The 52,770-nt window shown below is 60.8% G+C and carries 51 protein-coding genes; 34 read left to right on the forward strand and 17 right to left on the reverse strand.

The features are described from left to right. Nucleotides 1-31 precede the first annotated feature (31 nt). Nucleotides 32-922 carry a LysR family transcriptional regulator gene (locus HX873_RS16900; protein WP_003215222.1) on the reverse strand — a complete coding sequence of 297 codons (891 nt, stop codon included), beginning with the start codon at nt 920-922 and terminating at the stop codon, nt 32-34. 111 nt (nt 923-1,033) lie between these two features. Between HX873_RS16900 and HX873_RS16905 the strand changes: the two genes are divergently transcribed. The 7 genes from HX873_RS16905 to HX873_RS16935 all read left to right on the forward strand — a co-directional run bounded on the left by HX873_RS16905 (nt 1,034) and on the right by HX873_RS16935 (nt 9,016). Next, entirely contained in the window at nt 1,034-2,260 is a 1,227-nt protein-coding gene (locus HX873_RS16905; RefSeq protein WP_177122940.1) for an MFS transporter, read from the forward strand. Between the two features lie 46 nt (nt 2,261-2,306). Then, nucleotides 2,307-3,017 carry a FadR/GntR family transcriptional regulator gene (locus tag HX873_RS16910; protein ID WP_008436372.1) on the forward strand — a complete coding sequence of 237 codons (711 nt, stop codon included), beginning with the start codon at nt 2,307-2,309 and terminating at the stop codon, nt 3,015-3,017. A 106-nt stretch (nt 3,018-3,123) separates the two neighbouring features. Then, nucleotides 3,124-4,317 (forward strand): L-2-hydroxyglutarate oxidase, encoded by a 1,194-nt coding sequence (lhgO, locus tag HX873_RS16915; protein ID WP_177122941.1) that lies wholly within the window; start codon nt 3,124-3,126, stop codon nt 4,315-4,317. Between the two features lie 58 nt (nt 4,318-4,375). Beyond that, nucleotides 4,376-5,701 (forward strand): MFS transporter, encoded by a 1,326-nt coding sequence (locus HX873_RS16920; protein WP_008436370.1) that lies wholly within the window; start codon nt 4,376-4,378, stop codon nt 5,699-5,701. A gap of 81 nt (nt 5,702-5,782) precedes the next feature. Beyond that, complete coding sequence (locus tag HX873_RS16925) at nt 5,783-6,640, forward strand: CAP domain-containing protein (protein WP_087695065.1); 858 nt, start codon at nt 5,783-5,785, stop codon at nt 6,638-6,640. Between the two features lie 139 nt (nt 6,641-6,779). Next, nucleotides 6,780-7,199: an organic hydroperoxide resistance protein gene (locus HX873_RS16930; protein ID WP_087695064.1), complete on the forward strand. Its 420-nt coding sequence runs from the start codon at nt 6,780-6,782 to the stop codon at nt 7,197-7,199. Between the two features lie 140 nt (nt 7,200-7,339). Beyond that, entirely contained in the window at nt 7,340-9,016 is a 1,677-nt protein-coding gene (locus tag HX873_RS16935) for an ATP-binding protein (protein WP_177122942.1), read from the forward strand. A gap of 3 nt (nt 9,017-9,019) precedes the next feature. Here the strand turns inward: HX873_RS16935 and HX873_RS16940 are convergent, their stop codons facing one another. Continuing rightward, on the reverse strand, nt 9,020-10,147 hold the full coding sequence (locus HX873_RS16940; RefSeq protein ID WP_177009439.1) for a sensor domain-containing diguanylate cyclase: 1,128 nt from the start codon (nt 10,145-10,147) through the stop codon (nt 9,020-9,022). A gap of 150 nt (nt 10,148-10,297) precedes the next feature. On the opposite strand from HX873_RS16940, the gene HX873_RS16945 reads away from it, so the two are divergent. From HX873_RS16945 to HX873_RS16955, 3 genes are all read left to right on the forward strand, one after another. Continuing rightward, nucleotides 10,298-10,825: a GNAT family N-acetyltransferase gene (locus HX873_RS16945; protein ID WP_177035588.1), complete on the forward strand. Its 528-nt coding sequence runs from the start codon at nt 10,298-10,300 to the stop codon at nt 10,823-10,825. Between the two features lie 133 nt (nt 10,826-10,958). After that, the gene (locus HX873_RS16950; RefSeq protein ID WP_003215199.1) at nt 10,959-11,999 is read left to right on the forward strand and encodes an alpha/beta fold hydrolase; all 1,041 of its coding nucleotides are present in this window, start codon (nt 10,959-10,961) and stop codon (nt 11,997-11,999) included. Continuing rightward, a complete protein-coding gene (locus tag HX873_RS16955) occupies nt 11,999-12,508 on the forward strand; it encodes a cytochrome P460 family protein (protein ID WP_003215197.1) in 510 nt (169 codons plus the stop codon). The genes HX873_RS16950 and HX873_RS16955 overlap by 1 nt, the downstream gene beginning before the upstream one ends. 99 nt (nt 12,509-12,607) lie before the next feature. Here the strand turns inward: HX873_RS16955 and HX873_RS16960 are convergent, their stop codons facing one another. From HX873_RS16960 to HX873_RS16975, 4 genes are all read right to left on the reverse strand, one after another. Continuing rightward, nucleotides 12,608-13,036, reverse strand: coding sequence for a molybdopterin-binding protein (locus HX873_RS16960; RefSeq protein ID WP_134326728.1), 429 nt, complete (start codon nt 13,034-13,036; stop codon nt 12,608-12,610). Between the two features lie 164 nt (nt 13,037-13,200). Next, nucleotides 13,201-14,610 carry an OprD family outer membrane porin gene (locus HX873_RS16965; RefSeq protein WP_023658889.1) on the reverse strand — a complete coding sequence of 470 codons (1,410 nt, stop codon included), beginning with the start codon at nt 14,608-14,610 and terminating at the stop codon, nt 13,201-13,203. A gap of 204 nt (nt 14,611-14,814) precedes the next feature. Next, nucleotides 14,815-16,224: an amino acid permease gene (locus tag HX873_RS16970; RefSeq protein WP_003215190.1), complete on the reverse strand. Its 1,410-nt coding sequence runs from the start codon at nt 16,222-16,224 to the stop codon at nt 14,815-14,817. 77 nt (nt 16,225-16,301) lie between these two features. After that, nucleotides 16,302-17,336 (reverse strand): histone deacetylase family protein, encoded by a 1,035-nt coding sequence (locus tag HX873_RS16975; protein ID WP_177122943.1) that lies wholly within the window; start codon nt 17,334-17,336, stop codon nt 16,302-16,304. A 118-nt stretch (nt 17,337-17,454) separates the two neighbouring features. On the opposite strand from HX873_RS16975, the gene HX873_RS16980 reads away from it, so the two are divergent. The 6 genes from HX873_RS16980 (at nt 17,455) to HX873_RS17005 (ending at nt 23,228) form a co-directional block, all read left to right on the forward strand. Continuing rightward, nucleotides 17,455-17,955, forward strand: coding sequence for an Lrp/AsnC family transcriptional regulator (locus tag HX873_RS16980; RefSeq protein WP_008436349.1), 501 nt, complete (start codon nt 17,455-17,457; stop codon nt 17,953-17,955). A gap of 227 nt (nt 17,956-18,182) precedes the next feature. Beyond that, the gene (locus HX873_RS16985) at nt 18,183-19,037 is read left to right on the forward strand and encodes a MurR/RpiR family transcriptional regulator (RefSeq protein WP_003215184.1); all 855 of its coding nucleotides are present in this window, start codon (nt 18,183-18,185) and stop codon (nt 19,035-19,037) included. Nucleotides 19,038-19,039: 2 nt separating this feature from the next. Next, on the forward strand, nt 19,040-19,684 hold the full coding sequence (locus HX873_RS16990) for an isochorismatase family cysteine hydrolase (RefSeq protein ID WP_003215182.1): 645 nt from the start codon (nt 19,040-19,042) through the stop codon (nt 19,682-19,684). Continuing rightward, nucleotides 19,681-21,015: a glutamine synthetase family protein gene (locus tag HX873_RS16995; protein ID WP_338739499.1), complete on the forward strand. Its 1,335-nt coding sequence runs from the start codon at nt 19,681-19,683 to the stop codon at nt 21,013-21,015. The genes HX873_RS16990 and HX873_RS16995 overlap by 4 nt, the downstream gene beginning before the upstream one ends. Then, the gene (locus HX873_RS17000; protein ID WP_003215178.1) at nt 20,999-21,751 is read left to right on the forward strand and encodes an N-formylglutamate amidohydrolase; all 753 of its coding nucleotides are present in this window, start codon (nt 20,999-21,001) and stop codon (nt 21,749-21,751) included. The genes HX873_RS16995 and HX873_RS17000 overlap by 17 nt, the downstream gene beginning before the upstream one ends. A gap of 133 nt (nt 21,752-21,884) precedes the next feature. Further along, nucleotides 21,885-23,228 (forward strand): APC family permease, encoded by a 1,344-nt coding sequence (locus tag HX873_RS17005; protein ID WP_134326731.1) that lies wholly within the window; start codon nt 21,885-21,887, stop codon nt 23,226-23,228. Nucleotides 23,229-23,231: 3 nt separating this feature from the next. Here the strand turns inward: HX873_RS17005 and HX873_RS17010 are convergent, their stop codons facing one another. Beyond that, nucleotides 23,232-24,269: an alpha/beta fold hydrolase gene (locus HX873_RS17010; protein WP_087695057.1), complete on the reverse strand. Its 1,038-nt coding sequence runs from the start codon at nt 24,267-24,269 to the stop codon at nt 23,232-23,234. Between the two features lie 153 nt (nt 24,270-24,422). Here HX873_RS17010 and HX873_RS17015 point away from each other — a divergent pair, with 153 nt between their 5' ends. Then, nucleotides 24,423-26,054: a sensor domain-containing diguanylate cyclase gene (locus tag HX873_RS17015; protein ID WP_177122944.1), complete on the forward strand. Its 1,632-nt coding sequence runs from the start codon at nt 24,423-24,425 to the stop codon at nt 26,052-26,054. Nucleotide 26,055: 1 nt separating this feature from the next. Here the strand turns inward: HX873_RS17015 and HX873_RS17020 are convergent, their stop codons facing one another. Continuing rightward, nucleotides 26,056-26,961 (reverse strand): LysR family transcriptional regulator, encoded by a 906-nt coding sequence (locus HX873_RS17020; RefSeq protein WP_177068097.1) that lies wholly within the window; start codon nt 26,959-26,961, stop codon nt 26,056-26,058. 101 nt (nt 26,962-27,062) lie between these two features. On the opposite strand from HX873_RS17020, the gene HX873_RS17025 reads away from it, so the two are divergent. From HX873_RS17025 to HX873_RS17040, 4 genes are all read left to right on the forward strand, one after another. Further along, a complete protein-coding gene (locus tag HX873_RS17025; protein ID WP_177068098.1) occupies nt 27,063-27,659 on the forward strand; it encodes an NAD(P)H oxidoreductase in 597 nt (198 codons plus the stop codon). Nucleotides 27,660-27,691: 32 nt separating this feature from the next. After that, nucleotides 27,692-28,285 carry a hypothetical protein gene (locus HX873_RS17030; RefSeq protein ID WP_177070046.1) on the forward strand — a complete coding sequence of 198 codons (594 nt, stop codon included), beginning with the start codon at nt 27,692-27,694 and terminating at the stop codon, nt 28,283-28,285. Then, nucleotides 28,275-29,030 carry a hypothetical protein gene (locus HX873_RS17035; RefSeq protein ID WP_177070045.1) on the forward strand — a complete coding sequence of 252 codons (756 nt, stop codon included), beginning with the start codon at nt 28,275-28,277 and terminating at the stop codon, nt 29,028-29,030. Before HX873_RS17030 ends, HX873_RS17035 begins: the two co-directional genes overlap by 11 nt. Before the next feature lie 85 nt (nt 29,031-29,115). Next, entirely contained in the window at nt 29,116-29,736 is a 621-nt protein-coding gene (locus tag HX873_RS17040) for a LysE family translocator (RefSeq protein WP_177122945.1), read from the forward strand. 2 nt (nt 29,737-29,738) lie between these two features. Here HX873_RS17040 and HX873_RS17045 read toward each other — a convergent pair whose 3' ends face one another. After that, a complete protein-coding gene (locus HX873_RS17045; RefSeq protein ID WP_003215166.1) occupies nt 29,739-30,443 on the reverse strand; it encodes a CerR family C-terminal domain-containing protein in 705 nt (234 codons plus the stop codon). 99 nt (nt 30,444-30,542) lie between these two features. Here HX873_RS17045 and HX873_RS17050 point away from each other — a divergent pair, with 99 nt between their 5' ends. From HX873_RS17050 to HX873_RS17060, 3 genes are read left to right on the forward strand one after another with little or no spacing between them, the layout of a single operon-like run. Next, nucleotides 30,543-31,655 (forward strand): HlyD family secretion protein, encoded by a 1,113-nt coding sequence (locus HX873_RS17050; protein WP_008436342.1) that lies wholly within the window; start codon nt 30,543-30,545, stop codon nt 31,653-31,655. Further along, on the forward strand, nt 31,648-33,228 hold the full coding sequence (locus HX873_RS17055) for a DHA2 family efflux MFS transporter permease subunit (RefSeq protein ID WP_003215162.1): 1,581 nt from the start codon (nt 31,648-31,650) through the stop codon (nt 33,226-33,228). The genes HX873_RS17050 and HX873_RS17055 overlap by 8 nt, the downstream gene beginning before the upstream one ends. Next, entirely contained in the window at nt 33,225-34,646 is a 1,422-nt protein-coding gene (locus HX873_RS17060) for an efflux transporter outer membrane subunit (protein ID WP_008436338.1), read from the forward strand. Before HX873_RS17055 ends, HX873_RS17060 begins: the two co-directional genes overlap by 4 nt. 155 nt (nt 34,647-34,801) lie before the next feature. Here the strand turns inward: HX873_RS17060 and HX873_RS17065 are convergent, their stop codons facing one another. After that, entirely contained in the window at nt 34,802-36,997 is a 2,196-nt protein-coding gene (locus HX873_RS17065) for an OsmC domain/YcaO domain-containing protein (protein WP_177122946.1), read from the reverse strand. A gap of 101 nt (nt 36,998-37,098) precedes the next feature. Further along, nucleotides 37,099-37,905 (reverse strand): alpha/beta fold hydrolase, encoded by an 807-nt coding sequence (locus HX873_RS17070; RefSeq protein WP_134326736.1) that lies wholly within the window; start codon nt 37,903-37,905, stop codon nt 37,099-37,101. Nucleotides 37,906-38,090: 185 nt separating this feature from the next. Here HX873_RS17070 and HX873_RS17075 point away from each other — a divergent pair, with 185 nt between their 5' ends. Then, complete coding sequence (locus HX873_RS17075) at nt 38,091-38,726, forward strand: HAD family phosphatase (RefSeq protein WP_003215155.1); 636 nt, start codon at nt 38,091-38,093, stop codon at nt 38,724-38,726. Nucleotides 38,727-38,787: 61 nt separating this feature from the next. On the opposite strand, the gene HX873_RS17080 is transcribed toward HX873_RS17075, so the two are convergent. Further along, a complete protein-coding gene (locus tag HX873_RS17080) occupies nt 38,788-39,672 on the reverse strand; it encodes a LysR family transcriptional regulator (protein ID WP_087695047.1) in 885 nt (294 codons plus the stop codon). 112 nt (nt 39,673-39,784) lie between these two features. Between HX873_RS17080 and argC the strand changes: the two genes are divergently transcribed. Further along, complete coding sequence (gene argC, locus HX873_RS17085; protein WP_177122947.1) at nt 39,785-40,717, forward strand: N-acetyl-gamma-glutamyl-phosphate reductase; 933 nt, start codon at nt 39,785-39,787, stop codon at nt 40,715-40,717. Here argC and HX873_RS17090 read toward each other — a convergent pair. Then, complete coding sequence (locus tag HX873_RS17090; protein WP_003215148.1) at nt 40,701-41,831, reverse strand: epoxide hydrolase family protein; 1,131 nt, start codon at nt 41,829-41,831, stop codon at nt 40,701-40,703. The two genes, argC and HX873_RS17090, sit on opposite strands and share 17 nt — an antisense overlap. Before the next feature lie 122 nt (nt 41,832-41,953). Here HX873_RS17090 and HX873_RS17095 point away from each other — a divergent pair, with 122 nt between their 5' ends. Further along, the gene (locus HX873_RS17095) at nt 41,954-42,835 is read left to right on the forward strand and encodes a LysR family transcriptional regulator (RefSeq protein WP_003215146.1); all 882 of its coding nucleotides are present in this window, start codon (nt 41,954-41,956) and stop codon (nt 42,833-42,835) included. A gap of 16 nt (nt 42,836-42,851) precedes the next feature. Here HX873_RS17095 and HX873_RS17100 read toward each other — a convergent pair whose 3' ends face one another. After that, a complete protein-coding gene (locus HX873_RS17100) occupies nt 42,852-43,220 on the reverse strand; it encodes a hypothetical protein (protein WP_008436319.1) in 369 nt (122 codons plus the stop codon). A gap of 121 nt (nt 43,221-43,341) precedes the next feature. Here HX873_RS17100 and HX873_RS17105 point away from each other — a divergent pair, with 121 nt between their 5' ends. Continuing rightward, a complete protein-coding gene (locus tag HX873_RS17105; RefSeq protein WP_008436317.1) occupies nt 43,342-43,878 on the forward strand; it encodes an ATPase AAA in 537 nt (178 codons plus the stop codon). A 158-nt stretch (nt 43,879-44,036) separates the two neighbouring features. Here the strand turns inward: HX873_RS17105 and HX873_RS17110 are convergent, their stop codons facing one another. Then, nucleotides 44,037-44,600 (reverse strand): recombinase family protein, encoded by a 564-nt coding sequence (locus HX873_RS17110; RefSeq protein ID WP_102369205.1) that lies wholly within the window; start codon nt 44,598-44,600, stop codon nt 44,037-44,039. Nucleotides 44,601-44,915: 315 nt separating this feature from the next. Here HX873_RS17110 and HX873_RS17115 point away from each other — a divergent pair, with 315 nt between their 5' ends. Both HX873_RS17115 and HX873_RS17120 read left to right on the forward strand, forming a co-directional pair. Next, nucleotides 44,916-45,983 carry a fatty acid desaturase gene (locus HX873_RS17115; RefSeq protein WP_177122948.1) on the forward strand — a complete coding sequence of 356 codons (1,068 nt, stop codon included), beginning with the start codon at nt 44,916-44,918 and terminating at the stop codon, nt 45,981-45,983. A 71-nt stretch (nt 45,984-46,054) separates the two neighbouring features. Then, a complete protein-coding gene (locus HX873_RS17120; protein WP_134326743.1) occupies nt 46,055-47,200 on the forward strand; it encodes a serine hydrolase domain-containing protein in 1,146 nt (381 codons plus the stop codon). 175 nt (nt 47,201-47,375) lie between these two features. Here HX873_RS17120 and HX873_RS17125 read toward each other — a convergent pair whose 3' ends face one another. Continuing rightward, nucleotides 47,376-47,942, reverse strand: a complete 567-nt coding sequence (locus HX873_RS17125; RefSeq protein WP_177122949.1) for a hypothetical protein — start codon at nt 47,940-47,942, stop codon at nt 47,376-47,378. 240 nt (nt 47,943-48,182) lie between these two features. Between HX873_RS17125 and HX873_RS17130 the strand changes: the two genes are divergently transcribed. Both HX873_RS17130 and HX873_RS17135 read left to right on the forward strand, forming a co-directional pair. Further along, on the forward strand, nt 48,183-48,803 hold the full coding sequence (locus tag HX873_RS17130) for a LysE family translocator (RefSeq protein WP_177009454.1): 621 nt from the start codon (nt 48,183-48,185) through the stop codon (nt 48,801-48,803). 70 nt (nt 48,804-48,873) lie between these two features. Continuing rightward, nucleotides 48,874-50,037 (forward strand): GGDEF domain-containing protein, encoded by a 1,164-nt coding sequence (locus HX873_RS17135; protein ID WP_003215131.1) that lies wholly within the window; start codon nt 48,874-48,876, stop codon nt 50,035-50,037. Between the two features lie 13 nt (nt 50,038-50,050). Here HX873_RS17135 and HX873_RS17140 read toward each other — a convergent pair whose 3' ends face one another. Next, nucleotides 50,051-50,530: a VOC family protein gene (locus HX873_RS17140; RefSeq protein WP_003215129.1), complete on the reverse strand. Its 480-nt coding sequence runs from the start codon at nt 50,528-50,530 to the stop codon at nt 50,051-50,053. Between the two features lie 96 nt (nt 50,531-50,626). Between HX873_RS17140 and HX873_RS17145 the strand changes: the two genes are divergently transcribed. Both HX873_RS17145 and dapA read left to right on the forward strand, forming a co-directional pair. After that, the gene (locus HX873_RS17145; RefSeq protein ID WP_177122950.1) at nt 50,627-51,595 is read left to right on the forward strand and encodes an alpha/beta hydrolase; all 969 of its coding nucleotides are present in this window, start codon (nt 50,627-50,629) and stop codon (nt 51,593-51,595) included. Between the two features lie 292 nt (nt 51,596-51,887). Next, nucleotides 51,888-52,751: a 4-hydroxy-tetrahydrodipicolinate synthase gene (gene dapA / locus HX873_RS17150; protein ID WP_177122951.1), complete on the forward strand. Its 864-nt coding sequence runs from the start codon at nt 51,888-51,890 to the stop codon at nt 52,749-52,751. Nucleotides 52,752-52,770: the final 19 nt, after the last annotated feature.

A 52,770-nucleotide genomic window follows, 5' to 3' on the forward strand; every position in this document is an offset into this window, starting at 1 on the left:
AGCTCCCTCGCCACAGGGGGGGCTGCTCGGCTCATTGCGCACAGACCTCCCGCAGGCAACCGCGCAGCCAGCGATGGGCCAGGTCGGCGTCCAGGCGCGGGTGCCAGAGCATCGATACGGTGAAGTCCGGGAACACGAACGGCAGCGCAAAGCGGTAGAGGTCGCTGTGCAGGTTGGCGGTATGCCGCTCCGGCACGCTGGCGATCAGGTCGGTGCTGCGGGCCAGGGCCAGGGCGGTCGAGAAGCCGGCGACGATGGTCACCACGTCCCGGGTCAGCCCGAGCGCTTCAAGGGCTTGATGGATCTGGCCCTGATCACGGCCGCGCCGGGACACGTAGATGTGCTGGCCTTCGGCGAAGCGCTGCGGCGTGACTTCGCCCTGGCTGAGCGGATGGCCCTTGCGCACCACGCCGATAAACCGGTCGCGGAACAGCGCCTGGGTCAGCACCTCGGGGCTGGCGCTGCTGTCGACCACGCCAGTTTCCAGGTCGACACTGCCATCGCGCAGCGGCGTGCTGCCTTTGTCCGGCTTGTGCACGAAGCGCAACCGCACGCCAGGCGCTTCCCGGGCGATCCGCGTCAACAGCGCCGGGCCGAAGTTTTCAACAAATCCGTCGCTGGTGCGCAAGGTGAAGGTGCGTACCAGTTGGCTCACATCCAGCGTCGCAGCGGGTCGCAACACCGCTTCGGCGTCCTGCACCAACTGACTGACCTGTTCGCGCAACGCCAGAGCGCGCGGCGTGGGTACCAGGCCGCGGCCGGCACGGACCAACAACGGATCGCCGGTGGTTTCCCGCAGTCGCGCCAGCGCCCGGCTCATCGCCGACGGGCTCAGGCGCAAGCGTTGAGCGGCACGGGCGACGCTGCCTTCGGCGAGCAACACATCGAGGGTGACCAGCAGATTGAAATCAGGTGTCGACACGGCAAACCTCATAGGGCGTTTGGCGCACGTATAAAGTGCAAATGCTGCGCCTTCCGCCATGTTAGGTGACGGCGTAGATTTCTGACAGCGGTCAAACCCTGGAGCCTCTTGATGAAATCACCTGCACCCCGTGGCGCTCTCGTCGCCCTGTCACTGTCCATGTTGCTGGCGTCCTTGGGCACCAGCATCGCCAACGTCGGCCTGCCGAGCCTGGTGCAGGCGTTTGATGCATCGTTCCAGGCGGCGCAGTGGGTGGTGCTTGCGTACTTGCTGGCCATTACCGCGGTGATCGTCAGCGTCGGGCGACTCGGCGACCTGATGGGCCGCAGCCGCCTGCTCTTGGCCGGGTTGTTGCTTTTCACCGTTGCCTCGGCCCTGTGCGGCATGGCTCCGTCCCTCGGGCTGTTGATTGCGGCCCGCGCCCTGCAAGGCCTGGGCGCGGCGGTCATGATGGCGATGACCATGGCGCTGGTGGGCGGCACCGTGACCAAGGAACGCACCGGCCGCGCCATGGGGTTGCTGGGCACGATGTCGGCCATGGGTACCGCGCTGGGGCCAAGCCTTGGCGGGGTGTTGATCGCGGGGTTTGGCTGGCGCGCGCTGTTTTTCATCACCGTGCCGCTGGGTTTGCTGACATTTGCCCTCGCCCGGCGTTATCTGCGCGTCGACCGCCATGGGCAACAGCCCGCGCAATCCGGGTTCAGTTTCTTGTCGACTTTACGGGATTCAACGCTAAGCGCTGGCCTGGCCATGAGCGCGCTGGTATCGGCGGTGATGATGGCGACCTTGGTGGTCGGGCCCTTCTACCTGACCCACGGTGCAGGCCTCGACCCCGCCTGGATGGGCCTGACAATGGCAGTCGGGCCCTGCGTTTCGGCATTCACGGGCATCCCTGCGGGACGTTTGACCGACCGTTTCGGCAGCGGCCCGATGACCATCGCCGGGCTGCTAGCGATGCTGGCGGGCTGCCTGCTGCTCTCGCTGGCGCCGCTGAACCTTGGGGTTGCCGGGTATATCGCCCCGCTGATCATCCTCACCCTCGGCTACGCCCAGTTTCAAGCCGCCAACAACACCGCCGTGATGAGCGACGTACTGGCAGACCGCCGTGGCGTGATCGCCGGCTTGCTTAATCTGTCGCGCAATCTGGGCCTGATCGCCGGGGCTTCGGCCTTGGGCGCAGTGTTTTCGCAGGTTTCAGGTGACCTCGCCACAGCCACTCCCGGCGACGTGGGAAGTGGGATGCAAGCCACGTTCGGCGTGGCATTGGCACTGATTGGTGTGGGCCTTTTCCTGGCCCTACGCACCCGGTTCCGCGTAACACCTGTCTTGACAAGGTAAAATCGTAACGACTATTGTCTGACAACCTGATTACCAAGGTTTTCCCATGCTTGAGCTCCAGCGCCCTGATTCGCTCGTTATGCGCGTTGTCAGCGCCATTCGTGCAGAAATCGATTCCGGCCAACTGGCGCCCGAAGCGCGCCTGCCCACCGAACAGCAACTGGCTGAACAACTCAATGTCAGCCGTTCGGTGGTGCGCGAAGCGATTGCCCAGCTCAAGGCCGACGGCGTACTGACCGCACGGCGTGGCCTGGGCTCATTTATCTCGCAAACCCCGGCCGGCACCGTGTTCCGCTTCCCGGAAAAAAACGGTCGCCGCCCGGACCTGGCGCAAATGTTCGAAGTACGCCTGTGGATCGAAACCCAGGCCGCCTCGATTGCCGCCCAACGCCGCGACGCCGCCGACCTGCAGCGCATGAAGACCGCCCTGCAGGAAATGCACGACAAACGCGCCGACTTCGACGCCGCCGCCCTGGCCGATGTGGAATTCCATCGCGCCATCGCCGAGGCCAGCAAGAACGACTATTTCGTGGCCTTCCATGACTTCCTCAGAAGCCAACTGGCCAGCGCCCGCAAGACCGCCTGGGAAAACTCCGCCACCCGCTTTGTCAGCGGCTCGGCCGATGCCACCCAGGAACACACCGCGCTCTACCAGGCCATCGTCGACGGTGATGCCCAAGGCGCCGCCGCCTGTGCCGAGGCTCACTTGCGCGCCGCAGCAAGGCGCCTGCATCTGGAACTGCCCGCTATCAATTGACCGATCCGAACCCGTTTAAAGCGTGCCGATGGCGCGCTGTTTTTTTAACAAAACCATTAGTCTGACAACCTGATAAGCAGACTGAAATGCGTAGGTACTTAAAATAATGATTTATGACTTTTGCATCATCGGCGGCGGCATCGTCGGTTTGGCCACCGCGATGGAGTTGCTCAAGCGCCAGCCCAACGCCTCGCTGGTGATCCTGGAAAAGGAAAGCCTGTTGGCCAAACACCAGACCGGCCATAACAGCGGCGTGATCCATGCCGGCATCTACTACGCGCCGGGCAGCCTCAAGGCCGACTTGTGCAAACGCGGCGCCGAAGCCACGAAGCAGTTCTGCACCGAGCACGGGATCAAGTTCGAGGTGTGCGGCAAGTTGCTGGTGGCTTCGACTGATCTGGAAGTACAACGGATGGAAGCGCTGTACGCCCGCTCGCAGCTCAACGGCATGAAAGTCGAACGCCTGGACGCCGACCAGTTGCGCCAGCGCGAACCGAACATCGTCGGGCTGGGCGGGCTGTTTCTCGACGCCACCGGCATTGTCGATTACCGCGAAGTCTGCGAAACCATGGCCCGGGTGATTCGTCGCGCCGGCGGGGAAATCTGCCTGGAACGCGCCGTCACTGCGATCGTCGAGGACACCGACAAAGTCACCGTCAGCACCCGGGGCGAAAGCTGGCAGGCCAGGCATCTGGTGGTGTGTGCAGGTTTGCAATCGGACCGCCTGGCCGTGATGGCCGGCGTCAAGATCGACCACCAGATCATCCCGTTCCGTGGCGAATACTTCCGCTTGCCGGAATCGAAGAACACCATCGTCAACCACCTGATCTACCCGATTCCCGACCCGGAGCTGCCCTTCCTCGGCGTGCACCTGACCCGCATGATCGACGGCAGCGTCACCGTTGGCCCGAATGCCGTACTCGGCCTGGGTCGCGAGAACTACCGCAAATTCTCGGTGAACTGGCGCGACGTGGCGCAGTACGCGAGCTTCCCGGGCTTCTGGAAAACCATCTGGCAGAACCTCGGTTCGGGCAGCGTCGAGATGAAGAACTCGCTGTTCAAGTCCGGCTACCTGGAGCAGTGCCGCAAGTACTGCCCATCGCTCAACATCGAAGACCTGCTGCCTTATGAAGCCGGCATCCGCGCCCAGGCCGTGATGCGCGACGGCACCCTGGTGCACGACTTCCTGTTCGCCCAGACCCCGCGAATGCTCCACGTGTGCAATGCGCCCTCACCCGCTGCCACCTCCGCGATTCCCATCGGCGCAATGATCGCCGACCGCATGTTCAAGCCCCACTGACGCACCGCACCACGCCTCACTTTGACAATAAATATAATGACTCATAAGGAAGTACAGAATGACGGCTACAGCCCGCACCCCGGACGTTGAAACCCCCGAGCAAACCAGGAAACGCCTGCGCAAAGTCGCGGCCGCGACGATCTTCGGTTCGATGCTGGAGTGGTATGACTTTTACCTGTACGCCACCATGGCGGCGATTGTGTTCTCGAAGATTTTCTTCGATAACAGCGACCCGAAAGCCGCTACGCTGATGGCGTTTTCCACCTTTGCCATCGGCTTCATCGCGCGCCCGTTCGGCGGCATTCTGTTTGGCTACCTGGGCGACAAGTTCGGGCGTAAACAAGTGCTGGTGCTGACCTTCTGCATGATGGGCGTGTGCACCACACTGATCGGGCTGATCCCCAGCTACGCCTCCATCGGCATCTGGGCGCCGATCGTGCTGGTGTTTATCCGCATCATCCAGGGCCTGGGGGCCGGTGCCGAATTGTCCGGCGCGGCGGTTACCTCCTACGAGCACGCCTCAGAAGGCAAGCGCGGCAGCCAGGGTGCATGGCCGGCGCTCGGGCTGAACCTGGGCTTGCTGCTGTCGTCGCTGACCGTGTACCTGCTGACCATCAACGGCAATGAATTCCTGCTGGCCGGCGGCTGGCGGATTCCGTTCATTTGCAGCATCGCGCTGGTGGGTGTGGGCCTGTGGGTGCGCAACAGCATCCCGGAAACCCCGGAATTCAAGGAACTGAGCAAGGAAACCGCAAAGGCCAAGGCGTCGCCGCTCAAGGCGCTGTTCAAGAACGACCTCAAGGGCCTGGCCGTGGTGTTCTTCGTGGCGATTGGCTACAACGCGTTGAGCTACATCTTCAAGACCTTTTCCCTGGCTTACCTCACCCAGTTCAAGGGTGTCGATGTGCACGTCACGTCGCTGTCGGTGACCATTGCCAGCCTGATCGCCATCGTCGCCGTGCCATGCTTCGGCTGGTTGTGCGACAAGTGGAGCAGCAAGACCGTGCTGATGCTCGGCGGCCTGCTGTCGCTGCTGTTTGCCTACCCGTTCCTTGCGCTGCTCAATACCGGTGAAAGCCTGATGATCTATGTCGCCATTGGCGTGGGCACCGGCATCCTCGCGCCGATGATGTTTGCGCCGCAGGGTTCGTTCCTGAGCCGCCAGTTCCCGACCCAGACCCGCTCCTCGGGCTTTGGCACCGGGCGGGAAATCGGCACCGCGATCGCAGGTGGCCTGGCGCCATTAGGGGCGTTGTCGATGGTGGCGGCGTCGGCCACTCACTCCACTGATGGCGTTGTGATAATCCTCGCGATCTCGTCCCTGCTGGTGGTGGTGTTCGCCTTGTGCGATCAGGGCCGTAAACACTCGGCATTCAAGAACTGAGGCAAAAAGTTCGGACCAACGGGTGCATGGATGCCCCTTCATCGCGCATCATGGGCACTTTCAAGCTCAAGGGAAACGTCCATGCGCGTTCTGTCATTGATGATGGGTCTTACGACGCTGGCCGCCAGTCTGGTGTTTACCGCCCAGGCGCAGGCGGGTGAAGAAAGCCTGTTGGTCGACTCGATCAATCAATACCGCAGCCAGGTCCAGCGCTGCGGCAACCAGGGTTCCCAGGAATTGCCACCGCTGGCCAGCGACACGCGGCTGGTGTTGCCGGTCAACAGTGTCGGCGACTTGCAGCAGGCGCTGGCGCGGGCGGCGTACCCGATGGTCAACGTCCAGGCCATCAGCCTGTCCGGGCCCAGGAACGCCGAAGCCGCGATGAAAGCCGTGCGCGAAAGTTTTTGCCGGGTGGTGCTCGACCCGCAGTTCATTGATATCGGCGTGAGCAACAGCGGCCAGGACTGGCGCATCGTGCTGGCCCGCCCGCTGCTGACCAGCGGCCTGGGCGAGACCCAGACCGAAGGCAAGAAGGTGCTCGACCTGATCAACACCGCCCGCCAGCAACCACGCCAATGTGGCGGCCAGGCCTTTGCCGCCACCACACCCCTGAGCTGGAACGAAGCACTCGCCAACGCCGCCGCCGGCCACGCGCGCAACATGGCCAACGGCAACTTCTTCGATCACCTGGACCACGATGGCCGCACCCCGGGTGACCGGGCTGAACTGGCAGGCTACATCGGCCAGCAGATCGGCGAGAACATCGCCGCCGGCATGGACACCCCACGCAAGGTGGTCGACGGCTGGCTGGCCAGCCCCGGGCACTGTGCCAACCTGATGAACCCGCAGTTCCGCGAAATGGGCGCCGCCTACGCCATGGACCCGAAAAGTGATGCCGGCATCTACTGGACCGGGTTGTTTGGCGTGCAGCAGCAATAACGGTTTGTATCCCAACGTATCTTCCCGGCGAGGCGACACACTGCGAGGTGCAGGCCCCCGGCGATGACACATTGCGGATACGCCGGCGCGGTTTCCTGTGCACACCGGCCCACCCCGGGCCACTTGCGAGGAAACCGTCATGTCCCAGAACAGCACCGTGCTCTACACCGGCAGAACCCACACCACCGGCGGGCGTGAAGGCGCGTCCCACAGCGATGACCTGCACCTGGACATCAAGCTGTCGCCGCCCGGCTCCAAGGCGCCCGGCACCAACCCCGAGCAACTGTTTGGTGCCGGCTGGTCCGCCTGCTTTATCGGCGCAATGGGCAAAGCCGCACAAACCCTTCACATCCGCCTGCCCGCCGACACGGCAGTGAGTGCCGAAGTGGACCTGGTGAACAGCCCGGAAGATGGCTATTACCTGCAGGCGCGCCTGCGGGTCAGCCTGCCGGGTATCGAACACTCGGCGGCGCAGGCACTGGTGGACCGTGCCCACCAGACGTGCCCGTATTCCAAGGCCACCCGCGGCAATATCGCGGTAACGATTACGGTGGCCTGAAGGGAGCTCAGCGAAGCATTATCCGGCCGAGACACTAAAGTGCCATCTAGTGGATAATCCCGCTGAACTGGCTGAGTCCCGGGATGTCTGTAGCTTGGCATCCCTACCTCAGCGAACCGTGGCAAGAAGGCGTTCACCGAATGACAAACTGGCTGCAAGGCGGCGGCGAAATGGCCGAACGGGTCCGGCATCACAACTGGGCCAATACGCCATTGGGGCCTTTGGAACACTGGCCGGACGTACTGAAGACCACCGTCGCCCTGTGCCTTGCCTCCAGTTTCCCCCAGGCGATCGTCTGGGGGCCTGCGCTGATCACGCTTTACAACGACGGGTTTATCCCGATTCTCGGCGACAAGCCTGATGCCCTCGGGCGGCCATTCAACGAGATCTGGCAGGAAGCCTGGCCCCAGATCAGTCCGATCGCGGATGCCGCCTTCGCAGGTGAAGCCACCTTTATCGAAAACTTCCCGCTGACGATCGAACGCGGCGGCGCGCCGGAGCAGGCGTACTTCACCTTCTGCTACAGCCCGATCCGCGATGTAGAGGGCAAGGTGGTCGGCATGCTCGACACCGTGACCGAAACCACCGCCACCGTGGTTTTGTCCCGGCGCCTGGCCGAGCTGAATGCAAGCCTGGAGCAGCGCGTCGACGAAAGGACCACCCTGCTGACCCAGACCGAAGCCGCCTTGCGTCAATCGCAAAAGCTTGAAGCCATCGGCCAGTTGACCGGTGGCGTGGCCCACGACTTCAACAACCTGCTGACCATCATTCGCTCATCCGTCGACTTCCTGCGGATGCCGAGCCTGTCCGAAGAGCGTCGCCAGCGCTACATGAGCGCGGTCACCGACACCGTGGACCGGGCCGGCAAATTGACCAGCCAGTTGCTCGCATTTGCCCGGCGCCAGCCGCTGAACCCGGAAGTGTTCGATGCAGGCCTGCGGGTGAAAAACATCGGCGAGATGCTCGAGACGGTGACTGGCGCGCGGATTCATGTGCACGTCGAACTGCCCGGGCAGCCGTGCTACATCCGCGCCGACTCCAGCCAGTTTGAAACCGCCCTGATCAACATCGCCCTCAACGCCCGGGACGCGATGAACGGCCAGGGTAGCCTGACCCTGCGACTGGACGCCGATCGCGCACTGCCGAGCATCCGTGGTGACGCCGGTTCACGCCAGGCGTTCATCGCCATTTCACTCACCGACACCGGCAGCGGGATTCCCGGGGAGACGTTCGAGCGCATCTTCGAACCCTTCTTCACCACCAAGGAAGTCGGCAAGGGCACCGGCCTGGGACTGTCCCAGGTGTTCGGCTTCGCCAAGCAATCGGGCGGCAACGTCGATGTGGCCAGCCAGGTTGGCCAGGGCACGGTGTTTACCCTGTACTTGCCGCAAGTGGTACCTGAAGAGAGCTTCCAACGTGAAACCCCGGACACCTGCGGGTTGATCACCGAATGCGCCCAGCGCCATATCCTGGTGGTGGAAGACAACCTGGAAGTGGGCCGCTTTGCCAATCAGATCCTCCAGGACCTCGGCTACCAGACCACCTGGGCAACCAATGCCGAACAGGCGCTGGAACTGGCCGGCGCAGACGCGTTGGGGTTCGATGCAGTGTTTTCAGATGTGGTGATGCCCGGCATCACCGGGGTGGCCCTGGCCAGGGAACTGCGACGCCGCCGGCCCGGCCTGCCGGTGGTACTGACCTCGGGCTACAGCGAGGAGCTGGCGGAAAGCGGCTATGAAGGCCTGGTGTTCCTGCCCAAGCCCTACTCGGCCGACCAGGTCTCACAGGTGCTGGCCAAGGCGCTGCTCAAGGGCTGAGGCCTATTCCGCGACGGCCACCTGGTTACGCCCGAGGGCCTTGGCGCGGTACAGCGCCTTGTCTGCGGTGTTCATCAGGCCGTGCAGGTCCTGGTCCACCGCGCGGGCCCAGGCCACGCCGAGGCTGGCGGTCAACCCCTTGACCGGCTCGCTGGTCAGCCCGGCGATGGCCTTGATCAACTGCTCGGCGATGTCCCGCCCGGTCTCCAGCGACGTATCCGGCAGCAGCACCGCAAACTCCTCGCCCCCCAGCCGCCCATACACATCGGCCTGGCGAAACGACGCGCTGATCACCCCGCCGATCTGGCGCAGCACCTGGTCCCCGGCCTGGTGCCCGTAGGTGTCATTGATGTCCTTGAAGTGGTCCATGTCCATCATCAGCGCGCACAACGGCTGCTGGTTATGCCGGCACTGTTCGTAGAGCAACTGCGCATGCTCGAAAAACGCCCGGCGGTTCATCAGGCCGGTGAGTTCGTCGGTTTGCGCGGCGCGGGCGGAGATGTTGTGGGCTCGTTCCATTTGCCGGGTCAGGCGAAAGGCTTTTTCCAGGGCATCCGACAGCTTGCGCGTGGCGCCACCGACAAACGAAGAGAACACCAGCACCGCCAGGGCCATGCCGACTTGCATCGACGACGGTTGAAACAGCAGCCACAGGGTGCACGGCAGCAGCACCAGGCCCATGGAGACCAGGGTCATGTAGCGATAGGCCGAATAACACGAGACTGCGCTGACCGACATGCCCACGGTGAACAACATCACCAGGGCCTGGGACAGGCGGTCGTCGGTGGGCATCAGGGCGAATGCGCCGATGCCCCAGACCCCGGCCGACAACATCAGCGTTACCCAGTAGCGCCGCTCCCAGCGCGCGGGGGTGCGTTCACTGTTGGGGCAGCGAAACCAGTCCATGAACATCCACACCCGCAGCAACGACGTCCCCGCCAATACCACCAGCCAGACCAGCATTACCCGGTGATCAAAACGTTCCCAGCACAGCCAGCACAGCATGGCGGCCGCCATATAACTGCCGAACACTGCAGAGAATGACTGGCGAAACAGCTGGTGCAATCGATCTGTTCGTACCTGCTCCTCGATGAAGCAATCCTGGTCCTGCCCACGCCCAAGGCCATTCATTTGGTCCGCCTGATCTTACTGCCGCGACAAAGTGCCATTGTGGCATCCTGCCAGTAGCCCTAACAACTGAATCAAGCGTGCTAGAGCGCCGAAAGCAGGATAAATATAGGTGAACACCTTCTCGCTCGCTCCAAGGATCAGAGTCCACCCATGAATACCCACCCGATAACCACCGAACGCCTGATTCTCAGGCCCGCAGCGGCCGACGATGTGGCCAGTGTATTTGCCATTTATGGCGATCCCGAGACCAACCGCTACAACCCGGCAGGCCCCTTTACCGATCTGGGCCAAGCCGAGGCCGCCCTGGCTCGCTGGCTGCTGCACTGGACAGAACATGGTTTTGGCCAATGGGCGATTGCCACACAAGAGGCGCCAGACTGCGTGATCGGCTTTGGTGGCATCACCTTGTACCCCTACAACGACGTTGAGCGGATCAACCTGGGCTACCGCTTTGCGGTCAGCGCCTGGGGCCAGGGCTTTGCAACCGAGATTGCCAGGGCGGCGTTGCAGTTTGCGTTTGTCGAGCTGGACCAGCCGCAGGTGTACGGCGTGGTGCGTCCGGCGCATACAGCATCGATCAAGGTGCTGGAGAAAATCGGCATGCAGTACATCGATGAGCTGGACGATGTACCCGGTCAGGCGCCGAGCCTGGTGTATGTGGCCCGGCGGGCCCTCTGACCTTTGTATCGCAGTGTGTCCAAACACCGCTGCGATACAAAACCTTTAACCCACGGGTTTTCTCGAAACAGACGGGATACACAACTACGTTCAACTGTGAGCCAGGCACACCACCCGCCGCCGGAGACTCACCATGCACACACAGTTGAACACCCCACCCCGCCGCCTGATGGGCGCGTCGCTGCTGGCCTTTGCTCTGTTGCAGTTCGGTGCCCTCGGCGTCGCCAGTGCACAGGACGCGCAAGCACCTGCGGCTGCCAGCGCAACTGCCCACAGCGCGCTCGGCCCGTTGAAGCATGTGAAAGCCGGCTTGCTGGATGTGGCCTACGCCGAAGTCGGCCCGGCCGATGGCCCGGTGGTGATCCTGTTGCATGGCTGGCCCTACGACATTGACAGCTACTCCGAGGTAGCGCCGCTGCTGGCTGCCCAGGGCTACCGGGTGCTGGTGCCTTACGCCCGCGGCTATGGCGATACCCATTTCCTGTCGGCAAAGACCCTGCGCAACGGCCAGCCGGCCGCCCTCGCCGTCGACCTGATCGACTTCATGGACGCGCTGAAGATCAAGCAGGCCGTGCTCGGCGGCTATGACTGGGGGGCGCGCACCGCCGACATCGTCTCGGCGTTGTGGCCTGAGCGGGTCAAGGCGCTGGTATCGGTCAGCGGCTACCTGATCGGCAACCAGGCCGCGGGCAAGAACCCATTGCCGCCCAAGGCCGAGTTGCAATGGTGGTACCAGTTCTACTTCGCCACCGATCGCGGCGCCGCCGGCTATGCGAAAAACACCCACGACTTCGCCAAGTTGATCTGGCAGATCGCCTCGCCAAAATGGGCATTCGACGACGCCACCTTCGACCGCAGCGCCAAAGGCCTGGACAACCCCGACCACGTCGCCGTATCGATCTTCAACTACCGCTGGCGCCTGGGGCTGGTGCAGGGCGAGAAAAAATACGCTGCGCTGGAGCAGAAACTCGCCACCGCCCCGTCCATCAACGTGCCCACCATCACCATGGAAGGCGACGCCAACGGCGCGCCGCACCCGGCCGCAGAGGACTATGCCAAACGCTTTACCGGCAAGTACGAATACCGCCTGATCAGCGGCGGCATCGGCCACAACCTGCCGCAGGAAGCACCGCAAGCCTTTGCCAAGGCTGTGATCGATGCGGACCACCTGTGATGAAGCGCCTGCATCTTGCTGCACTCGTCGCTGCAACAGCTGCCGTGGTGGCCACCGCTACCGGGTTCGCCTTTGGCGGCCCGGCTACCAGCGAGCCTTCGCCGATCTACGGCGTGACCATTCCCGACGGCTACCGCCAATGGGAGCTGATCGCGCCGGCACAGGAAGCCGACCCGCTGAATGAACTGCGAGTGGTGCTGGGCAATAAAGTGGCGCTCAAGGCGTACCGCGACGGCACGCTGCCCTTCCCCGACGGCACCGTGCTGGCGAAACTGGCCTGGAAGCACGTGCAATCGCCCGAGTTCAAGACCGCGTCGATTCCCGGCGCGGCGACCACCGTGCAGTTCATGGTCAAGGACTCGAAGAAATACGCAGCGACCGGAGGCTGGGGCTTTGGACGGTTCATCAATGGCAAGCCGGTGGACCAGGCGCAGCATGAGACCTGCTTTGCCTGCCATCAGGCGCTGGTGAAGAACCACGATTATGTGTTCACCCGGCTGGCGCCGTAGCGCAATAGCCCTTTTCAACAACAAACGCCGTGGCAACCGGGCATCCCGTAGCAGCTGCCTCGCTTGGGCTCGACAGCTGCTACGTTGAGTGGGGTTTTATCAGGCCGGAACGCCCAGGATGATATGGGACGCCTTGATCACCGCCGTGGCGCTCACGCCCGGCTTCAACCCCAGCTCGGCCACCGCGTCGCGGGTCACGATGGAAAACACCTTCGAACCACCCGCCAACTCGATCACCACTTCCGCATTCACCGCGCCGTCATTCACGCTCAGCACCTTGCCTTCCAGGCAGTTGCGGGCCGACAGGCGGATGTCGCTGGACTCAGTCATCAACATCACCCACGGCGCCTTGATCAGCGCGACCGCTTCCTTGCCTACGGCAATGCCCAGGTTGCGGATGCTTTCCATGGTCACCACCGCCACCAACTGCTCGCCACCGGGCAGGGTCAACACCACTTCGGCGTTGACCGCGCCGTCCTGGACCTGGCTGACCTGGCCTTTGAATACGTTGCGTGCACTGACTTTCATGGGAACGGTCCTTTTCTTGACTTGTAGGTTAGGAATTGCCGCGCATGATTAAACGTTGCGTTGTGTAAAAACAACTATAGCGCCCTGCTCTGCCTGGAACCCCACGCCAATAAAGAAGGCCGCCCAATGGGCGGCCTTCATCTGGAGCAGTTACCGACGACTGATTAAAACAGCGCGTAGGTGTAGTTGAAGATCAGGCGGGTCTGATCCTGGTCGGCGGTGCCGGTGTTATGGCCGTGGTAGCTGCCGGTACGGAACGTAGTACCGAAGCCTTTCAGCGGGCCTTCCTGCACGACGTAATCAAGACGGAAATCGGTTTCGCGTTCCGACTGATCGCTGCCACCGGCAACCTTGGCCTTGATGTCGCTGCCGTTCAGGTAGGCAATCGAGGCTTTCAGGCCCGGTACCAGGGTTCTGAAGTCATACAGGTACTGACCGAAATTGACCTGCTCGCCCGCACGGGAGAACTGGCCAACCACCGCGTCGGTGAACAGGTAGAAGTCGGAACCGGCCGCGCCTTGGGCGGTTGGATCGGCGATGCTGCCCTGGTTGACCCAGACGAAGCCACCGTCATCACTCACGCCGATATGGCCGAGCATCAACTGGCTGCCGCCCAACTGATAGGTGAAGGCAGCACTGTAGGTTTTGTTGTCGACTTCACCGGCGTGCTTGGCATAGCCGCCGTTGTTGTTGAACGCATAGCCGGCCGAACCGTTTTTGCCGTCGCTGGTGCTGTCGAAATAACGCAGGTCGGTCTTGAACGACTGGTCATTGCCCAACGGCAATACGTGGACCAGGCCGAAATAGTTCTGTTTGTAGAAGTCTTCCAGGTTGGCGTAGTAGTACTGCAACGTCAGGTTTTTAGCGATGACGTTGTCAGAAGAACCAAACGGTTGGTAGTCGACACCACCGAAACGGAAGCTGTCGCTGTCGCGAGTGGCACCGGCCACGCTCAAGCCCGTGGAGTTGCTCGATGCACGACCTTCAGCCTTGTTCAGCTCGCCGCCGGTGAAGGTGACGTTGGGAATGTCCTTGGAAGTCAGGATGCCGCCGTCAAAGGTCTGCGGCGCGGCACGGCTGTCGTTGGACACCAGGATCGGCAGGATCGGTGCCAAACCACCGCCCACGTGCAATTCAGTCTGGGAAATACGGAATTTAACGTTGCCGGCTGCGCGACCGAAGCTGTCAGCAGGCTCGGTGCCGTTGTTCTTCACCGGGAAGAAGCTGTTGCCGTTACCCGACAGGCCATTGCCCGCTGCGTGGCCATCGCCACCGTCCAGGCGCAACGCGCCGAAAGCCATCACGTCAAAACCTACGCCGACGGTGCCCTGGGTGTAACCGGATTTATAGTCGAAACGCAGTACTTGAGCCGCTTCCCGCAGGTCGTTCGCCGTGCCGGAGTGAACGTCGGCGTTGTAGTACATGGTGCGCGAACTGATCGAAGAATGACTGTCTTCGAGGAAGCCGCTATGGCCGTCACCCGTGCCGAGTGAGCCAAGACCAAAGCCGTCTGCGCTGGCGTGTTGTGCAAGGACAGCCGCCGTGATGGCCAACGCTAATGTAGAGAGTTTCATTTACTGCGCCCCTGTGAACATTATTTTTTTACTGTCCTTCGAGCGAATACCGTTGCGGCCCTGCAAACGCTGCGGATTGTGGCATGGGGCCGATGGCGCAGAATGTGAAATTTTTGTCATGTACCGATGAAAAAACCGTCATGAAAAGGCCGTACAAGCCGGCCTTTTTCGAGGGTTGAATGGCCTGCGGTTGTACGACAACCGCTACTGCGCCGTGCGTTGATCAGGCTGGAGTCGGTGGCGAAAATGCGAGAAATGGTAGGCAACCGCCAGCCACATAAACCATGCAGGCATCACGCAAAGGGCCAGGCGGGTATCTGGGCGAAGTGCCAGCAGGCAAAGTACGAACGCCATGAAGCCAAGTGAAACCCACGCCAACGGCACGCCACCGGGCATTTTGTAGAGGGATTTTTCATGTAGCTCAGGGCACTTTTTCCGATAGGCGATGTAGGACGCCAGGATAGTCGACCAGGTAAAGATCACCAGGATCGCCGAAACAGTGGAGACGATGGTAAAGGCCGTCATCACTTCCGGGACTATAAACAGCAGCAACAAGCCCAGCAGCATCAGGAAGGTGGTAAACGCCAGGCTGATAAACGGCACGCTGTTTTTCGACAGTCGTCGGAATATCCCGGGTGCATCTCCCAGGTCCGCCAGGCCGAACAACATGCGACTCGCCGAAAACACCCCGCTGTTGGCCGAAGAAGCCGCTGAGGTCAGTACCACGAAATTCACAATCCCGGCGGCGGCGGGAAAGCCGGCCACCAGGAACAGCTCGACAAAGGGGCTCTTGCTGGGCGACACCTGCTCCCAGGATGTCACCGCAATGATGCAGGCCAAGGCCAGCACGTAGAACAGGATGATCCGCAGCGGAATCGAGTTGATTGCCTTGGGCAGCGTCTTCTCCGGCGAACGGGTTTCGGCCGCCGCCGTGCCGATCAACTCGGTACCGGCAAACGAGAAGATCGCCATCTGGAACCCGGCAAAGAAGCCGAACACGCCATTGGGAAACGCCGCCTGTTTATCCAGCAAATGATTCAGGGAAGCCGTGACGCCGGTGGGCGACACAAACGAGCTGGCAATCAATACCACGCTCACACTGATCAGGGTCACCACGGCGATGATCTTGATGATCGCAAACCAGAACTCCACCTCGCCGAACAACCGCACCGTCAGCACATTCAAGGCAAACAGGGTCAGCAGCATTGCAATCGCCGGTATCCAGGCCGGCACGTGCGGGAACCAGTACTGGAAAAAGCCCCCGACCACCACCGCATCCCCCACCACCGCCACGCTCCAGCTCAGCCAATACGACCAGCCAAGAAAAAACGCCGCACGCGGCCCCAGGTAGGCACCGGCAAAGTCGGCGAAGCTCTTGAAGTTCAGGTTGGACAGCAGCAGCTCACCCATGGCGCGCATCACGAAATACACAAACAGCCCGATGATCATGTAGATCAGGATGATCGAGGTGCCGGACAGCGCGATGATCTTGCCCGAGCCCATGAACAGGCCGGTGCCGATCGCACCGCCCATGGCCATCAGTTGGATATGGCGGTTGTTGAGGGTGCGTTGCAAAGCGGGCTTTTCAATCAGCCCGGGCACGGTTGTTTTCATCACAAAACCTCTTGTTATGTTTTTGAGTTTTGGCAGAAAAAAGTCAGGCGTTGTTTATTGTTGGAATGGCATCGGGGTCAGGCGTGTTTGTTCTCGAAACCGTGCAGCACGTTGACTGCGTTGATGCCGATTTCATCGACCATGTAGCCGCCTTCCATCACAAACAGCGTGGGCACGCCGACGCTGGCGATGATCTCGCCGATGCCGAGGAAGTCGCGGCTTTCCAGCAGGAAATGGCTGATGGGGTCGTCCTTGAAGGTGTCGACGCCGAGGGAAATCACCAGCACTTGCGGCGAGAACGTTCTGAGTTGATTGCAGGCGTCGAGCAACGCTTCTTTGTAGGTGCTCCACCCGGTGTTTTTCGCCAGCGGGTAGTTCAGGTTGAACCCCTCGCCCGCCCCGGCACCGCGCTCGGCACTGAAGCCCGAATAGTAGGGATACGACACGGACGGATCGCCATGCAGCGAGACGAACATCACGTCATTGCGGTTGTAGAAGATGTTCTGCGTGCCGTTGCCGTGGTGGAAATCCACGTCCAGCACCGCGACCCGTTTGGCGCCTTGGGTGATCGCCTGTTGCGCGGCAATGGCTGCGTTATTCAGGTAGCAATAACCGCCCATGTATTCCCGTGCCGCATGGTGGCCCGGTGGCCGGCACAGGGCGAAGGCGCTGTTGTGGCCTTCATCAATCAATGCCAGGCCGGTGAGCGCGATATCGGCGCTGGTCTTCACCGCTTCCCAGGTGGTGCTGGTGATCGGTGAACCGGCATCCATCGCGAAAAACCCGAGCTTGCCGTCGATGAATGCCGGCACCTGCTCATTGGCCAGGTCCCGCACCGGCCACACCAGCGGCAAGGCGTCATGGGCACGGCCAATCGCCGTCCATTCGGCCCAGGCGGTTTCCAGGAAGGACACGTAGCGTTCGCTGTGGGCATTGACGTAACAGGCCCGGTCGAACGTGCGCGGCACGATGATATCGCCCAGCCCAACGTGCTTGACCCGATCACGCACCGTGTCGGCGCGGCTGGGTTGTTCGAAGGACGGCTTGAGCACGCCATCCTTGAGTTCGGTGCCATGGTGCAAACGATGAGAGTCGCTGAAAACAGTCAACATGAAAGACATCCACCCGTGAAAGACAGGTGATTATTTTGTTCTGGCTGCGGTGGGCTTTCTTTGCTTTTACGTGCGCCGATGCTAGCGTAATCGGGAATTTTTACCCCAAAGAGCCGCCATGAAGAAAAATAAAACCAGACAGGTCGCACTCGACGACACCGATCTCGCCATCCTCGCCTTGCTGCAGGAAGACGCGAGTATTTCCAACGCCGAACTCAGCGAGCGCCTGTCACTGAGCCTCACTCCATGCTGGCGACGGCGCAAGCGGCTGGAGGAAGAAGGCGTGATCAAGGACTACCAGGCCAACCTCGATCGCAAGATGCTGGGCCTGGAGATCATGGCGTTTGTGCATGTGCGGTTTGCCGTGCATTCCGACCATACGCCAGAGGACTTTGAGGCGGTGATCAAGGAACTGCCGCAGGTGCAGTCCTGCCACAAGATCACCGGGGATGCGGATTATCTGCTGCAGGTGCTGGCGGAGGATCTGGACGCGTACAGCGATTTTGTGGAGAGCGTGTTGCGGCGGCAGTTGGGGATTGCGTCGATTCAGTCGAGCCTGGCGTTGCGGGAGGTGAAGGCGACAAGTCGGGTGGCCATTCCGGGGCGGGTTGGGAAGTGATCCGATGCAAATACCATTGTGGCGAGGGAGCTTGCTCCCGTTGGACTGCGTAGCGGTCCTTTCTTTGGACGCGCTTAGCACCCCGGCAGGAGCAAGCTCCCTCGCTACAGGTCAAGCCATATCCCTGTAGTGTTTCCAACAAACAGCCGAAATCTGCCTTTACATGTAGCATTTACTACCAATACACTCATTCTCGCCAAGCCGTAGCAAAAACAACAAGGCGAGATATGACCAACCTACGTGACAAACTCACCGACGCCGCACTCAGCCCTACGCCTTCCGAGCGCAAGGTGATCCGTGCCCTCCTCGACCACTATCCACGCAGCGGCCTCGGTTCCATGGCGCGCCTGGCCGAACACGCCGGGGTCAGCGACCCGACCATCATGCGGTTGGTGAAGAAGCTCGGCTTCGGTGGCTATGCCGAATTCCAGGACGCCTTGCTCAGCGAAATGGACCACCGCCTGCGGTCCCCAATCACCCTGCTGCAACCCCGGGCGCACTCGTCCCAGGATGACGCCTGGGCCACTTACCTGCACGACTGCAACCGCGCCCTTCAGGAAACCCAGGCCCTGACCCAACCCGAAGACGTGCGCGTACTCACCGAATGGCTGCTGGATACCAAACACCAGGTGTTCTGCTTCGGCGGCCGGCTCAGCAGTTTTCTCGCGGGCTACCTGGTGAATCACTTGCGCCTGTTGCGTCCGGGCTGTCATTCCCTGGAAGACAACGCCCAGTTACCCGACCGAATCCATGACATCCAGCGCCAGGACCTGGTGCTGCTGTTCGACTACCGCCGCTACCAGACCCAGGCCTTGCGCGTGGCAACCGCCGCCAAGGCGCGGGGCGCGCGGGTGGTGTTGTTCACCGACATTTATGCCTCGCCGCTGCGGGAATTGGCCGACTTGATCATCAGCTCCCCAGTGGAATCGGTGTCGGCCTTTGACACGATGGTGCCCGCCCTCGCGCAGGTAGAAGCCCTGATCGCCACCCTCACACAACACAGCAATGGCCTGGATGCCCGCCTGGAAGGGATCGATGCCCTTCGCACGGAATTCGCCGCTCACCTTTTGGAGGAAAAATAACAATGTTCACGCTCCCCCATCATTCGCCCCGCGATCTTCCGTTCACCGCGGGCAACACCGCCTTGCTGCTGGTGGACATGCAACGTGCCTGGCTCGACCCGGCACTCGACCCGCATTTGCAGGGCCCGCACGCAGCATATTTCCTGGGTCGTGCTCGGGAAACGGTGATCCCCAATCAAGTCCGGCTGTTGAATGCGGTGCGCGAAGCCCGGCAAAACGTGCTGCACACCATCATCGAAAGCCTCACGGCGGATGGCCGCGATCGCTCGCTGGATCACAAGCTGTCGGACATGCATTTGCCCAAGGGCAGCTACCAGGCCGGCGTGATTGACGAGTTGACGCCCATTGAAAATGAAATCGTGCTGCCCAAGACGTCGTCCGGGGTCTTCAACTCCACCAACATCGATTACGTGCTGCGCAATCTGGAAACCCGGCACCTGATCATCGCCGGCATCGTTACCGACCAGTGCGTCGACATGGCCGTGCGTGACGCCGCAGACCGTGGCTATCTGGTGACCCTGATCGAAGATGCCTGCGCCACTTACACCTTCGAACGGCATCACGCGTGCCTCGAGGCGATCAAGGGTTATTGCTGGATCACCGACACCCAAACCGTGATCAACCGTTTGCAGGAGTTGCGCCCGTGAGCCTGATCCAGCCAACGGCAATGACCACTATCGTCACCACCGACCTGATTGGTGTGACTCGCGGACGTTCGTTTCCCACGGACGAGCTTGAGAGTTATCAGCAAGCCGGTGTGGGTTGGGTGCCGGCCAACAGTGCGCTGACGCCTCAGGACCGGGTGGCGGAGAATAATCCCTGGGGCTCCTGCGGCGATTTGCGCCTGATCCCGGACATGAATACCCGCGTGCAGGTGCCCAACGGCCCGGACGCCAATGCGCCGGGCCTGGATTTTATCCACGCCGATATCTGCGAAACCGACGGCCAGCCCTGGGCGGCCTGCCCGCGCACGATGTTGCGCAACGAGATCCAGCGTTATCGCGACGAGCTGGGGCTTGAGGTGACTGCCGCGTTCGAACATGAGTTCAACCTCGGCTACAAGGCCCCTGACAACGCTCACCATGCCTTCTCGCTTTCCGCCCAGCATCACGCCGCGTCTTTCGGCGGCTGGCTGTTGAGCGCGCTGAAGGCGGCCGGCGTCGAACCGGAGATGTTTTTGCCGGAGTATGGCAAGGCGCAATACGAAGTCACCTGCCGTCCCACTCAAGGTGTGGCCGCAGCCGATCGCGCGGTGAATGTGCGGGAGATCACCCGTGAAATCGCGCGCCAGATGGGCCTGGATATCAGCTTCTCGCCCAAGCTCGAAGCCGATGGCGTGAGCAACGGCGTGCACCTGCATATCAGCCTGCAGGATCCAGCCGGAAACGCGGTGATGTACGACGCGCAAAGCAGCAACGGGCTGTCCGAAAAAGGCCGGCAGTGGGCGGCGGGCGTGTTGAAATTCCTGCCCGCGTTATGCGCCTTCAGCGCGCCCACGCCGATTTCCTACCTGCGCTTGAAGCCTCATCACTGGAGTGCGTCCTACGCCAACCTGGGCCAGCGCAATCGCGAAGCGTCACTGCGGATTTGCCCGACCATCACCATCGGCGGCAAGTCCCCGGCCAGGCAATACAACCTGGAGTTCCGCCCGCTGGACGCAACCGCCTCACCGCACCTGAGCATGGCCGCCGTGCTGATTGCCGGCCGCCTGGGCCTCCAGCAAAAGCTCACGCTGGACAGTTCCTCCGATGAAGACCCGGAGTCCATGAGCGATGAACAACGCCAGGCGCGGCATATCCTCGCCCTGCCCGACACCCTAGAAGACGCCCTCGCCAGCCTGCGCAACAACCCGCAGTTGCTGGACCAATTGCCGCCACTGCTGATGGATGCCTACTTCGCCCTGAAAGCCGAAGAGCTCAAATCCACCGAGAAACTGACGCCTGCCGAACTCTGTGATCACTATGCCCGCCTTTACTGATTCCCCCGAACACGGCCTGTTCAAGAAACCGGTATACCGGGTCAGCCGGCAAGAGTCCGAGCACCCGGTGATTCTGGTTTGCGAACATGCCAGTTCCTACATCCCCACGGAACTGAACGCCCTGGGCCTGAACGATGAAGCGGCAAAGGAGCATATCGCCTGGGACATCGGTGCGCTGAAACTGGCGGAACGACTCTCGAGGGCCCTGGATGCCACGTTGATCTCGGCCGCCTATTCGCGCTTGCTGATCGACCTCAATCGCCCGCTGGAAGCCCCCGACAGCATTCCGCCACGCAGCGAAATCTACGACGTGCCAGGCAACCGGGAACTTCCTGACATCGTTCGCCAGTATCGCCAGGAGCGCTTGTTCACACCCTTTCACCAGCGCTTGAGCGCCCTGATCGATGCGCGACTGGCGCAAGGTCGCGAAGTGCGCATCGTGGCCGTCCACAGCTTCACCCCGATTTACCACGGCCAACCCCGCCCGCTCGAGGCCGGCGTGTTGTTTGCCGGCGCCGCCGCCTATGCCGAAGGGATTCTGCAAGGGTTGGCCGCCCAGGGCTTGAACGTTGCCGCCAACCAGCCTTACGAAGTGGATGTGCTCGGTGACATGACCGTGCCGTTCCACGGTGATCAGCGCGGCATTGAGGCCGTGCTGCTGGAGGTCAGGAACGACCTGCTGCGAACGCCCCATGCGCTGCAGTCATGGGCGGACTATCTGGCTCCACTGCTGTAGCTGCTGTTGGCTGGACCGGTCTTACAACTATAAAAAAACCGCCTGGGCGTCTTTTAACCTGCCGGGTTCAAGAACATGTTCGGCCGCTTTGGCGGCTGCGCATTCGCCTTACTTCATACGGAAGTACCCCATCATGGCAATTGAAGAGTTTGGCTATAAACAAGAACTGAAGCGCAGCCTGTCCCTTACGGACCTGGTGATCTACGGGATGATCTTCATGATCCCCATCGCGCCCTTTGGCGTGTATGGCTATGTGAACAGCGAAGCGCCCGGCATGGTACCGCTGGCCTATATCGTCGGCATGGTGGCAATGCTGTTTACCGCGTTGAGCTACGGCAGCATGGCGCGGGCGTTCCCGATTGCCGGCTCGGTGTATTCCTACGCCCAGCGCGGGCTGAATCCAGGTGTCGGGTTTATTGCCGGTTGGCTGCTGTTGCTCGATTACCTGCTGATCCCGCCGTTACTGTATATCTATGCCGCGATTGCGCTGAACCACTTGTACCCCGAGATTCCGAAGACCGCATTTATCCTGGCGTTCCTGGTCAGTGCCACCCTGGTCAACCTGCGCGGTATGACGTTTACCGCGCGCATGAACATCGTGTTCCTGCTGGCGCAACTGGTGGTGCTGGGGATTTTCCTAGTGTGTGCCTGGAAGGCTCTGCACGGGGGTGCCGGCAACGGCCACCTGACGCTGGCGCCGCTGTACAACCCCACAGGATTCAACTTTGGGTTGCTGATGCAGGGCGTTTCAATCGCGGTGCTGTCGTTCCTGGGCTTTGACGCGATTTCCACCCTGGCGGAAGAAACCAGAGGCGATGCCGGGCGCAGTGTGGGCCGGGCCGCGCTGATCAGTTTGCTGGTGATGGGCGCGATTTTCGTGGCGCAAACCTGGCTGGCAACCGACCTTGCGGCAGGCATGGGCTTCACGTCCGCCGACTCGGCTTTTTACGAAATTGCAGCCATTGCCGGCGGCAGCTGGCTGGCTTCGCTGACGGCGATTGCCACGGCGTTGGCGTGGGGTGTGGCGGTGTCCATCACCTCGCAGGCAGCAGTGTCGCGACTGCTGTTCGGCATGGCCCGGGATGGCAAGCTTCCGGGAATCCTGGCCAGGGTCCATCCGAAATACAGCACGCCATACCTGAGCATTTACCTGGTGGGCGTGCTGTCGCTGGTCATCTGCTACTTCTTCATCGACACCGTGGACACCCTCACCTCACTGGTGAATTTCGGCGCCCTGAGCGGCTTCATGATCCTGCACATCACCGTGATCAACTACTACTGGCGGCGCATGCAGTCGCGCAATGTGTGGCGGCACCTGATCACGCCGGTGCTGGGCTTTGTGATCACCTTCGCGATCATGTTCAACATGGGACTGCAGGCACAGAAGCTCGGGATTGCCTGGGTCGTGATCGGGCTGGTCTACCTGTGGTTCCTCAGCCGCAAGGGCGCGAGCCTGGTGCTGTCCAAGGACATCTGACGGCTAGCGCAGTGACTGCTGCAGAAACTCACTGATCAAGCTGAGTACCTGCTGCTGGATCTGCGGCTTGGGACGAGCACCCTTGGCATCCAGGCAAATGAAGCCTTCGCCGGGGTCGCTCTGTTCAATCCGCTCCACCGCGCCCGGCTTGCAGATGGGCAGGAAGCTGAAGTGCGTGGCGTCGCTGATTTCCACGTAGCGCGAAGTCTTCTGCGGCAGGCGCTTGGCCAAGTCGGCCGACTCGAGTGCGGCGGGCAATTCCGGCGATGGCGTGCCCGCCGCAATCACCAACGTTGGGCGGTTCAGCGCCGCGAGGCTGGCATCGCTGAAGCCGCGGGCGAATCCCAGGTCCAGGGAAACAATGGCCGCCACGCGCGGGTCGCTCAAGTCACCGGCCAGTCGCTGCCTCGCCTGCTCGGTGCGACCAACCTCAAGTTGTTCGTAGGCCTTGCAAGGGGCAATTTCCGGATGCAACTTGCAGTCCTCGGTAAAGCGCTGCGGATCAAAGCGGGCACCGCCGACTTCGAGTGCGGTCCAGCCACCGAGGGAGTGCCCGACGACGGCGATCTTGCGCTGGGCCACCGCGCCGAAGCGTTTCGGCTGGGCAATCACGGCATCAATCACTCGATGGATATCCAGGGGCCGTTTCCACAGCTCGGAAGCGGCAGGCTGTGTGCGGTCCTTGCTGGTGGTGCCGGGGTGGTTGGGCGAGGCGACGATATAACCCTGCCCGGCCAACGCGCTGGCGAGCCAGGACTGGTTGATCCAGTTGCCGAAGATGCCGTGGGAGATCACCACCAACGGATGCTCGCCGGCAGCCGGTGCGGCGTCCTTCAAGGCCGGCGCGCCGACAAACACCGGATTGTCAGCAATCAGTTCTGGTGTGCCGGAAGCATGGGTCGGGTACCACACCGCCACCTGCAACGGCCTGCCGTGCTCCGCGTCGGGAATCACAATTTCCTGGAACCCGGTCCTCATCTCACTGGCTTGAGCCAGCCCGGTGACAACCATCAACAACAGCGCAGCACACAGCGTTTTCATCCTTGAGTTCCCTAAGTGGCTAAGCGCCATATTCTGGCATGCCCGTAATGGGAAAGCAGGTGGGAAATCAATGCGCGTATAAACCTTCAGGCTATGGCAACTATCCGAATGGTACGTCTACCATGTAGTCACACTCCTTTCAGATAGCCCCCAATGATCAAAGCCAGCCTGCGTAGTCACCTGACCCTCTGGTTTGCCGGTTTGTCGCTGCTCACCCTGGTGAGCGTAGGGTTCTACGTTGGGCACATCGCTACCGAGCAAATGAAACTGGCCAGTGGCAATGCCTTGTTGAGCACTGCCCGCTCCACCGCCGCGCTATTGGCGGTGCAGCTGCGTGAACGCCAGCTCGAAGTGTCGCTGCTCAGCCGCGCACCGCTGTTCAGACGGGGCAACCTGGACGATCCGGACATACTGACCTCCATGGAACAACGCACCCAGTCCCGCGCCGAGTACGCGTGGATGGGCGTCGCCGACACCGAGGGGCGTGTGCGCCAGGCGGTGAATGGGCTGCTGGTCGACCAATCCGTAACGGCACGGCCCTGGTTCCAGGCCGGTTTGCAGGGCAACTACACCGGCGATCCCCACGAGGCGGTACTGCTTGCCAAGTTGCTGCCGGGCTCCAACGGTGAGCCCTGGCGCTTCATCGACTTTGCCGCACCGATTCGCAATGCCGGGGGCCAGGTGATCGGCGTACTGGGGGCTCACGCCCATTGGACGTGGGTGACACAAATTGTCGAAGCGGCCAAAGGCAATACACCGGACATCGAGGCGCTGATCATCGACAACGACGGCAAGGTGCTCTACCCGGAACAACTGGCCGGCCAGCAATTGCCCCAGGACCGCCTGGCCAATGACACCGGCTGGTCGGTCGACAACGGCTACGTGACCAGCGCCGTGGCGGTGCCCAGCCCGTCGAATTCCAGCCTGACCTGGTACATCGTGATGCGCCAGCCGCTGGAAATCGCCCTGCACCCTGCCCGCGTATTGCTCTACAAACTGCTGCTGTTGGGCGTCATTGCCGCGGTGATTTTCGGCTTTGTGGCGTATTACCTGGCGTCGTACCTCAGCCGGCCTATCGAAGAACTCGCGCGTTCAGCCAAGCAGGTCCAAAACCAACAGCCTGGCGCGTATTTCCCTCAAGACCATTTCGTACTGGAAATCGCCCAGCTCGGGCGCTCCATCAAGGGCATGACCCAATCGCTGCTTGGCAAAGAGCGCGAACTGCAGGACACCAATGCGTCCCTGGAAGCCACCGTCGCCCAGCGTACTGCCGCCCTCACCCAGGCCAATGCCGAGCTGTTGAACCTGGCCAGCCATGACGCCCTGACCGGCGTCTACAACCGTCGGCGCTTCGATGAAAAACTGGCGGAGTACAGCCTGCTGTTCCAGCGCAGCGGGCGCGCGTTTGCCTTGCTGCTGATCGACGTTGATCATTTCAAGCGGATCAACGATACCCATGGGCATGCCGTCGGGGACGATGTACTGCGCCAGCTCGCGCAGTTGATTCAGGACGCCACCCGCGCCACTGACTTCGTCGCCCGTTACGGCGGTGAAGAGTTTGCGGTGCTGTTGCCGGAAATCGAAGCGCCGGACAGCCCGGATGTGGTGGCCGAGAAGATTCGCGCGGCAATTGCCGGAGCGCATTTCGAGACCGTTGGGCAGGTCACGGTGAGTATTGGCGTCGGGCTCGTTGAAGCTTCGGACAGCGACACCACAGTGCTGATCAAGCGTGCGGATCAGCAGTTGTATCGGGCCAAGTCGTCGGGGCGTAACCAGGTGGCGTGAGTCACTTTGACTGAACGTTTGCCTTCAAGAACGCGAGAAAGGTCTTGAAGGCGAACGAGCGATTTTTGGTGCTGGGGTAATACAGGAAAAAACCGGGCCGCTCCGGGAGCCAGTCCTCCAACAACCGCACCAGCTTGCCGGCTTGAACGAGCGCTTGGATCTGCTCCTCATGGAAGTAGCCAATACCGGCGCTGTTCAACACGGCGTCCAGCGCCACGTCCATGTCATCGACGGCCATATTGCTGTTGACGTCGATCCGTATCACATCGGCGTTCTTCTCGAACTCCCACGAGTAGGCGCGCTCGGATGTCGGAAAACGAAAGGCAACGCAGTCATGCTTCAGTAAGTCCTGGGGCTTACGCGGCGCGGAGTGCCCGGATCGTTGCAAGTAGTCAGGGCTGGCAACGACGGCAAACCTGAGGCTCGGGCTGACCGGCACCGCGATCATATTTTCCGAGACCACATGACCGAGTCTCACCCCAGCGTCCATCCCATCCTGGGTGATGTTCAGCAGACGGTCTTCAGCAAACAGTTCGACACTGATATTCGGATACTCGCGCACGAAGTCAGTACATAGCTTCGATAAAAACAGCCTGGCGGCCTGGCGTGCTGCGGTTATTTTCAACGACCCGGTCGGGGACTCCCGAAAGGGCATAATTCCCTCAACCGCTTCATCGATGCCCTTGATGGCCGGTGCAAGATTTTCAAACAGCTTAAGCCCCACTTGCGTCAATGAAACGCTGCGGGTAGTGCGGTTGACCAGACGTAATTGCAGTTGCTCCTCCAACTGACGAATCGAATGACTGATGGCCGATGGCGAGACGCCCAGTTCGACGCTGGCCTTCTTGAAACTCTGGTGCCTGGCCACGGCAGAGAACGTAATGAGGTCGGCAAGCCTTGGTTTCATTGATGAATACTCTTCAATACTGAGTTATTTTTACAGCCATTATCAGAACAATAATCTTGCATTAGTCTCTGCACTTCAGCAACTTGAACAGAGGCGACATCATGAAAACAGCACACATTATCTGGGCTCACCCACGGGAAAATTCACTCACCTCGCAAGTCGTGACCGCACTTAAAGCCGCCGCTGCCGAAAAGGAAATCAACGTGCGCGAACTGGACCTGTACCGCGCCGGTTTCGACCCGGTACTGCGCGAGGAAGACGAACCCGACTTCAGCAACTCGGATAAGCCATACAGCGAGCAGGTTTATCAGTTGTTTGACCAGATGGCCGGATCAGACATGGCCTTTGTCGTGTTTCCGGTCTGGTGGTATTCCATGCCAGCGATTTTGAAAGGCTACGTTGACCGGGTCTGGAACTACGGTTTGACCTACGGCAACGGCAAGCAACTGCCCTACTCTTCCATCCGCTGGATTGCCCTTGTGGGCGGCGCGCAGGGCAAGTTCGAGTCGCATAAAAAAGATGCCTACATGCAAGACCTGCTCAACGATGGCATCGCCAAATACTCCGGCGTGGAAGACTCCAGGGTCACGTTCTTGTACAACACCCTGGCGTTTGAGGAGAGTATCGAAGACATGAACCATCATCATCATGGCTTGATCCAGCAGGCGAAACACGAGTTGTATCTGCTGGCTGCATAACGCTGAGGGCGCCTCACAGGAATCGAGCGTCGATGGCACGCCACGGCTTCCGTGGCGACTTGTTGAATCATCTCGTTGACGGCTTAAAGTTTCAAGCGACCTGGCCGACCTACTACAGACACGTATCGGGACGCTTATGCTCTATGAAAAAAACAACTGGTTTGATCGGATTGACATGTATTGCTGTTGTTACCACCTGCCTGGGGGGCGAAACAAGTACATCTGACCTGAACGATAAAAAGATCAAGTTAATAACCGACACAGCCGCCACGATTTGCGCTAGCTTTTCGGACAAAGGCGAAAGCAGCGAGTTGAAGGTGGCAGGCGGAGTTAATGCGCAGCTGTCAAAACTATCACGCGCACTGGCTGACCTCGGGCTGAACCTCAAGGCTGACTACGACACACAACAGCATCAAGGCGTTTTAAAAGACCAAGTCCTTGATGCAATCAAAGAGTCCAACTCGTGCCGGCTCGACGTGTTCCACTCATTATTAAACGATACTAATCAGTCGCGCACACGCGCCAAACAGCCGCCCACTACGAGCAATAACCAAACCACCCACGGAAACGGCAGTCATAATATTCAAAACGTATCCGGAGGCGTAGTAAATATAAATGCGAAATAAAACCAGGCGGTATGCCGGAGTATTGGTTCTGGGCATTTTCTCTAACGCCTATGCTGACCAGACCACCCATAGAGACTGCAGTTCGAATATCGAAAACATCCAACAGGGAGGCACCGTAAACATCAGCTGTTACTTCAACAAAAACTCTCCGCAGGACGTGTACCTGATCGCAACTCACCCCACGCTTGTCGAAGCAGAAAAGGTCCACTTTCTGAATATGTTTGAGGATAACGGCAGATCTTATCTTTCGCTCGCGCTAAAAAACATATCTGAAATCCCCGCTCGTGACGTGACGGTTGATTTGATGGATCCATCCTCCGCCGGTACTTACTCAGCGCTCAAGCCGTTCAAATTGAGCCAAAGCAAAGTGGCCGCCCAGCTGGGGACTCGAAAATGGACAATCCCAAGGCATTCAAGCATGGACTTTCCTTTTGTCTCGCTAGAGCAACTTGTTGCAAAAGTCCACTCCAGCGTCGATATCGAGCACTTCTGCCCTTTTGATGGAAGCTTGGTTGCACAAGAAGCGCCGGACGAGCCTTCCACACCGAACAGCCCTGATGCAGGCACCTACTCACACATAGTAAGAGTCCCGATAGTCATTAAAGTCCACTACAAGACAATCTTTGAAGAGACCATCACGAAGTACCTGACCGCATTCGTGCTCTACGCAGATCGCCGTAGCACCCGCGATGTGTGGTACCCCAGCGTTGGCAAGCCGTTACCGTTGAAGTGTGCGAAGTATTAGTCGGTCCGCCCTGTAAAGTTGTACACCACCTTAAAGCCTGGCAGGCTTATGCTAAGGCCCTTTCCTGTTTCGGCGTCGCCTGCCCATGCCCATCACCGACAACCTGCTCGCCTTCACCTTCGCCGCCACGTTGCTCACGTTGACGCCCGGACTGGACACGGCCCTGGTATTGCGCACTGCAACGGTGGAGGGCAAGCAACAAGCCTTGCGCGCCACCCTGGGCATCAATGCCGGCTGCCTGCTGTGGGGTGCAGCGGTGGCCTTTGGGCTGGGCGCGTTGATTGCCGTGTCCGAGGTGGCCTTTAACGTCTTGAAGTACTGCGGCGCGGCTTACCTGGCGTGGCTGGGCTTGAACATGCTGGTGCGCCCGCGCAGTTCGCTGGCGTCCGTCGAGGCCGATGGAAAACCCGGTGCCAACTGGTTCCTGAAAGGCATGATGGGCAACGTGCTCAACCCCAAGATCGGGATTTTCTACGTGTCTTTCCTGCCGCAGTTCATTCCCCAGGGGCATCCGCTGGTGGCGTGGACGTTCGGGCTGGTGAGCATCCACGTGGTGATCAGCCTGGCCTGGGCACTGATACTGATCGGTGCCACGCTGCCATTGGCCGGTGTGCTGCGGCGTGAAAAGGTGATCAAGTGGATGGACCGCACCACCGGCATGATATTCGTGCTGTTCGCGGCCCGGCTGGCCTTCAGCAAGCGCTGAAGTCAGCGCCGGTCCCGATGCCGTACCAGGCCTTCCAGGGTAAACCGCGCCTGCATCAGCACCACATCCCGCACCAGTTCCATTTCCTTCTGGCTCACTTCGGTCCAGTTCAAGGCGGAGAGCAGCTTGGGTTTCTGCACCCGAAACGCCAGGCCCTGGGTGAACAGCGCCATCGAGTGGATCACCGTGCGTTCGTCGTCAACGGCAAGGCCGGCAACGCGCGCGATCAGCAGGCGGATCACGTTGGCGATGCGCGCCTTGAAGCGTTCCTCGAACGCCATGGTCGCGCTTTCGGGGCAGAGCCCGGCCTGATGGCGGTCAAGAAACGCCCGCCACGCGGTGGTCTGGGGACTGTCCTGGATCGTTGAAACCACCGCGCCGAGAATGCCCAGTGAGGCGTCGATCAACCTCTGATCGTCGACCCCGGGATCGGCCAGCGCACCTTCTGCGGCTTCAACGGTAGGCGCCATCTTCTGCCACAACAGCGCGATCAAGTGCTCGACGCATTCCAGGTACACGCCTTCCTTGCCATCGAAGTAGTACTGGATCGCGGGCGCATTGACGCCGGCAGCATTCGCGATGTCTCGCGTGGACGCGCCGTCGTAGCCACGCTCGCCAAATACCTCGACAGCCGCCTCGATAATGCGTGCGCGGGTTTCTTCACCCCGCTGATAACCCCCTTCGGCGGCCGGTTTGTGTCGTGCCATGTGCCACTCCATTTTTTTTACGTAACCAAAATATACCAGTTGACAAAAATTCGCGAAAAAACGAATTTATTCCAACTGATATAAAACTGGAGTGACTTGATGTCCGCTGCACCTCCCTCTCCTCAGGTCATTCCTGAAACCACCGTCAACGGCCAACGTGGCAAAGCCCGACGGATTCTACTGTCACTCGCCGGCGTGGCGCTGTTGGCCGGGCTGGCGTGGGGCGCCTGGTGGTGGCTCACCGGGCGCTTTATCGAGACCACCGACGACGCCTATCTGCAAGCCGACAGCATCAGCGTGGCGCCGAAAATCAACGGCTACGTCGCCGAGGTGCTGGTGGCCGACAACCAGAACGTGAAGCGTGGCGACGTGCTGGTGCGCCTGGATGCGCGCAAATACCAGGCAGTCAGTGACGAAGCCTCGGCGACGATTGCGGCCCGCGAGGCCGACTTTGCCAAGGCCCAGGCCGACCTCGTGCAACAGGACTCGACCATCGCCGAAGCCCGCGCCCAACTGCAAGGCGCCCAGGCCGACGCCCAGCACGCGCAAACCGAAGTCGCACGTTATGCGCCGCTGGCGCGTTCCGGGGCCGAGCCGGAAGAACGCCTGGCGCAGCTCAACAACCAGCTCGCCCAGGCCCGCAGCACCGTGGCCGCCAAGCAGGCCGCGTTGCGCTCCAGCCAGACCCGCTACGGCACCCTCGAAGCCCAGCTCAAGCAAGCCCAGGCGCAACTCGGCGTGGCCAAGGCCAGCGAAGCCCAGAGCCAGCTGGACGTGGACGACGCGGTGATTCGCAGCCCGCTCGATGGCCGCGTCGCTGATCGCGGTGTACGCGTCGGCCAATACGTGCAGCCGGGCACACGCTTGTTGACAGTGGTGCCGGTGAGCGCGATCTACCTGACCGCCAACTACAAGGAAACCCAGATCGGCGAGATGCGCGCCGGGCAGACCGTCACCGTGCATGTGGACGCACTGCCAGGCCATGATATTCAGGGCCATATCGACAGCCTGTCCCCCGGCACCGGCGCACAGTTCGCGTTGCTGCCGCCGTCCAACGCCACCGGCAACTTCACCAAGATCGTGCAGCGGGTGCCGGTGCGGATTTCCCTGGATGTACCGGATGACGACGTGCGCCAGGCACTGGTGCCCGGCTTGTCCGCCACCGTGGAAGTCGACACCCGCACCCACAAGGCAGACGCCAACCATGGCTGAAGCCATCTTGACCGAAGTGCCCGCGGACAAACCGCGCAACGCTTCGCTGACCGACTGGATCGCAGTCGCCGCCGGCTCGCTGGGCGCCTTGCTGGCGACCCTGGACATCTCGATCACCAACTCGGCGCTGCCACAGATCCAGGGCCAGATCGGCGCGACCGGTACCGAGGGCACGTGGATCGCCACCGGTTACCTGATGTCGGAAATCGTCATGATTCCCCTCGCCGCCTGGCTGACCCGGGTATTCGGCCTGCGCCGGTTCCTGATCGGCACCGCGTTGATGTTCACGTTTTTCTCGATGTTCTGCGGGCTCTCTTCAAGCCTCGGCGCGATGATCGCCGGGCGTATCGGCCAGGGTTTTGCCGGCGGCGCGATGATCCCGACCGCGCAGACCATCGTGCGCACCCGCCTGCCTGCCCATCAGTTGGCAATCGGCACCACGATGTTCGGCATGACGGTGATCCTCGGTCCGCTGTTGGGCCCGGTGATTGGCGGCTGGCTCACGGAAAACATCAACTGGCGCTGGTGCTTCTTCATCAACCTGCCCGTCAGCATCACCTTGATCACCCTGCTGATCACCGGCCTGCCCAGCGACCGCATGAACCTCCAGCAATTCATCAAGGCCGACTGGCTGGGCATCATTGGCCTGGCCATGGGCCTGAGTTCGCTCACCGTGGTGCTGGAAGAAGGCCAGCGCGAACACTGGTTCGATTCGCAGTTGATCATCTGGCTGAGCATCACGATGGTGATCGGCTTCTTCCTGATTGCCGTCGGGCAAGTCCGCTCGAGTACGCCGATCCTGCGCCTGCAACTGGTGCTCAACCGCAGCTTTGGCAGCGTGCTGCTGATCGCCACGGCGGTCGGCGCCGGGCTCTATGGCACGGCGTACCTGGTGCCGCAGTTCCTCGGCATCCTGTCGGGCTATAACGCGCAACAGTCGGGTTCGATCATGTTGCTGTCGGGGATTCCGGCGTTCCTGCTGATGCCGATCCTGCCGCGAATGCTTGGCCGCCTGGACCTGCGGATGATGGTCGGCGTGGGTTTGTTGATGTACTGGGCCAGCTGCTTTCTCGACACCCAGCTCACCGCCCAGAGTGTCGGCCATGATTTCTACTGGTCGCAGATCCTGCGGGGCTTCGGGCAGATCCTGGTGATGATGCCCCTCAGCCAACTGTCGATGCGCTCGGTGGAAACCCGCGATGCGGGTGACGCGGCCGGGCTCTACAACATGTCACGCAACCTCGGCGGCACCTTGGGGCTGGCGCTGCTCGGCGTACTGATGGACCGGCGCAGCCACTTCCACGACGACATGTTGCGCGAAGGCATCCAGGCCAACACCCAGTTGACCCAGGATCAAATGGCGAGCGATACCGCCAGCTACCTGGCGCAAACCGGCGACCCGTCCACCGCCTCGCTGCAGGCCCTCAGTCATCTGGCCAACGACATCGCCCAACAAGCGGCGGTGATGGCCTACAACGACGCGTTCTACGTGCTGGGACTCGCCATGCTGGCGTGCCTTCCCCTGATCTTCATCCTGAAAAAGCGCGCGGCGCAGGCAGGCCAACGAACATGATTTATCGCTCACTTCCCTTGCTCTTCACCGTCGGCCTGCTGACGGCGTGTACCGTGGGGCCGGACTACCAGGGCGCGCCGGATGCCGCGCCAAAGACCCTCGCGGCCGGGCGCTTGCCCCACGCCGACATAGGCCTGCCGCGCACACCTGCGGTCGCCCAGTGGTGGCAAGCCCTGGGCGATCCGCAGCTCAACCAATTGGTGGCCCAAGCCCTGCAAAACAGTCCGGACATGGCGACCGCCCAGGCGCGCCTCAAGCAATCGCGAGCCAGCCTGAGTGGCGCCAACGCCAACGCCCTGCCCAAGATCACCGGCGATGCAGCGATGCTGAAGCTGCGCTCCCCCGACACCTCGGCGCTGGGTGGCAGCAGTGGCGGTGGTCGCGGGCCATTGAGCCTTTACCTCGCCGGCTTTGATGCCAGCTGGGAGGCCGACCTGTTCGGCGGCACCCGGCGTGCAATCGAGGCGGCCCAGGCGGAGAACGACGCCTCGCAGGCGCAACTGGCCGATGCCCAGGTGCAACTGGCAGCCGAGGTGGTGCAGACCTATGCCGACGTGCGTGACCAGCAGGCGCGACTGGCACTGGTGGACGCCAGTGTCGAGATTGAGGAACAGGCGCTGGACCTGACCCAGCAGCGACGCAGCCGTGGCGTGGCCTCGCAGTTGCAACTGGAGCAGGTCCTGACACAGGCCGAAAACACCCGGGCCCAACGCCTGCCGCTGCAAGCGTCAATCGTCGAGGCGATTGACCAGTTGAACCTGCTCTGCGGCCTGGAACCGGGCGAGTTGGACGCGAGCCTCAACACTCCCCGCGCCCTGCCCGCTATCCCTAGCCAGGTGCCATTTGCCGACCCGGCGGCGATCCTGAAAGCACGCCCGGATATCCGGGTGGCCGAGCGCCAACTGGCTTCCAGCAACGCGCAGATCGGCGAGAAAACCGCCGACTGGTTTCCCAAGCTCAGCCTGATGGGCGACTTGTCGTTCTCGGCGGCCGATCCCGGGCACCTGGCGCGCAAGGACAGCGGCACCTGGCTGCTGTTGCCGCGGCTGACCTGGAACGCATTGGATTTCGGCCGGGTGGCGGCCAGTGTCAAAGGTGCGCAAGCCGGGCGCGACGAGGCCCTGGCCCATTACAAAAGCGTGGTGTTGAGTGCGTTGCGTGATGCGGATGTGGCCCTGGCGCGGTATGGCAACCAGCGGCAGAACGTGGTGCTGCTGCGTAACGTGGAATCTTCGGCGGTACGGGCTGCGGACCTGACGCGCCAGCGTTATAAGGCAGGTACGGCGAGCACGCTGGATTGGCTGGACGCGGAACGTACGCGGTACCAGGCGCAGGAAAGCCGGATTTCCGGGGATGCGCTGTTGCTCAAGGACTTTGCGTCGTTGCACAAGGCGCTGGGGTTGGGATGGACGTTGTGACGAATAACCCGAGTGACCACTGACCTGTGGCGAGGGGGCTTGTCCCCCGTTGGGCTGCGCAGCGGCCCCAAAAAAGAGGGACTGCTACGCAGTCCAACGGGGGACAAGCCCCCTCGCCACAACAAGCCCTCTCACCACAGGTACGGTGTCAGCTTTTAATTGGCCGTATTGGCCCGCGCCGCGTGCAGCTTCTTGTAGCTGTCGATCAACCGCAGGTGCCGGTCCAGCCCTTCCAGCTTCATGCTCGTCGGCGTCAAACCATAGAACCGCACACTGCCATTCACCGACCCAATCGCCGCGTCCATCCGCTCGTTGCCAAACATGCGGCGGAAATTCACTTCGTAGTCCGCCAGTTCCAGGTCTTCGTCCAGCTCCATCTCCAGCACCGCATTCACAGCCTGATAGAACAAGCCGCGCTCGACGGTGTTGTCGTTGTACTGCTGGAACATCTCCACCAGTTCCTTGGCTTCTTCAAACTGCTGCAGGGCCAGATAAATCAGCAGCTTCAATTCCAGGATGGTCAGTTGACCCCACGCCGTATTGTCATCGAACTCGATGCCGATCAAGGTGGTGATGTCGGTGTAGTCGTCCAGCTCGCTTTCCACCAGACGCTCAACCAACCCCTTCAATTCCGCTTCGTCGAGGCGATGCAGGTTCAGGATGTCCTCGCGGAAAAACAGCGCCTTGTTGGTGTTGTCCCAGATCAGGTCGTCGATCGGGTAGATCTCCGAATAGTCGGGCACCAGGATGCGGCAGGCGGTCGCGCCGATGTGCTCGTACACCGCCATGTAGACTTCCTTGCCCATGCCTTCGAGGATGCCGAACAAGGTGGCGGCTTCCTCGGCATTGGAGTTTTCACCCTGGCCGGAGAAGTCCCATTCGACGAACTCGTAATCCGACTTCGAGCTGAAGAAGCGCCACGACACCACGCCGCTGGAGTCGATGAAGTGCTCGACAAAGTTGTTCGGTTCGGTCACCGCATGGCCTTCAAACGTCGGCTGCGGCAGATCGTTCAGGCCTTCAAAGCTGCGGCCTTGCAGCAGTTCGGTGAGGCTGCGCTCCAACGCCACTTCCAGGCTTGGGTGCGCGCCGAACGAGGCGAATACGCCGCCGGTGCGTGGGTTCATCAACGTCACGCACATCACCGGGAATTCACCGCCCAGGGACGCATCCTTCACCAGTACCGGAAAGCCCTGGGCTTCCAGGCCCTGGATACCGGCCAGGATACCGGGGAATTTCGCCAGCACTTCCTGTGGTACATCCGGCAGCGCGAATTCACCTTCGATGATTTCGCGTTTTACCGCGCGTTCGAAGATTTCCGACAGGCACTGCACTTGCGCTTCGGCCAGGGTGTTACCGGCACTCATGCCGTTGCTGAGGTACAGGTTCTCAATCAGGTTGGACGGGAAATACACCACCTCGCCATCGGACTGGCGCACGAACGGCAGCGAAACAATGCCGCGTTCTTCGTTGCCGGAGTTGGTGTCATAGAGGTGTGAGCCGCGCAGCTCGCCGTCACGGTTGTAGATGTGCAGGCAATGCGCGTCGAGTATCTCCGGTGGCAGTTCGTCCTTGCGGCCCGGCTTGAACCAGTGCTCGTCCGGGTAATGCACAAACGCCGCGTTGGCGATGTCTTCACCCCAGAACTGGTCGTTGTAGAAGAAGTTGCAGTTCAGCCGCTCGATAAACTCGCCCAATGCCGACGCCAATGCGCCTTCCTTGGTCGCGCCCTTGCCGTTGGTAAAGCACATCGGCGAGTGCGCGTCGCGGATATGCAGCGACCATACGTTGGGCACGATATTGCGCCACGAAGCGATCTCGATCTTCATGCCCAGGCCCGCCAGAATGGCCGACATGTTGGCGATGGTTGTTTCCAGCGGCAGGTCCTTGCCCGCGATGTAGGTGCCCGCGTCGGACGCCGCGCTCGGCATCAGCAATGCCTGGGCATCGGCATCCAGGTTTTCCACTTCCTCGATGACAAACTCCGGCCCGGCCTGCACCACTTTTTTCACGGTGCAGCGGTCGATGGAACGCAGGATGCCCTGGCGGTCTTTATCGGAGATGTCCGCTGGCAATTCGACCTGGATCTTGAAGATCTGGTTGTAGCGGTTTTCCGGGTCGACAATGTTGTTCTGGGACAGGCGAATATTGTCGGTAGGGATGTTGCGGGTTTCGCAGTACAACTTCACAAAGTAAGCCGCACACAACGCCGACGACGCCAGGAAGTAATCGAACGGACCGGGGGCCGAGCCATCGCCCTTGTAGCGAATAGGCTGGTCGGCCACCACGGTGAAGTCGTCGAACTTGGCTTCAAGTCGAAGGTTGTCGAGAAAATTGACCTTGATTTCCATGCGGGATTACCAGAATAGCGAGCAAATTATGGCCGCCATTATCCGGGTTTCGAGGCGTAAGTCTTGTGCTTTCGGGCCTGGCCGATCGTTGGCGATGGGTATCAGCCGTGTTGAAAGTCCGCAATCTGCTGCCACATCGCGATCGGGTTGGAGTACATCGGGAAGTGCCCGCACCGGGCAATCGGCGCCAACCGCACGCCTTGCGCCTGGATATGCGCCAGGTACGACAAATGGGCATTCTGCTCGCCGTACATGAACATGCGCGGGCATTCCAGGCCGAGGAACTTGCCCATCAAGTCGGCGTTATCCGACAGTTCGACCATCGACTGGAAGATCCCCCGCACCGCCCCGGCACGCACCTTGTGCCGCAGGCTCGCCGAATACAGCGCGCTGGCGTAGGCCGGTGCCTGCCGGGTGCGTTCGATAAAGGCGCTGAAAAACGCCTCGGGATCGTCCGCCGGGTAGTCGACGATCTGCCGGCTGAGAAAGCAGTCTTCCGGGGCGATATTGCCTTCGATATCAACAAAGCTCAGCACCCGGCCCGGGAACTGGTGCGCCAGCATCAGCGCGGTAAGCCCGCCCATGGAGTGGCCTACCAGATGGAAGCGCTCGATGTTGAAATGCTCGAGCACCTGCAAGGCGGTTTGCAGCAGGAACGGGATGGAGATCTTCGACAGGTCATCGCAATGGCTCTCACCGCAACCCGGGGCGTCATAAGCCAAAAATGGATGACCGTCGAAGGCAGGTTGCTGGACGATGTCGGCGTAATCTTCCTTGGTCGAGCCAAAGCCATGCAGGAACACGATTGGCGCCAGGGTACCCGCGCGGTGGATCGCGGCGATGTTCAACGGTACATCGTCGACCGTCTGGAGAAGCCGTGTATGGGTGAACGGTTCGGGTGACGACATAGTGTTGATTCCTCGAAAGACGACCGCACTGGACGGATTAGCTGCCCAAAGCCGCCAATTTCAAGGATATTCATGCCGGTGTAAATTCCCGATTCAAGAAGGCATTCATAGGCCAATCGTATGAATCATGGCATTGCAGCGTGGTATCTGCAGTACATACAACCACCACGGGGAAGAGCGGCACGATGATCCACGCGATAATGGTCGATGTAGACGGTGTACTGATTAACGGGCGGCCTGCAGATGGCAGGCCTTGGGCATCTGAGATTGAAGCGGATCTGGGCATCAGTAACGCCGATTTGAACCGCGAGTTTTTTGGCCCTTACTGGAGCGACATCATCGTCGGACACTCGGGGCTTGCCGAGCAACTGAAGCTGGCACTGGCGCGACTTACGCCGTCCGTTCCCCACGAAGACTTGATTGCCTATTGGTTTGCAAGTGACGCCAGGCTAAACCGGCCGTTGCTGGAAGCACTCGCCCAACTGCGCGAGAGAGGTACGAAGGTCTTCCTGGCGACCAACCAGGAGCACCTGCGGTCGGCCTACCTGATGGATCAACTTGGCCTCGGCCCGCACGTTGACGGCATCTATTATTCGGCGGCACTGGGCAGTCGCAAGCCTGAACGGGACTTCTTTGAACAGACAGCCGCTCTCTCGGGCTTCGCTCCAGAGCAATTGCTGCTGATAGACGACACCCCTGCGAATGTCGTCGCGGCAAGGCAACTGGGCTGGAATGCGGTGCTATGGACAGCGGGCAGCTCCCTGTCTGCGGAACTGGCCAAGCTCCAGGCTGAGGGCGTGAACCTCGCACCGCCCTCATAGGCCTGTTGCGGCCTTACTCAATCACCGCCTATCAGCCACCCAGTTCACAGACAACGACGCCCTACCCCGCACTCAATCCCCACAACACGTCCAACACATGTTGCGTAGGCCGCTCAACCTCCCCGGCGCGATGGGCGATCCCCAGTTGCCGCCACAGCAACGGTTGCAACGGCCGCATCGCAATCCGGGTGTCGTGCAAGGGCGTGGACGCTTCATGGGGCAACAACGTGGCCCCGTAACCGGCGGCCACCAGGCTTTTGATTGCGTCGTTGTAATTCAGCTGAATACGCGCCGTCGGCTGGTAGCCGTCATTGGCAAACCACTCCGAGGTCAGGCGCGAAAGCCGGGTGGTGTTGTCATTCAGGATTAACGGCTGGGCAGCCAGCCAGGCGGGTGTTACCACCTCGGGGCATTCCCGGCGCGCCGGCAAAAACGCCATGACCGGGTCGCGCCGCCAGGGCTCGATCCGCAAGCCCTTCACCGGTGCCTGGGGCAGCGCCACCAGGCCGATCTCCAGGGCGCCCTCGGCCAGCTTCTTCAATGTGTCCTGCGACGTGAGCACCGCCACCTGCACATCAATGGCGGGATGATGTTGGCTCAAGGTTTCCAGGGCTTGCGGCAGCAACTGTGCGATGGCTCCGGTTGAGGCTCCCAGACGCACCCGCCCCGCCAGCCCCTGCACCTGTCGCTCCACGTCTTCAAGCGCCTGCTCGGCATCCGCCAACAAGCGGCGCGCGCGCTCCACCAGGGTTTCGCCAATCGCTGAAGGCTGCACCCGCCCACGGGTACGCGATAGCAGCTTGCCGCCCACTCGCGCCTCGAGGTCGGCGATATGCAGGCTGACGGTGGGTGGCGCCAGGTTGAGCATGCGGGCTGCCTCGGCGAACGAACCGAGGTCGGCAATTGCCACCAACGTACGCAGGCGGTCCAGGCTGATTTCGCGCATGGGTCAATCCTCGTTCATAAAAACTGAACTTCATCGTTTGGAAATTCAACTTTTCCTATCCTAGCGGCTGGCCGAAGATTGGAACACCTGATTTCCTATCCGAGTGCATCCCATGGCAAATCCTCTTGTATTCATCGACGGCGACCAAGGCACCACCGGGCTACAGATCCATCAACGCCTGCGCGACCGCACCGATCTGCAACTGATCACCCTCAGCCCTGAACACCGCAGGGACCCGCAGCAGCGCGCCGAGATGATCAACGCCTGCGATATCGCGATTCTCTGCCTGCCCGACGCCGCCGCACGGGACGCCGTCGCCAGCATCCACAATCCGGCCGTGCGGGTGATCGACGCGAGTTCGGCACACCGCACTCATCCCGACTGGACCTACGGTTTCGCCGAGATGAACCCGCAACAGGCGCAACGCATTGCCACGGCGCAGCGGGTGAGCAATCCCGGTTGCTATCCCACCGGTGCGATTGGTTTGTTGCGCCCGTTGCTTGAGGCCGGGCTGCTGCCCGGGGACTACCCGACGACCATTCATGCCGTCTCGGGCTATTCCGGCAAGGGCCGCGCCGGGGTGCAGGAGCATGAGGGCGCCGACGCCTCACAGACGCCCGCGTTCCTGGTGTATGGGCTGGGACTGGCACACAAGCATGTGCCGGAGATTCAGCAGCAAAGCGGGCTGACGGAAAGGCCGACCTTTGTGCCGGCCTACGGGACTTTTCGCCAGGGGATCGTATTGACCATCCCCCTGCAACTTCGGTTATTGGCGCCGGGTGTGAATGGCTCGCGGTTGCATGACTGTTTGACTCAGCACTACCGCGATACGAATCACGTCCAGGTGCTGTCGATGCAGGCCGCCAAGGAGCTGACCTACCTTGACCCTCAAGCGCTGAACGGCACGGACGATGTGCGCCTGATCGTGTGTGAAAACCACGAGACGGGCCAGGTCCTGCTGGCGGCGATATTCGACAACCTCGGCAAGGGCGCCGCAGGTGCCGCCGTGCAGAACCTGGATTTGATGATCAAGCCGAGACCGTAGCGATAAAGGCGCGCAGGTCCGCCAGCATCAACGCCGGCTGCTCCCAGGCCGCGAAGTGACCGCCGGCGGGCATCTCGCTCCAGTGCACGATGTTGAAGGTCTTTTCGGCAAATGAGCGCGGCGGCGGCACGAACACCGGATCACGAAAGGCGGCAAATCCGGTCGGCACCTGGATGCGGGTGCCGACCGGGAATTTTGACGATCCCTCAAGGCGCTTGCCGTGATACATCCACGTCGCGGTGACCATGGAAGATGGCGCGAGATACAACATGATGTTGGTCAGCAGTTGCTCCTCGGTAAAGGTGCCCCAGAGATCCGGGCTGCCATCGGCGGTAGTGGGCAGATCGGCCCATGTGCCGATTTTTTCGAGGATCCATCCCGCGGCCCCCACCGGGCTGTCGGCCAGCGCGACACCCAGGGTCTGCGGGCGGGTTTCCTGCTGGTGGTTGTAGCCGGTTTCCCAGTCGATCAGCACGTCACGCCGGGCGACGAAAGCCTCCTCCTCCGGCGTGGTCGCAACGGTGCCCTGGGCCAGCAGGTCGGCCATGTTCAGGTGAATCCCCAGTAACGCCTCGGGCCGATCGTGGGCCATCCAACCGGCGATGCCCGAACCCCAGTCACCGCCCTGAACGATGAAGCGGGTTGGCCCGAACAGCCGGGCCATCAGCCCATGCATGAGTTCGCCCGCCCGACGTGGGCCAATCACTCCGGTGATCGGCCTGGAGAATGCAAACCCCGGAAGCGACGGCACGATCACATCGTGTCCGTCAGCCGCCAGCGGTTCCAGCAGCGCCTCGAATTCCAGGTACGAACCTGGCCAGCCATGGAGCAGCAGGATCGGCGGCCTGGAACCGTCGCCCCGCACATGGACGAAGTGCAGGTGCTCGCCCTCAATCTCGGTGATGAAGTTGGGCAGTTGGTTGAGGTGTTTTTCGACCCGGCGCCAATCATAGGATTCCAGCCAGTAAGCGACCAGGCGCTGAAGGTCGCGCACGCCAACGCCCGACTTCCACCCTCCCAAATCGGGAAGCCGGGTCCAATCGTAGGCGGCGACTTTGTCGCGGATGGCCACAAGACGTTCGTCGGGGACATTGATGGTGTAGGGCAAGATCATGGGATTCTCCTGGTGAGTTTCCGTATTACATTGCTTTACGCAATACTGACCCCGACAAAAACCGATGTGAACCCCATTACGCCGCTCAAGGCCTTTGCGAAAAACGCACAAGTGAGTTTCCCGTGGACATAACGGACGAACTGGAAATCTTTACCCTCGTGGCCGAGACCGCGAGTTTCTCGGCGGCCGCGCGTCGCTTGAACCTTGCGCCCTCCTCCATCGCGCGGGTGCTGGACCGCATGGAGGCCCGGCTGGGCGTACGCCTGTTGCTGCGAACCACGCGCTCACTGACCGTGACCCCGGAGGGTGCCGCCTACCTGTCGTGCGCCCGGCGGATCCTCACGGACCTGCGGGAAACCGAACAGCAGATTACCGACCAGAGTTCACCCCGCGGGCGCCTGCGGGTCAGCAGTTCGCTGCTGTATGGCAGGACCTTCGTGATCCCGTTGTTGGGCGAGTTCATTCAGCGTTACCCGGACATCCTGGTGGACATCAACCTGACCGACACCGTGGTCGACATCGCCGCCGGGCAAGCCGACGTCGCAGTGCGATTGGGCCCGCTGCCCGACAGCAGCCTGACGTCCCGCCGGCTGGGCGCCACCCACAAGGTCATCATTGCTGCGCCGAGCTATCTGGCACGACGCGGCACGCCGCAGGTGCCGGAAGACCTGCTGGATCACGACTGCATCGGTTTCAACTTCAAGCGTGCGGCGCCCACCTGGCCGTTTCGCAAGGATGGCCACGACTATTCACTGACGATCAAGGGCCATGTCGAAACCAATAACGGTGACACCCAGGGCCAATTGGCGGCCGAGGGCATCGGCATCGCGCGGGTCTGCGCCGAGACCGTGGCGGACGCCATTCAGGCGGGTCGGCTGGTGCCGCTGCTGGAGGCATTCAATCCAGGCGATGGCGAAGAGATCCATGCCGTGTTCCTCGGCGGTACCCACACGCCGGCGCGGGTCCGGTGTTTTGTCGACTACCTGGTTGAGCGGTTCCAGTAGGCGCGAAATTGCATGATTACTCGGCAACGAGTTCGACGTAGCTCGACTCCCCGCCTCCCGTCGCGCCCGACAACCAGCCCCAGACGAAGGCCAGGGTGGTACGCCCGGCGTCATCCACGCCTAGCGTGCCCCGGGACCAGCCGGCAAGAATCTCGCCCTCGGTGGTCAGGCACTGGTACAGCAACTCGATGGTATCGGGGCCTGTGGCGCGCCCGACTTGATTGCCCATGCGAATCCGGCCGCCCTGGTAGGTGCCCCATATGGCGTTTTCATCGACGTGGTAATGAAACACGGTGCCTGTACCGGACACACCATGGGTGTTGCCCGCGACGATAAACCGGCGGTTGTCCAGGCGTTCGCTGATTTGGCAAAAGGCATTTGGCATTGACAGGCGCTTCCTTGGTCGAGAGGGTCCATTCCGGGGCGCCCAACCTACCTCATATGGCTTTTGTCGGTCATGTAAAACCTGCACAATTGTGGGCTTCCCCGCGACAGGACGTCCCTTCATGCAACGCATCGTGATTCTCGGTAATGCGGGCAGCGGAAAATCCACCCTCGCCCGCGCCCTCGGACAACGCCTGGGCCTGCCCGTGGTGCACCTGGACACCCTGTTCTGGTCGCCCGGCTGGGTCGAGCCCGACGCCGAGCAGTTCCGTACCCGCGTGCGCGACGCCGTTGCCGCCGATGGCTGGGTGTGTGAAGGCAACTATGCGCGGCGCACGTTCGACCTGCGCCTGCCCCGTGCCGATTTGATCATCTGGCTCGACACGCCACGGCTCACCTGCTTTACCCGGGTGATCCTGCGCAGTGCGCTGAACCGCCCGCGCCCGGATATTCCCGCCGGCTGTACCGAGAAACTCGACCGGGAGTTCCTGACATTCCTGAAGTACGTGTGGACGTTTGATCGCGGCCACCGCCCAGGTATCGAGGCGGTGCGGTTGGCGGCAGGCCCGTCGGTGCCCGTGGTGCACTTGCGCGGTGGCCAGCAGATCGCCGAGTTTCTCGAGCGCTTGCCCGCAGCATCTGAAGGCTGCCTTGAATAAATGGAGCAGGAGCGTTGGCCGCGATAGTGGGTCGTCTTGCCAGTGAAGAAATCAATGATGGCAAGACTTCCACCGCTTTCGCGCCATGCCGTCCTACAGGTTTTTTCAACTGTAGGATCTTGTTGGTAGCCGCTCCCTCGTGCGACCTGTAGAAGCCCCTATCTGGATCTCAAGTACCGATAGAGCGTCTGCCGACTGATTTCAAAATCACGCGCCAATTTGGATCTACTTTCTCCTGCAGTGGCCCGGTCAATTAAGTTTACAACCTGATTGTCAGACAGTTTTTTCTTGCGACCTCTATAAGTCCCACGATTCTTTGCACTGGCAATTCCCGCCGCCTGTCTTTCCCTCATCGCAGCGCGCTCGAACTCTGCAATCAGCTCCATTACCGCAATGATCGACTCCACGACTTCAAGACAGTCATGCCGAAAAACCAGGTTTTCGTTCAAACACTCCAACGTGACCTGCTTTTCAATCAACCGGCGAATGATGGCGCACAGCTGCTCCGTGCTTGAAGTCAGCGCTGCCATGCTGTCCACCACCACGGTATCCCCGCACTGCAGGTAGCGGAGTAGCCTTTCCAGGCCTGCAGGATTCGCGGCATTTTCTGCCGGCTCATCGCAAAACACGGCATCAAATACATCGTCGCTTGTTATTTTCTCTGCGCCACCCTCGGGCTCTTTTAGAGCGCGCCGGACATATTTGATGCGATGCAATCTCATGGTGCCTCCTTGGCAATACTTGTACAGCGTCATTTTATACTTGTACAAACTGTAACTAAATCATCAATTCCTTACACCGCACTTGTAACACTGAACCCACCCAAAATACACAGTTGCAAAGAGTTGAACTTCCCTTATCATTTTGAAGCATGGAATTCTAACAAGCTTTTCGCAAAAAAGTCGATTTCGTATTCCTTGAATGCCCCGTGCAATTCAAGCAACCCATATGAGTATCTACTGTTTTACAGCTCAAATAATTGACATGACCGGCTTGACGCGGCTGTTAATTTCTCGATGCAATCAGAGGATGAATGGATGAAAGTCTTGGAAGGCGCCATCGAAATTGATCGCCCAACTACCGACCAGGAAAAGATTGATAAGGTAACCCGGAGTATTACCGATCATGGGAACTACCTGCGAAAGCGTTATCCGATCCTGCAGCACCAGGATGCTCTGGGCGCGAGTGTCATGGCGTTTTCCCTGATAGGGATGGTCATTACGGGAGGGCTCTATCTAAAGGGTTTTATCCCCGCATGGATGTGTATTCTGGTCAATGCGCTGCTGACTTCGTTCATTCATGAAATCGAACATGACCTGATTCATCGCCTTTATTTTAGAAAACAGCCGCTGGCCCATAATGCCATGATGCTCTTCTGCTGGCTGGCACGCCCGGGTATGCCCAGCCCGTGGCTAAGACGCAGTCTGCACTTTCATCACCATAAGGAGTCCGGAACTGATTCTGATGTTGAAGCCTGGATCACCACGAGCGGCAGTCCTTGGGGAATACTGCGATTACTGAAACTGGTGGACGGCTTTGTATTTGGTTTTCTAAATGCGGTGTTTGCCCCGGGATGGCGGCAAAAGGTAAAATTGTTAGGCAAGATCATTCGGCTCAATACACCATTCGGGCTTCTGTATTGGGGGTGCTGGTATGTGTTCCTCGGCTACCACCTGTATGTCTGGCTTGGGTCAATTACCGGGATGGAGGTTCACAGCTCTGCTACGACGCTGGAACTAATGGATATCGTCAATAGCGCAGTGATTATTCTTATAGCGCCCAATATGATACGGCAGTTCTGCCTGTTCTTTATAAGTTCAAATATGCACTATTACGGCGATGTTGCCCCGCGTAACGCATTACAACAAACCCAGGTGATGAACCCTTGGTGGCTGTGGCCGTTCCAGTTGTTCTGTTTTAACTTTGGCAGCACTCACAGCATCCATCACTTCGTGGTGAGAGACCCGTTTTATCTGCGTCAGATGACGGCACCTCATGCTCATAAAGTCATGGCCCAGGCCGGTGTCAGGTTCAATGACTTCGGCACCTACAAACGAGCCAATCGCTTTTCCATGGAGCACTCCCAAACTCGGTCTCGTGGGTGAATTCCTCCACAACCATTATCCGTGTTCGGCAAGTATCAAGGGCCGTACTTCAAATACGAGGACGTTGAGGTATGAAAGCGCAAGGGATATGTGCGAAGCAGTTTGAAGCGGTCAAGCAGGCTTTCGAGGACATGTTCGATGATCCGCAGGAACGTGGGGCCGGCCTGTGCGTGCAGGTAGGCGCAGAGATCGTTGTCGACCTGTGGGCCGGCATGGCAGACCAGGCGGGCACGAAACCCTGGACCCGCGATACGCTGGCCAATACCTTCTGCGTAATAAAACCCTATGTCGCGGTGGCCGTCCTGATGTTGGTTGAGGCGGGCAAGCTGGAGCTGGATGCACCCGTGGCCCGTTACTGGCCCGAGTTCGCCCGGAGCGGGAAAGCAAAGGTCACCCTGCGCCAGGTGATGAACCATACCGCAGGCCTGCCGGCGCTGCGGGGGCCCGACCACAACCCAATGATGTATGACTGGGAGCATATGCTGCGACTGCTGGAGGCCGAGCCGCTGTGGTGGGAACCGGGAACAGACCTGGGCTACGGCACCACCACGTTTGGCTGGATCCTCGGCGAGTTGATTCGCCGGGTAGACGGACGAGATCCCTGCGTGTTTATCCACGAAGAGATTCTCGATCCCCATGAGTTGGACGTGCACCTTGGCGTGAACGAAGAACACTTTCATCGTATCGCGCGTTTCGACAGTGCCACGGGACGAGTCGGTGACCCTTACTCGCAGGCGTTGCGAACCGTGGTGAAAAACGAGCCGTCGCATATCGCGACGCTCGCCTTCACCAACCCCGGAATGGTGCCCAGACGAACCAGTGACCCTCGCTGGTGGGCCTACCGGCAACCCGCCGTGTGTGGACACGGTTCGGCTCACGGCCTGGCCGGTTTCTACAGTGCATTGATGGCAGGAAACTTTATCGGTCCCGAGCTGCTTACTGAATTCAGCCGTGAGCACAGTCATGGCATGGATCGAGTATGGATGCGCCCCATGCGTTATGGATTGGGTTGCATGCTGGAGCAGCAACGCGACCCGACGGCTTCCCATGCAATGGGCCCGAACACCTTTGGCCATATCGGGCTTGGTGGCCCGATCAGTTTCGCTGATCCCGAAAAACAAGTGAGCTTCGGTTTTGTCACCACGACTTCGGGCAGCCATTCGATGATTGATCCACGCCCCCGCCGACTTTCATCCCTTGTCTATGCGTCGCTTTGAAGGCAAGGGGCGGATCTGTTCATCTGAGGCTTTCAAGGGGGCGCAATACTGCCGAATGCAACGCAGCAAGTTTTTGGCAAGACACAAGTTGCTGATGGCAAACCGAAACCTTCCCCTCCTGGCCAACAATGAGTCATTGGCTTATGAACGAAGGCTGGTACAACGACGACATGATTTATTTATAAATAAATTCATACGCCTCGATATAAGAACCTATCTCGTTTGAATGAGCAGTCACCCACACTGCATTCATGCCTGTCTTTCTTTGATCGTTGAATTCCGACTGAGTGGTACAAAGCGCAACCCAGCGCTCAGTCTTTAAATCCTTAATCCGCAGACCCGCCTCACAACGACTGAACTTTCCAACGTAGGGCCCCGGAGTCACCAGCTCGTAAGGTGACGCATACTGAACAATGTCGCCGGGCAACAGGTACGTAACGACGTCATAACTGTGCAAGGACAAAATCAGACCCAGGCAAAAACCACCAAAAAAAGATTCTCCAACACGGTTCGGGTTTCTTACAGCCGGACGATAGTAGGTGGCCCTTGCAGCAAAAAAGAGTCCAACCAGACAACCAATGACTATATAGGTCGTCCACTCGGGAATCGATGGCATTAAAACCGTTCGCATTACAATGCGACCGGCCCAGAGCGTATAAGCAATCCATGCTCCCAATAACAGACACACCACCAACAACAAGGTTCTTTTCTTTGATTTGTTTTCAAATGAAGGATATTCCATTCCCTGCCTACTCTATTTTTAATTCCCGGGAAAAGCGCTTCGTGCTTCACGCCAACTTCCTTTACCCGATTGGCATGCCGGGCATATTAACGAATGAGCGTCATGGTGACCGATCTATTTACCCACGACTCACAGACATGGCCAGAGCGCCATCGGTTCTACCCATTAGCGCAAATTGTTCAACCGCCTCACATCCCTTATCCTCGTGGCCTTACCTGCCAGCGCCCGCCGGAGCCCCCCATGGACCTCGCCACCCTCACCCTCTTCCTCCCGGCCTGCTTCGCCCTGAACATGGCGCCAGGCCCGAACAACCTGCTGTCCGTGAGCAACTCCACCCGCTACGGCTACCGCACTTCGTGCCTGGCAGGCGTCGGGCGACTGCTGGCCTTTGCCGGGATGATCGCACTCGCGTCCGCCGGGCTGGCGGTGGTGCTGCAAACCTCGGAGTTGTTGTTCTACGGGATCAAGATCCTGGGGGCGGCGTATCTATTTTATCTGGCGTATCAACTGTGGCGGTCCAATCCGCACGCGGAGGCTGAGTCGACGGCGCCCAAGGCGGGCTTGTGGGCCTTGGCGCGACAGGAGTTCCTGGTGGCCGCCGGCAATCCCAAGGCAATCCTGATTTTTACCGCCTTCCTGCCGCAATTCGTCGACCCGGCACGTCCGATCACGCCGCAATTCGCCCTGCTGGGAGCGATGTTTCTGGCGCTGGAATGGTTCGCCATCAGCGCCTACGCCTATATGGGTTTGCATATGCGCCGCTGGTTCGCGCAGCCTCGGGGCAAGCGGATTTTCAACCGCTGCTGTGCGGGGTTGTTGTCGGCTGCCGCGACGGTATTGCTGATGGCGCGCAGGGCCTGAGCACTGCGAAAAACCGGCGAAAACGCTTACAATCGCCGTCTCACCGCAACTCAGGCAGGCCAGTTCGCCCATGGCGCTCGACCCCATCACCATACTGGTCCTCACCATCGCCCTGGCAGGCGCCGCCGCGCTGTACCTGGCGGTCGAGTGGCGCAACGTTCGCGAACCGTCGCTGCTGTACTGGACCGCCGGTTTCGCCATCATCAGCGTGGGCAGCACCCTGGCGCTGTTGCGGGCCAGCGGCCTGCTGTTGATCGGCATCTGGTTCGCCAACGGGTTGCTGATCACCGCCCACTGGCTGTTCCTGCTGGGCGTTGCGCGTTTCACCCAGGTGCGCCTGTCTCGCGCCTGGTACCTGATGTTCGTGGCCTGGTTTGCCATGCTGCTGTTGCCGGAAGGACAGTCGTGGTCCAGGGCCATGCTGCTGGCCAACTCGCTGCTGGTTGCCCTGCCGACCCTGCGGGCCAGTTTCCTGTTACGCCCCCATGGCCGATCACTCAGCGTGGGCGCGGTGCAACTGCGCTATGTGCTGCTGGCCCACGGGCTGTTCTATCTGGCCAAGTCGCTGGTGGCGATCGTGCCGGGGACACTGATCGACCTGACGGCGTTTCGTGGCGAGATCATTCAGGTGTCGCTGGTGGAAGGCGCCATGGCGATCATGCTGATTGCATTGTCGATGACCGGCACCGAGCGCTACCGCCGTGAGGAACAGATTGCACGGTTGGCCGCCCGCGACCCGTTGACCGCGCTGTATAACCGCCGCGCCCTTGAAATGCGCGCGCCGAACCTGCTGAGCGAGGTCTCGCAGGCCCGGCCGGGTGCCCTGCTGTTGATCGACATCGACAATTTCAAGCTGATCAACGACCTGTACGGCCATACCGCGGGCGACCGGCTGCTGGTGGCCCTGAGCGAGATGATTCGCGCGCAGTTGCCCGATGATTCGCTGGCGGCGCGGTTGGGTGGCGACGAGTTCGTGATCCTGCTTAACGACACCTCGAACGCGCGCATTGTCGCGCTGGGCAGCGCCCTGCGCGAACAGTTTCATCAGGCTGCCTCGCAGGCGTTCGCCACGCCCGAAGCGGTGACATTGAGCATCGGCGCCAGCCTGTTCGACACGCCGCCCGCCAGCCTCGCGGCCTTGATCGAGCAAGGCGACGCGGCGCTGTATGAATCCAAGCGTGGCGGACGCAACCGTATTCGTCTGGTGGACCGGACTGCGGTGGGCGCCGATTGACTCAATCGGTGCATCAACCTTTGAGCGCCGCCTCAATCCCCGCTATATCAATCCTGGTCATCCCCATCATCGCATCAAACGCCCGCTTGGCCGCTGCCGGGTCGGGATGGGTGATCGCCGCGCTCAGTACACGCGGGGTAATCTGCCATCTCACCCCCCATTTATCCTGGCACCAGCCGCAGACGTTTTCCTGGCCGCCATGGCTGACAATCGCGTGCCACAAGCGGTCGGTTTCCGCCTGGTCGTCGGTGGCTACCTGGAACGAAAACGCCTCGTTGTGCTGCACGCCGGAGCCGCCGTTCAGCCCCAGGCAAGGAATACCCATGACGGTGAATTCCACCGTCAACACATCGCCCTGTTTGCCCGCCGGATAATCCCCGGGGGCGTGATGGACCGCAGTCACTGCGCTGTCCGGGAAGGTCCTGGCGTAGAAGTTGGCAGCGTCCAGTGCACTGCCGTCGTACCAAAGGCACACCGTGTTTTTGTTGAGCATGAGTGTTCTCCAGCGTGGAGGTTCGGACTTGCAGTGTAGTACCGCTACCGACAAGAATGCGTTCGCGTCCTGACATGAACCCAAACGGTGCAGAGAATGAGTAATGGTGTAAGGATCGACCCGCGAATCATCCCGGTTCCGCGGTCCATCAGCCCCGAGGCCCAGGCGATGCTGCAACGCATGGTGAACGCCGATGGCGTGCCGCTGAACAGCCTGTACACCCTGCCCGCACCCGATGACCACGCTGGCTGGCGCCGTATGCAGGCCGCAGTTGCCCAACAGTACGCGGCGTCCCAGGCGGGACAGACGGCAGACCACGTTGAGACATTCACCGTGGAAGACGCCACGGTGTACCGGGCGACGCCGGCATACGGGGCCGAGTTCGCCTATATCGACCTGCACGGCGGCGCCCTGGTGTTCGGCGGCGGCGAAAACGCCCGCCTCGCCGCCGGCAAGCACGCCGACCTGCACAACCTGACCTGCTACGGCGTGGACTACCGCATGCCGCCTGACCATCCGTACCCGGCGGCACTCGATGACTGTCTGGCCACCTACCGGCATGTGCTGAAGCACCACACCCCGGACAAGATCGTGATCGGCGGACGCTCGGCCGGAGGCAACCTCGCCGCTGCCATGGTGCTGCGCGCCCGCGACGAAGGCTTGCCGCTGCCGGCCGCGCTGGTATTGCTGTCACCTGAAGTGGACCTGACCGAATCGGGCGACAGCTTCCAGGTCAACCGCACCGTCGACGTGGTGTTGCCCAACCCGCTGATGAGCACCAACCTGCTGTACGCCGCTGGCGCGGATTTGTCTCACCCGTACCTGTCGCCGCTGTTCGGGGATTTCGCACCAGGCTTCCCGCCGACGTTCGTGCAAAGCGGCACCCGCGACCTGTTCCTGTCCAACGCCGTACGCCTGCACCGGGCGCTGCGCCGGGCCGAGGTACCGGTGGAACTGCACATCTTTGAAGCAATGCCCCACGGCGGTTTCATGGGCGCGCCGGAAGACGCAGAACTGTCGGCAGAGCAGGTGCGTTTCGTGCGCCACTGGTTGAACCGCGACTGATCGCCGTGAGTTGACACACCCTGTAATAATCCATAAAGATAAGCGACTTCTTCAGGGTGTGTCCTCAATGTCTGCAACGACCTTCAACTTTTCCGTCATTGGCTTGATTGCCAAGGCGCAAGGTTGCGTTGCGCACGCCCTCAAATCGAAGAAACAGTCGCTCATGTGACCGGGGCGCGCTGTCCCGTCAGATGAGCTGACAGGACATTGAGCGCGAAGGCCCCCTCCTCTTGCTTACTTCCCTCTGCCCTTCTGACGGTGACGAAATCGGTCAACCATCAGGAGAAAGCGCATGTCATCGTTTCAAGGTATCTGGGTTCCCGTCGTTACACCGTTTCATAACGGCGCCATCGACTTCATCGGCTTGCGCCGCCTGGTCTGCCATCTGCTGGAACAAGGCGTGGCCGGGATCATGGTCTGTACCACCACCGGCGAAGCCGCAGCACTGAGCCGCCGTGAGCAATTGGCGATGCTGGATGCCGTACTGGAACTGGTACCGCCGCAGCAGGTGGTGATGGGCCTGGCGGGGTATAACCAGATTGAGCTGCTGCAGTTCCAGAGTGAAATCCAGCAACGCGCGGTGGCCGGTTTGCTGGTACCGCCGCCGAGCTACATCCGCCCGTCCCAGGCGGGCCTTGAAGCGTTCTTCCGCACCGTGGCCGATGCGTCCAGTGTGCCGATCATTCTGTATGACATTCCCTACCGCACCGGTATCGCCTTCGAACAGGCGACGTTGCTGAACATCGTCGCCCATGAACGGATCGTCGCGATCAAGGATTGTGGCGGCAACCTGGCCAATACCCTGGCGCTGCTGGCCAGCGGGAATGTGGATGTGTTGTGTGGCGAGGATGTGCAGATATTCAACGCGCTGTGCCTGGGAGCGACCGGCGCGATTGCCGCGTCGGCGCATGTGCGTACCGCAGATTTTGTGGCGCTGCATCGACAGGTTCGCGACAACCGGTTGCTGGCGGCTCGCGAGACGTTTTTCGGGCTGCTGCCGTTGATTCACACACTGTTCGTGGAGCCCAATCCGGCACCGGTGAAGGCCGCGCTGGCGATGGAGGGTTTGATCGGCAGTGAGTTGCGGGCGCCGATGTTGGGGGCGAGTGAGACGGTGACAAATCGGTTGCAGCAAGTATTAGGCGTGCGGCAATGACCCGTGGCGAGGGAGCTTG

Origin of the sequence: Pseudomonas sp. P7758 (assembly GCF_013386485.1) — a bacterium.
Classification (GTDB): Bacteria; Pseudomonadota; Gammaproteobacteria; order Pseudomonadales; family Pseudomonadaceae; genus Aquipseudomonas.

Coding starts and splice junctions, on each gene's coding strand:
- HX873_RS17035 (WP_177070045.1), top strand. CDS start 28,275: ATGCGAAATAAAACCAGGCGGTATGCCGGAGTATTGGTTCTGGGCATT.
- HX873_RS16975 (WP_177122943.1), bottom strand. CDS start 17,336: ATGTTGACTGTTTTCAGCGACTCTCATCGTTTGCACCATGGCACCGAA.
- argC (WP_177122947.1), top strand. CDS start 39,785: ATGGCAAATCCTCTTGTATTCATCGACGGCGACCAAGGCACCACCGGG.
- HX873_RS17015 (WP_177122944.1), top strand. CDS start 24,423: ATGATCAAAGCCAGCCTGCGTAGTCACCTGACCCTCTGGTTTGCCGGT.
- HX873_RS17100 (WP_008436319.1), bottom strand. CDS start 43,220: ATGCCAAATGCCTTTTGCCAAATCAGCGAACGCCTGGACAACCGCCGG.
- HX873_RS16970 (WP_003215190.1), bottom strand. CDS start 16,224: ATGAAAACAACCGTGCCCGGGCTGATTGAAAAGCCCGCTTTGCAACGC.
- HX873_RS17030 (WP_177070046.1), top strand. CDS start 27,692: ATGGCACGCCACGGCTTCCGTGGCGACTTGTTGAATCATCTCGTTGAC.
- HX873_RS16990 (WP_003215182.1), top strand. CDS start 19,040: ATGTTCACGCTCCCCCATCATTCGCCCCGCGATCTTCCGTTCACCGCG.
- HX873_RS17115 (WP_177122948.1), top strand. CDS start 44,916: ATGAAAGTCTTGGAAGGCGCCATCGAAATTGATCGCCCAACTACCGAC.
- HX873_RS17065 (WP_177122946.1), bottom strand. CDS start 36,997: ATGGAAATCAAGGTCAATTTTCTCGACAACCTTCGACTTGAAGCCAAG.
- HX873_RS17070 (WP_134326736.1), bottom strand. CDS start 37,905: ATGTCGTCACCCGAACCGTTCACCCATACACGGCTTCTCCAGACGGTC.
- HX873_RS17130 (WP_177009454.1), top strand. CDS start 48,183: ATGGACCTCGCCACCCTCACCCTCTTCCTCCCGGCCTGCTTCGCCCTG.
- HX873_RS16980 (WP_008436349.1), top strand. CDS start 17,455: ATGAAGAAAAATAAAACCAGACAGGTCGCACTCGACGACACCGATCTC.
- HX873_RS17125 (WP_177122949.1), bottom strand. CDS start 47,942: ATGGAATATCCTTCATTTGAAAACAAATCAAAGAAAAGAACCTTGTTG.
- HX873_RS17040 (WP_177122945.1), top strand. CDS start 29,116: ATGCCCATCACCGACAACCTGCTCGCCTTCACCTTCGCCGCCACGTTG.
- HX873_RS16950 (WP_003215199.1), top strand. CDS start 10,959: ATGCACACACAGTTGAACACCCCACCCCGCCGCCTGATGGGCGCGTCG.
- HX873_RS17050 (WP_008436342.1), top strand. CDS start 30,543: ATGTCCGCTGCACCTCCCTCTCCTCAGGTCATTCCTGAAACCACCGTC.
- HX873_RS17025 (WP_177068098.1), top strand. CDS start 27,063: ATGAAAACAGCACACATTATCTGGGCTCACCCACGGGAAAATTCACTC.
- HX873_RS17005 (WP_134326731.1), top strand. CDS start 21,885: ATGGCAATTGAAGAGTTTGGCTATAAACAAGAACTGAAGCGCAGCCTG.
- HX873_RS17020 (WP_177068097.1), bottom strand. CDS start 26,961: ATGAAACCAAGGCTTGCCGACCTCATTACGTTCTCTGCCGTGGCCAGG.
- HX873_RS17075 (WP_003215155.1), top strand. CDS start 38,091: ATGATCCACGCGATAATGGTCGATGTAGACGGTGTACTGATTAACGGG.
- HX873_RS16940 (WP_177009439.1), bottom strand. CDS start 10,147: ATGAATGGCCTTGGGCGTGGGCAGGACCAGGATTGCTTCATCGAGGAG.
- HX873_RS17090 (WP_003215148.1), bottom strand. CDS start 41,831: ATGATCTTGCCCTACACCATCAATGTCCCCGACGAACGTCTTGTGGCC.
- HX873_RS17000 (WP_003215178.1), top strand. CDS start 20,999: ATGCCCGCCTTTACTGATTCCCCCGAACACGGCCTGTTCAAGAAACCG.
- HX873_RS17055 (WP_003215162.1), top strand. CDS start 31,648: ATGGCTGAAGCCATCTTGACCGAAGTGCCCGCGGACAAACCGCGCAAC.
- HX873_RS17110 (WP_102369205.1), bottom strand. CDS start 44,600: ATGAGATTGCATCGCATCAAATATGTCCGGCGCGCTCTAAAAGAGCCC.
- HX873_RS17135 (WP_003215131.1), top strand. CDS start 48,874: ATGGCGCTCGACCCCATCACCATACTGGTCCTCACCATCGCCCTGGCA.
- HX873_RS16910 (WP_008436372.1), top strand. CDS start 2,307: ATGCTTGAGCTCCAGCGCCCTGATTCGCTCGTTATGCGCGTTGTCAGC.
- HX873_RS17080 (WP_087695047.1), bottom strand. CDS start 39,672: ATGCGCGAAATCAGCCTGGACCGCCTGCGTACGTTGGTGGCAATTGCC.
- HX873_RS17045 (WP_003215166.1), bottom strand. CDS start 30,443: ATGGCACGACACAAACCGGCCGCCGAAGGGGGTTATCAGCGGGGTGAA.
- HX873_RS17010 (WP_087695057.1), bottom strand. CDS start 24,269: ATGAAAACGCTGTGTGCTGCGCTGTTGTTGATGGTTGTCACCGGGCTG.
- HX873_RS16955 (WP_003215197.1), top strand. CDS start 11,999: ATGAAGCGCCTGCATCTTGCTGCACTCGTCGCTGCAACAGCTGCCGTG.
- lhgO (WP_177122941.1), top strand. CDS start 3,124: ATGATTTATGACTTTTGCATCATCGGCGGCGGCATCGTCGGTTTGGCC.
- HX873_RS17060 (WP_008436338.1), top strand. CDS start 33,225: ATGATTTATCGCTCACTTCCCTTGCTCTTCACCGTCGGCCTGCTGACG.
- HX873_RS17140 (WP_003215129.1), bottom strand. CDS start 50,530: ATGCTCAACAAAAACACGGTGTGCCTTTGGTACGACGGCAGTGCACTG.
- HX873_RS16960 (WP_134326728.1), bottom strand. CDS start 13,036: ATGAAAGTCAGTGCACGCAACGTATTCAAAGGCCAGGTCAGCCAGGTC.
- HX873_RS16945 (WP_177035588.1), top strand. CDS start 10,298: ATGAATACCCACCCGATAACCACCGAACGCCTGATTCTCAGGCCCGCA.
- HX873_RS16965 (WP_023658889.1), bottom strand. CDS start 14,610: ATGAAACTCTCTACATTAGCGTTGGCCATCACGGCGGCTGTCCTTGCA.
- HX873_RS16935 (WP_177122942.1), top strand. CDS start 7,340: ATGACAAACTGGCTGCAAGGCGGCGGCGAAATGGCCGAACGGGTCCGG.
- HX873_RS16985 (WP_003215184.1), top strand. CDS start 18,183: ATGACCAACCTACGTGACAAACTCACCGACGCCGCACTCAGCCCTACG.
- HX873_RS16905 (WP_177122940.1), top strand. CDS start 1,034: ATGAAATCACCTGCACCCCGTGGCGCTCTCGTCGCCCTGTCACTGTCC.
- HX873_RS17145 (WP_177122950.1), top strand. CDS start 50,627: ATGAGTAATGGTGTAAGGATCGACCCGCGAATCATCCCGGTTCCGCGG.
- HX873_RS16920 (WP_008436370.1), top strand. CDS start 4,376: ATGACGGCTACAGCCCGCACCCCGGACGTTGAAACCCCCGAGCAAACC.
- HX873_RS17105 (WP_008436317.1), top strand. CDS start 43,342: ATGCAACGCATCGTGATTCTCGGTAATGCGGGCAGCGGAAAATCCACC.
- HX873_RS16925 (WP_087695065.1), top strand. CDS start 5,783: ATGCGCGTTCTGTCATTGATGATGGGTCTTACGACGCTGGCCGCCAGT.
- HX873_RS17120 (WP_134326743.1), top strand. CDS start 46,055: ATGAAAGCGCAAGGGATATGTGCGAAGCAGTTTGAAGCGGTCAAGCAG.
- dapA (WP_177122951.1), top strand. CDS start 51,888: ATGTCATCGTTTCAAGGTATCTGGGTTCCCGTCGTTACACCGTTTCAT.
- HX873_RS16930 (WP_087695064.1), top strand. CDS start 6,780: ATGTCCCAGAACAGCACCGTGCTCTACACCGGCAGAACCCACACCACC.